The organism is Kitasatospora sp. NPDC098663 (assembly GCF_044760075.1).
Lineage (GTDB): Bacteria > Actinomycetota > Actinomycetes > Streptomycetales > Streptomycetaceae > Kitasatospora.
In genome coordinates this window covers 1-55,841 of record NZ_JBIWAP010000038.1, presented here as the reverse complement: position 1 = coordinate 55,841, position 55,841 = coordinate 1, and the positions used below count along the sequence as shown (strand labels likewise).

General features: G+C 70.1%; 55 protein-coding genes and 2 pseudogenes. 33 read left to right on the top strand and 24 right to left on the bottom strand.

What is annotated here, in order from left to right:
* The first annotated feature begins 11 nt into the window (after positions 1–11).
* Both ACIQVZ_RS32010 and ACIQVZ_RS32005 read left to right on the top strand, forming a co-directional pair.
* Positions 12–410, top strand: a complete 399-nt coding sequence (locus tag ACIQVZ_RS32010; RefSeq protein ID WP_350878936.1) for a VOC family protein — start codon at positions 12–14, stop codon at positions 408–410.
* A gap of 183 nt (positions 411–593) precedes the next feature.
* Positions 594–1,067 carry a nucleoside deaminase gene (locus ACIQVZ_RS32005; RefSeq protein WP_350878937.1) on the top strand — a complete coding sequence of 158 codons (474 nt, stop codon included), beginning with the start codon at positions 594–596 and terminating at the stop codon, positions 1,065–1,067.
* A gap of 327 nt (positions 1,068–1,394) precedes the next feature.
* Here the strand turns inward: ACIQVZ_RS32005 and ACIQVZ_RS32000 are convergent, their stop codons facing one another.
* The gene (locus ACIQVZ_RS32000) at positions 1,395–1,763 is read right to left on the bottom strand and encodes a PRC-barrel domain containing protein (RefSeq protein ID WP_350878939.1); all 369 of its coding nucleotides are present in this window, start codon (positions 1,761–1,763) and stop codon (positions 1,395–1,397) included.
* Between the two features lie 116 nt (positions 1,764–1,879).
* A complete protein-coding gene (locus ACIQVZ_RS31995) occupies positions 1,880–2,332 on the bottom strand; it encodes an SRPBCC family protein (RefSeq protein WP_350878940.1) in 453 nt (150 codons plus the stop codon).
* 328 nt (positions 2,333–2,660) lie between these two features.
* Between ACIQVZ_RS31995 and ACIQVZ_RS31990 the strand changes: the two genes are divergently transcribed.
* The 3 genes from ACIQVZ_RS31990 (at position 2,661) to ACIQVZ_RS31980 (ending at position 5,054) form a co-directional block, all read left to right on the top strand.
* Positions 2,661–3,737: a mechanosensitive ion channel family protein gene (locus tag ACIQVZ_RS31990; protein WP_402454806.1), complete on the top strand. Its 1,077-nt coding sequence runs from the start codon at positions 2,661–2,663 to the stop codon at positions 3,735–3,737.
* Between the two features lie 159 nt (positions 3,738–3,896).
* Complete coding sequence (locus ACIQVZ_RS31985) at positions 3,897–4,202, top strand: GNAT family N-acetyltransferase (RefSeq protein ID WP_350878943.1); 306 nt, start codon at positions 3,897–3,899, stop codon at positions 4,200–4,202.
* 117 nt (positions 4,203–4,319) lie between these two features.
* Positions 4,320–5,054 carry an SDR family NAD(P)-dependent oxidoreductase gene (locus ACIQVZ_RS31980; protein WP_402454804.1) on the top strand — a complete coding sequence of 245 codons (735 nt, stop codon included), beginning with the start codon at positions 4,320–4,322 and terminating at the stop codon, positions 5,052–5,054.
* Between the two features lie 84 nt (positions 5,055–5,138).
* Here ACIQVZ_RS31980 and ACIQVZ_RS31975 read toward each other — a convergent pair whose 3' ends face one another.
* The 3 genes from ACIQVZ_RS31975 to ACIQVZ_RS31965 all read right to left on the bottom strand — a co-directional run bounded on the left by ACIQVZ_RS31975 (position 5,139) and on the right by ACIQVZ_RS31965 (position 7,861).
* On the bottom strand, positions 5,139–6,122 hold the full coding sequence (locus ACIQVZ_RS31975; RefSeq protein WP_350878945.1) for an alpha/beta hydrolase: 984 nt from the start codon (positions 6,120–6,122) through the stop codon (positions 5,139–5,141).
* 423 nt (positions 6,123–6,545) lie between these two features.
* Complete coding sequence (locus ACIQVZ_RS31970) at positions 6,546–7,382, bottom strand: alpha/beta fold hydrolase (protein ID WP_402454801.1); 837 nt, start codon at positions 7,380–7,382, stop codon at positions 6,546–6,548.
* A 116-nt stretch (positions 7,383–7,498) separates the two neighbouring features.
* Entirely contained in the window at positions 7,499–7,861 is a 363-nt protein-coding gene (locus ACIQVZ_RS31965) for a MerR family transcriptional regulator (RefSeq protein ID WP_402454799.1), read from the bottom strand.
* Positions 7,862–7,938: 77 nt separating this feature from the next.
* Between ACIQVZ_RS31965 and ACIQVZ_RS31960 the strand changes: the two genes are divergently transcribed.
* From ACIQVZ_RS31960 to ACIQVZ_RS31940, 5 genes are all read left to right on the top strand, one after another.
* A complete protein-coding gene (locus ACIQVZ_RS31960) occupies positions 7,939–9,228 on the top strand; it encodes an MFS transporter (protein ID WP_402454798.1) in 1,290 nt (429 codons plus the stop codon).
* A 527-nt stretch (positions 9,229–9,755) separates the two neighbouring features.
* Entirely contained in the window at positions 9,756–10,700 is a 945-nt protein-coding gene (locus ACIQVZ_RS31955) for a hypothetical protein (RefSeq protein ID WP_402454797.1), read from the top strand.
* 212 nt (positions 10,701–10,912) lie between these two features.
* Positions 10,913–11,710 carry a phosphotransferase gene (locus tag ACIQVZ_RS31950; protein ID WP_402454795.1) on the top strand — a complete coding sequence of 266 codons (798 nt, stop codon included), beginning with the start codon at positions 10,913–10,915 and terminating at the stop codon, positions 11,708–11,710.
* A 305-nt stretch (positions 11,711–12,015) separates the two neighbouring features.
* Positions 12,016–12,729 (top strand): hypothetical protein, encoded by a 714-nt coding sequence (locus ACIQVZ_RS31945; RefSeq protein ID WP_402454793.1) that lies wholly within the window; start codon positions 12,016–12,018, stop codon positions 12,727–12,729.
* Positions 12,726–14,042 carry a nucleotidyl transferase AbiEii/AbiGii toxin family protein gene (locus ACIQVZ_RS31940; protein ID WP_402454790.1) on the top strand — a complete coding sequence of 439 codons (1,317 nt, stop codon included), beginning with the start codon at positions 12,726–12,728 and terminating at the stop codon, positions 14,040–14,042. Before ACIQVZ_RS31945 ends, ACIQVZ_RS31940 begins: the two co-directional genes overlap by 4 nt.
* Positions 14,043–14,185: 143 nt before the next feature.
* On the opposite strand, the gene ACIQVZ_RS31935 is transcribed toward ACIQVZ_RS31940, so the two are convergent.
* Positions 14,186–15,064 (bottom strand): alpha/beta fold hydrolase, encoded by an 879-nt coding sequence (locus tag ACIQVZ_RS31935; RefSeq protein ID WP_402454787.1) that lies wholly within the window; start codon positions 15,062–15,064, stop codon positions 14,186–14,188.
* Positions 15,065–15,175: 111 nt separating this feature from the next.
* Here ACIQVZ_RS31935 and ACIQVZ_RS31930 point away from each other — a divergent pair, with 111 nt between their 5' ends.
* Positions 15,176–17,248, top strand: coding sequence for a BTAD domain-containing putative transcriptional regulator (locus ACIQVZ_RS31930; RefSeq protein ID WP_402454784.1), 2,073 nt, complete (start codon positions 15,176–15,178; stop codon positions 17,246–17,248).
* A gap of 93 nt (positions 17,249–17,341) precedes the next feature.
* Here the strand turns inward: ACIQVZ_RS31930 and ACIQVZ_RS31925 are convergent, their stop codons facing one another.
* Positions 17,342–19,480: a HelD family protein gene (locus ACIQVZ_RS31925; protein WP_402454781.1), complete on the bottom strand. Its 2,139-nt coding sequence runs from the start codon at positions 19,478–19,480 to the stop codon at positions 17,342–17,344.
* Positions 19,481–19,770: 290 nt separating this feature from the next.
* Here ACIQVZ_RS31925 and ACIQVZ_RS31920 point away from each other — a divergent pair, with 290 nt between their 5' ends.
* On the top strand, positions 19,771–19,959 hold the full coding sequence (locus ACIQVZ_RS31920) for a hypothetical protein (protein WP_402454779.1): 189 nt from the start codon (positions 19,771–19,773) through the stop codon (positions 19,957–19,959).
* A 146-nt stretch (positions 19,960–20,105) separates the two neighbouring features.
* Entirely contained in the window at positions 20,106–20,678 is a 573-nt protein-coding gene (locus ACIQVZ_RS31915; RefSeq protein WP_402454777.1) for a dihydrofolate reductase family protein, read from the top strand.
* 189 nt (positions 20,679–20,867) lie between these two features.
* Here the strand turns inward: ACIQVZ_RS31915 and ACIQVZ_RS31910 are convergent, their stop codons facing one another.
* Together ACIQVZ_RS31910 and ACIQVZ_RS31905 are read right to left on the bottom strand one after the other, a co-directional pair.
* Positions 20,868–22,712, bottom strand: a complete 1,845-nt coding sequence (locus ACIQVZ_RS31910) for an ABC transporter ATP-binding protein (RefSeq protein ID WP_350878967.1) — start codon at positions 22,710–22,712, stop codon at positions 20,868–20,870.
* 190 nt (positions 22,713–22,902) lie between these two features.
* Entirely contained in the window at positions 22,903–23,127 is a 225-nt protein-coding gene (locus tag ACIQVZ_RS31905) for a hypothetical protein (RefSeq protein ID WP_350878968.1), read from the bottom strand.
* Between the two features lie 482 nt (positions 23,128–23,609).
* Here ACIQVZ_RS31905 and ACIQVZ_RS31900 point away from each other — a divergent pair, with 482 nt between their 5' ends.
* On the top strand, positions 23,610–24,290 hold the full coding sequence (locus ACIQVZ_RS31900; protein WP_402454772.1) for a hypothetical protein: 681 nt from the start codon (positions 23,610–23,612) through the stop codon (positions 24,288–24,290).
* A 70-nt stretch (positions 24,291–24,360) separates the two neighbouring features.
* Here ACIQVZ_RS31900 and ACIQVZ_RS31895 read toward each other — a convergent pair whose 3' ends face one another.
* The 4 genes and pseudogenes from ACIQVZ_RS31895 to ACIQVZ_RS31880 all read right to left on the bottom strand — a co-directional run bounded on the left by ACIQVZ_RS31895 (position 24,361) and on the right by ACIQVZ_RS31880 (position 28,386).
* The gene (locus ACIQVZ_RS31895; protein WP_350878971.1) at positions 24,361–25,641 is read right to left on the bottom strand and encodes a ParB N-terminal domain-containing protein; all 1,281 of its coding nucleotides are present in this window, start codon (positions 25,639–25,641) and stop codon (positions 24,361–24,363) included.
* Positions 25,641–26,153 (bottom strand): annotated as a pseudogene (locus tag ACIQVZ_RS31890) (ParA family protein); the annotation flags it as partial. The gene ACIQVZ_RS31895 and the pseudogene ACIQVZ_RS31890, both read right to left, overlap by 1 nt.
* A 573-nt stretch (positions 26,154–26,726) precedes the next feature.
* Complete coding sequence (locus ACIQVZ_RS31885; protein WP_402454769.1) at positions 26,727–27,308, bottom strand: hypothetical protein; 582 nt, start codon at positions 27,306–27,308, stop codon at positions 26,727–26,729.
* A 127-nt stretch (positions 27,309–27,435) separates the two neighbouring features.
* Positions 27,436–28,386: an alpha/beta fold hydrolase gene (locus ACIQVZ_RS31880; protein ID WP_402454766.1), complete on the bottom strand. Its 951-nt coding sequence runs from the start codon at positions 28,384–28,386 to the stop codon at positions 27,436–27,438.
* Positions 28,387–28,582: 196 nt separating this feature from the next.
* Here ACIQVZ_RS31880 and ACIQVZ_RS31875 point away from each other — a divergent pair, with 196 nt between their 5' ends.
* On the top strand, positions 28,583–29,194 hold the full coding sequence (locus ACIQVZ_RS31875; RefSeq protein ID WP_350878976.1) for a TetR/AcrR family transcriptional regulator: 612 nt from the start codon (positions 28,583–28,585) through the stop codon (positions 29,192–29,194).
* 209 nt (positions 29,195–29,403) lie between these two features.
* Entirely contained in the window at positions 29,404–29,733 is a 330-nt protein-coding gene (locus ACIQVZ_RS31870) for a hypothetical protein (RefSeq protein ID WP_350878977.1), read from the top strand.
* 192 nt (positions 29,734–29,925) lie between these two features.
* On the opposite strand, the gene ACIQVZ_RS31865 is transcribed toward ACIQVZ_RS31870, so the two are convergent.
* From ACIQVZ_RS31865 to ACIQVZ_RS31850, 4 genes and pseudogenes are all read right to left on the bottom strand, one after another.
* A complete protein-coding gene (locus tag ACIQVZ_RS31865; protein WP_402454761.1) occupies positions 29,926–30,522 on the bottom strand; it encodes a SixA phosphatase family protein in 597 nt (198 codons plus the stop codon).
* Positions 30,519–30,721, bottom strand: a pseudogene (locus ACIQVZ_RS31860) (hypothetical protein); the annotation flags it as partial. The pseudogene ACIQVZ_RS31860 and the gene ACIQVZ_RS31865, both read right to left, overlap by 4 nt.
* A gap of 454 nt (positions 30,722–31,175) precedes the next feature.
* A complete protein-coding gene (locus tag ACIQVZ_RS31855; RefSeq protein WP_402454758.1) occupies positions 31,176–31,574 on the bottom strand; it encodes a hypothetical protein in 399 nt (132 codons plus the stop codon).
* Between the two features lie 1,200 nt (positions 31,575–32,774).
* Positions 32,775–33,056 carry a hypothetical protein gene (locus tag ACIQVZ_RS31850; RefSeq protein WP_402454755.1) on the bottom strand — a complete coding sequence of 94 codons (282 nt, stop codon included), beginning with the start codon at positions 33,054–33,056 and terminating at the stop codon, positions 32,775–32,777.
* Positions 33,057–35,979: 2,923 nt separating this feature from the next.
* On the opposite strand from ACIQVZ_RS31850, the gene ACIQVZ_RS31845 reads away from it, so the two are divergent.
* Together ACIQVZ_RS31845 and ACIQVZ_RS31840 are read left to right on the top strand one after the other, a co-directional pair.
* Positions 35,980–36,204 (top strand): hypothetical protein, encoded by a 225-nt coding sequence (locus ACIQVZ_RS31845; RefSeq protein ID WP_402454857.1) that lies wholly within the window; start codon positions 35,980–35,982, stop codon positions 36,202–36,204.
* Between the two features lie 240 nt (positions 36,205–36,444).
* Positions 36,445–37,017 carry a hypothetical protein gene (locus tag ACIQVZ_RS31840; RefSeq protein ID WP_402454752.1) on the top strand — a complete coding sequence of 191 codons (573 nt, stop codon included), beginning with the start codon at positions 36,445–36,447 and terminating at the stop codon, positions 37,015–37,017.
* Between the two features lie 72 nt (positions 37,018–37,089).
* On the opposite strand, the gene ACIQVZ_RS31835 is transcribed toward ACIQVZ_RS31840, so the two are convergent.
* From ACIQVZ_RS31835 to ACIQVZ_RS31825, 3 genes are read right to left on the bottom strand one after another with little or no spacing between them, the layout of a single operon-like run.
* Positions 37,090–37,494 carry a DUF6009 family protein gene (locus ACIQVZ_RS31835; protein ID WP_063352543.1) on the bottom strand — a complete coding sequence of 135 codons (405 nt, stop codon included), beginning with the start codon at positions 37,492–37,494 and terminating at the stop codon, positions 37,090–37,092.
* Complete coding sequence (locus ACIQVZ_RS31830) at positions 37,491–39,095, bottom strand: phage/plasmid primase, P4 family (protein ID WP_350878984.1); 1,605 nt, start codon at positions 39,093–39,095, stop codon at positions 37,491–37,493. The genes ACIQVZ_RS31835 and ACIQVZ_RS31830 overlap by 4 nt, the downstream gene beginning before the upstream one ends.
* Positions 39,092–40,177, bottom strand: coding sequence for a bifunctional DNA primase/polymerase (locus ACIQVZ_RS31825; RefSeq protein ID WP_402454856.1), 1,086 nt, complete (start codon positions 40,175–40,177; stop codon positions 39,092–39,094). Before ACIQVZ_RS31825 ends, ACIQVZ_RS31830 begins: the two co-directional genes overlap by 4 nt.
* Before the next feature lie 897 nt (positions 40,178–41,074).
* Here ACIQVZ_RS31825 and ACIQVZ_RS31820 point away from each other — a divergent pair.
* The 3 genes from ACIQVZ_RS31820 to ACIQVZ_RS31810 all read left to right on the top strand — a co-directional run bounded on the left by ACIQVZ_RS31820 (position 41,075) and on the right by ACIQVZ_RS31810 (position 42,842).
* Complete coding sequence (locus tag ACIQVZ_RS31820; RefSeq protein WP_402454748.1) at positions 41,075–41,413, top strand: plasmid mobilization protein; 339 nt, start codon at positions 41,075–41,077, stop codon at positions 41,411–41,413.
* Positions 41,410–41,781 (top strand): fic family toxin-antitoxin system, toxin component, encoded by a 372-nt coding sequence (locus ACIQVZ_RS31815; protein WP_402454746.1) that lies wholly within the window; start codon positions 41,410–41,412, stop codon positions 41,779–41,781. The genes ACIQVZ_RS31820 and ACIQVZ_RS31815 overlap by 4 nt, the downstream gene beginning before the upstream one ends.
* A gap of 452 nt (positions 41,782–42,233) precedes the next feature.
* Positions 42,234–42,842 (top strand): hypothetical protein, encoded by a 609-nt coding sequence (locus ACIQVZ_RS31810; RefSeq protein WP_402454743.1) that lies wholly within the window; start codon positions 42,234–42,236, stop codon positions 42,840–42,842.
* Here ACIQVZ_RS31810 and ACIQVZ_RS31805 read toward each other — a convergent pair.
* Complete coding sequence (locus ACIQVZ_RS31805) at positions 42,813–44,435, bottom strand: bifunctional 3-(3-hydroxy-phenyl)propionate/3-hydroxycinnamic acid hydroxylase (RefSeq protein WP_402454741.1); 1,623 nt, start codon at positions 44,433–44,435, stop codon at positions 42,813–42,815. The genes ACIQVZ_RS31810 and ACIQVZ_RS31805 overlap by 30 nt on opposite strands.
* Positions 44,436–44,565: 130 nt before the next feature.
* Between ACIQVZ_RS31805 and ACIQVZ_RS31800 the strand changes: the two genes are divergently transcribed.
* From ACIQVZ_RS31800 to ACIQVZ_RS31780, 5 genes are all read left to right on the top strand, one after another.
* The gene (locus ACIQVZ_RS31800) at positions 44,566–45,486 is read left to right on the top strand and encodes a LysR family transcriptional regulator (RefSeq protein ID WP_350878994.1); all 921 of its coding nucleotides are present in this window, start codon (positions 44,566–44,568) and stop codon (positions 45,484–45,486) included.
* Between the two features lie 343 nt (positions 45,487–45,829).
* Positions 45,830–47,509, top strand: coding sequence for a recombinase family protein (locus tag ACIQVZ_RS31795; protein WP_402454739.1), 1,680 nt, complete (start codon positions 45,830–45,832; stop codon positions 47,507–47,509).
* Positions 47,510–47,949: 440 nt separating this feature from the next.
* Positions 47,950–48,186, top strand: a complete 237-nt coding sequence (locus ACIQVZ_RS31790; RefSeq protein WP_402454736.1) for a hypothetical protein — start codon at positions 47,950–47,952, stop codon at positions 48,184–48,186.
* A 1-nt stretch (position 48,187) separates the two neighbouring features.
* Positions 48,188–48,688, top strand: coding sequence for a hypothetical protein (locus tag ACIQVZ_RS31785; protein ID WP_402454734.1), 501 nt, complete (start codon positions 48,188–48,190; stop codon positions 48,686–48,688).
* A 123-nt stretch (positions 48,689–48,811) separates the two neighbouring features.
* Positions 48,812–49,315 (top strand): phage terminase small subunit P27 family, encoded by a 504-nt coding sequence (locus tag ACIQVZ_RS31780; RefSeq protein WP_402454732.1) that lies wholly within the window; start codon positions 48,812–48,814, stop codon positions 49,313–49,315.
* 103 nt (positions 49,316–49,418) lie between these two features.
* Here ACIQVZ_RS31780 and ACIQVZ_RS31775 read toward each other — a convergent pair whose 3' ends face one another.
* Together ACIQVZ_RS31775 and ACIQVZ_RS31770 are read right to left on the bottom strand one after the other, a co-directional pair.
* Complete coding sequence (locus tag ACIQVZ_RS31775) at positions 49,419–50,456, bottom strand: transcriptional regulator (RefSeq protein WP_402454730.1); 1,038 nt, start codon at positions 50,454–50,456, stop codon at positions 49,419–49,421.
* Positions 50,407–50,640 carry a helix-turn-helix transcriptional regulator gene (locus ACIQVZ_RS31770; protein WP_402454727.1) on the bottom strand — a complete coding sequence of 78 codons (234 nt, stop codon included), beginning with the start codon at positions 50,638–50,640 and terminating at the stop codon, positions 50,407–50,409. The genes ACIQVZ_RS31775 and ACIQVZ_RS31770 overlap by 50 nt, the downstream gene beginning before the upstream one ends.
* 166 nt (positions 50,641–50,806) lie before the next feature.
* On the opposite strand from ACIQVZ_RS31770, the gene ACIQVZ_RS31765 reads away from it, so the two are divergent.
* The 6 genes from ACIQVZ_RS31765 (at position 50,807) to tgmC (ending at position 54,635) form a co-directional block, all read left to right on the top strand.
* The gene (locus ACIQVZ_RS31765; RefSeq protein WP_402454724.1) at positions 50,807–51,064 is read left to right on the top strand and encodes a hypothetical protein; all 258 of its coding nucleotides are present in this window, start codon (positions 50,807–50,809) and stop codon (positions 51,062–51,064) included.
* Positions 51,061–51,393, top strand: coding sequence for a hypothetical protein (locus ACIQVZ_RS31760; RefSeq protein ID WP_402454721.1), 333 nt, complete (start codon positions 51,061–51,063; stop codon positions 51,391–51,393). The genes ACIQVZ_RS31765 and ACIQVZ_RS31760 overlap by 4 nt, the downstream gene beginning before the upstream one ends.
* Positions 51,394–51,477: 84 nt before the next feature.
* Positions 51,478–51,756 (top strand): hypothetical protein, encoded by a 279-nt coding sequence (locus tag ACIQVZ_RS31755; protein ID WP_402454719.1) that lies wholly within the window; start codon positions 51,478–51,480, stop codon positions 51,754–51,756.
* 538 nt (positions 51,757–52,294) lie between these two features.
* Entirely contained in the window at positions 52,295–52,558 is a 264-nt protein-coding gene (gene tgmA / locus ACIQVZ_RS31750; RefSeq protein WP_402454717.1) for a putative ATP-grasp-modified RiPP, read from the top strand.
* Between the two features lie 26 nt (positions 52,559–52,584).
* Positions 52,585–53,523 carry an ATP-grasp ribosomal peptide maturase gene (tgmB, locus tag ACIQVZ_RS31745; protein WP_402454715.1) on the top strand — a complete coding sequence of 313 codons (939 nt, stop codon included), beginning with the start codon at positions 52,585–52,587 and terminating at the stop codon, positions 53,521–53,523.
* Entirely contained in the window at positions 53,520–54,635 is a 1,116-nt protein-coding gene (gene tgmC / locus ACIQVZ_RS31740; protein ID WP_402454712.1) for an ATP-grasp peptide maturase system methyltransferase, read from the top strand. Before tgmB ends, tgmC begins: the two co-directional genes overlap by 4 nt.
* Positions 54,636–54,738: 103 nt before the next feature.
* Here the strand turns inward: tgmC and ACIQVZ_RS31735 are convergent, their stop codons facing one another.
* Positions 54,739–55,089 (bottom strand): VOC family protein, encoded by a 351-nt coding sequence (locus tag ACIQVZ_RS31735; RefSeq protein WP_402454710.1) that lies wholly within the window; start codon positions 55,087–55,089, stop codon positions 54,739–54,741.
* Between the two features lie 223 nt (positions 55,090–55,312).
* Between ACIQVZ_RS31735 and ACIQVZ_RS31730 the strand changes: the two genes are divergently transcribed.
* Complete coding sequence (locus ACIQVZ_RS31730; protein WP_350878997.1) at positions 55,313–55,726, top strand: hypothetical protein; 414 nt, start codon at positions 55,313–55,315, stop codon at positions 55,724–55,726.
* Positions 55,727–55,841 lie beyond the last annotated feature (115 nt).

Below are 55,841 nucleotides of genomic sequence, written 5' to 3'. Positions count from 1 at the left end.
GAGAGCGCACCATGGACTTCGTTTCGATCCGGATCATCACGGGCGACATCGCCCGCCTCGTCGGCTTCTACGAGCGGGCCACGGGGGTACAGGCGCACTGGTCCACCGAGGACTTCGCCGAACTGCGGACCGCCCGCGGGACCCTCGCGATCGGCAGCACCCGGACCGTGGCGCTGTTCGCGCCCGGCTCCGCCCGTCCGGCCGACAACAACAGCGTGATCCTCGAATTCCTCGTCGCCGACGTGGACGACGTGCACCGGAACCTGACCGAGTTCGTCACCGACTTCGTGACCGAGCCCACCACGATGCCCTGGGGCAACCGGTCGCTCCTGCTCCGCGACCCCGACGGCAACCTCGTCAACTTCTTCACCCCCGTCACGCCGGCGGCCGTCGAGAAGTTCGCCCACTGACGACAGCGGTACCGCCCGGGCGGGAGCCGGTCCCCGCGCACGCTCCACACCGGCTCGCGGGCCCGGGCCGCCGCCGGGGGTGGTCGCGGGCGGAGGGCGGGTGCGGCAACCTGGTACCACCACCCCGCCCGACCGCGACACCATGGGGTCCGCCCCCACCGCCGATCCCCTGAGGAGTACGTCATGACCGACCGCACCCGCGAGCTCCTGCTCGCGGCCATCGAGATCGCGGCCGACGCCCGGGCGCACGGCAACCACCCCTTCGGCGCGCTGCTGACCGACTCCGCCGGGAACGTCCTGCTCACGGCCGAGAACTCGGTGCTGACCGACCGCGATGTCACCGCCCACGCGGAGACCAATCTGGTGCGGGAGGCCTCGCGCACCCTGGCCCCGACGCAGCTCGTCGACGCCGTCCTGTACACGAGCACCGAACCGTGTGCGATGTGCGCCGGGGCGATCTACTGGAGCGGCATCCGCAAGGTCGTCTACGCGCTCGCCGGGGCCGAGCTGAACGCCATCGCCGGGGTGGACCCGGAGGAGCCGGTGCTCGACCTGCCGTGCCGCCAGGTCTTCGCCGCCGGCGGCAGCACCGTGGAGGCGTCCGGCCCGCACCTCTTCGAGGAGGCCTCCGCGGTGCACACGGGGTACTGGGGGTAACACCGCCGGTGGCTCTTGGGCCTCCTCGGTCGGGCTGCTCAGGGCTCCTCAGTCCGGCGGCTCGGGCGGGCGGGGCAGGCCCGGCTCGGGCTCCGGCTCAGGCCCGGGCGGCGCGGGTGACGGCGTGGCGGGGCCCGGGAGCACCGGATCCGGCGGCGGCTCGGGCACGCCGGGCGGCAGCGGAGGATCCGGCACCACCGGCGGACTGACGGGTCCGACGGACTGGGACTGGGACTGGGACTGGCACTGGAGCCGGGACTGAGGCTGAGGCTGAGGCTGAGGCTGGAGCTGCGTGGAACCGTACGGCATGGCTGCTGCTCCCTTTCGTCAGAAGATCCGACCGCCGTAGAACGGGTCGTAGTAGAGCCCGTAGCGGTCGCGGACGTCGGCCGACACGTCGGCCGCGCCGTCGTCGAGGCCGGGACCGTTCCTGATGTCGTCCTTGGACCGGTCGACGTACACCTTCTGCTCGCCGATCTCGATCCGGATCACGGTGCCGGCGGGCAGGAGCACCCGCCTGCCGAGGATCCACGGGCCGGTGTCGACGACCAGGTGCTGGGCGCCGACCTCCTCGGACAGCTTGTCGATCTTGCCGATCGCTCCGTCGGTGGCCTCGACGTGGAAGCCGATGAGGTCGGTGCCCGCCGTGTGGCCGGCGGTGTCCCGGAACTCCCAGATGTTGACGCGATCACTCACGACCGTCTCCTTCCGTCGTCGGGTCTGGCTGTCGGGTTCGGCTGTCAGGTCTGACTGCCTGACCGGTCTGCCGGATCGGTCTGCCGGTACGCTTCGGCTGCCCCCGATCCGGAGGTTCATGCCACCGTGTTGTCGACCGTGGCCTCGACCGGTCCGCCGTCCTCCTCGACGTGGCGCTTGAAGTCGGTCAGGTCGTCGATCACCCGGCGGTCGACGAACCCGAGCGCCTCGGCGAGGTGCTCCCAGAGCCCGTGCGGTTCGACCTCCAGCTGGAACATCACCCGGGTGGCGGCGTCGCCCACGGCGTGGAAGGTGACCACGCCCTGGTGCCGCACCGGGCCGGGGCCGCTGTCCCACGCCACGCGGTCGTTCTCCACCAGCTCCGTGGTCACGGCCGTGAACTCGCGCGGGCCGGCGGCGGTCCGGACCACCCAGCTGGTGTCCGGACCCGACCGGTCGACGCTGACCACACCCCGCATGAACTGCGGGAACTCCTCACACCTGACCCAGCTCTCGTAGACCGTGCCGAGCGGCGCCGCCACCTCGACGGACTCCTCGATCCGGTGCATCGCTCCTCCTGACATGTCGGTGCCCGCCCGGGCCGGCGGGCCTTCAAGCCCCGGCTGCCCCGTTCCCGGGCCGATATGCACCCCGGCCGAACCCTCGACGCGGACCCTCGGCCCGTCCTCCTCACCCGTCTCCCCCCAACCCATCCCCCTCACCCGAACGGCCCATCGCCGTTGTCGGACCCTCACCTCACCTCCGGCAGGTGTGAATCCCGCCGAACGGGAAAGCGGGGTCCGGGAAGCGGGCCCGGGGAAGGCCCGCCCACAGCGCCGGCCCGGGGAAGGCCGGCCCACAGCGCCGCGTCGCGGCCGTCGCGGGAGGAGAGCGAGCGTGTGGTGGAGCCTGTTCCGTCTGCTCCTGGCAGGTTCGGGGGTGGCCCTGACCACCTACGTCCTGGACCGGACCGCCGAACGGCTGGTCCGCAGATTCGCCCCGCACCGGCCCGGCAGCGTCATGCCGGGGATGCTGCGCAACTGCCGGCTCCCCCTGATCACCGTGCTCGCCGCCTCCCTGTCCCTCACCGTCCAGCCGTGGGTCGGCGGTTCGCCCAGGACCCGGGAGCAGCTGCACCACGTCCTGGTCCTGCTGGCGATCGCCTCCGGCGGATGGCTCGGCGCCCGGGTGGTCGGGCTCGTCGTCGAAGGCGCCGTCCGCCTCGCCGTCCACCGCCGCGACCCCTCCTCGGCCGGCCGCGCCCGCACCCAGGCGGGTCTGCTCGGCCGGATCTGCCAGGCGATCATCGCGATCGCCGCCCTGGGCGCGATGCTGATGACCTTCCCCTCCGTGCGCGGCATCGGGACCAGTCTGCTCGCGTCCGCGGGCCTGGTCGGCGTGGTCGCGGGCATCGCCGCGCAGAGCGTGCTGGCCAACCTCTTCGCCGGGGTGCAGCTGGCCTTCGGCGACCTGGTCCGGATCGGCGACGTGGTCGTGGTGTCCGGCGAGTGGGGCACCGTGGAGGAGATCACCCTCACCGCGGTGGTGATCGCCACCTGGGACCAGCGCCGTCTGGTGATGCCGATGTCCTACTTCGCCGGCCGCCCGTTCGAGAACTGGTCGCGCCGCTCCAGCCGGATCACCGGCACCGCCTTCCTCCACCTCGACCACCGGGCCCCGGTCCCCCTGCTGCGCGAGGAGTTCGACGCGTTCCTCGCCGACAACCCCCTCTGGGACGGCCAGGGCAGCGCCCTCCAGGTCGTCGACACCACGCCCACCACCATCGTGGTCCGGCTCCTGGCGACCGCCGCCAACGCCGACGACGCGTTCTCCCTCCGCTGCCAGCTCCGCGAACACCTGGTGACGCACATCTGCGAACACCACCCCGAGGCGCTCCCCCGGGTGTCCGTCACCCCGGCGCCCCGGACCGAGCCGGACACCCCACGCGCCCCCTTCCCCCCGCCCGCTCAGTAGCCGCTCAGCAGGGCACGCACCCGTCGCAGCTCCTCCGGGCCGCGCCGGGCAAACCTGCCGCCCGACCGTTCGGACAAATGTTTATTCTTCAACTATAGTAGTCATGCCGCGCCACCCGCCACCGGCCCTCCCGGGCCGCCCCCACCTTGCGGAGGAACCATGGACCAGCTCGTCACCGACAACACCGAGAAGTCGCGCTTCGAGATCCAGGACGGCGGAGAACTCGCCGGCTTCGCCGAGTACCACCGCTCCGACGACGAGATCGCCTTCATCCACACCGAGATCGACCCCCGCTTCGAGGGCCGCGGCCTGGCCGGCCGACTGGCACGCGCGGCCCTGGACACGGCCCGCGAACAGGCACTCGCCGTCCTGCCCTACTGCCCCTTCATCCGCGGCTGGATCACCAAGCACCCCGAGTACACCGACCTGGTCCCCGCCTCCCACCGCGCCCGCTTCGGCCTCTGAGCCTCAGGCCGGCCGGCGAGACGGCGAGAAGCGGGAGGCTCCCCAGCCCCATATGGCCAACTTCCCTGCCGGGGAGGCGGCTTGCCGGACGAGGCAATGCCTCGCACAATCACTGTTATGTCCACAACCAACTCGGGAAATCACTCCACGCCGCCCCCGGCCGCCGGCAGGCGCGTGCTCCTGATCGGCGCGTCCCGGGGCCTCGGCCTCGCCCTCGCCCAGGAATGGGCGCGGGCCGGCTGGCAGGTCCTGGCCACCGTGCGCGGTGCGGGCCGGACCGGGCTGCACGAGCTCGCCGACGCCCACGCCGGGCAGGTCGAGATCGAGACCGTCGACATCACCGAGCCCGAGCAGGTCGCGGCGCTGCACCGTCGCCTGGCCGGCCGGACGTTCGATCTGCTCTTCGTGAACGCCGGCGTCACGAACCAGCCCGAGGGCACGGTGGCGCAGACCTCCACCGAGGAGTTCGTCCGGGTCATGGTCACCAACGCGCTGAGCCCGCTGCGCGTCATCGAGGCCCTCCAGGACCTCGTCGAGCCGGCGGGCACGATCGCGGTGATGTCCTCGGGCCAGGGCAGCGTGGCCAACAACGAGCACGGCGGCCACGAGGTGTACCGCGGCAGCAAGGCCGCGCTCAACACGTTCATGCGCAGCTACGCGGCCCGCCACAGCGGCGAACCCCGGCCCCTGGTCCTCATGGCCCCCGGCTGGGTGCGCACCGACATGGGCGGCTCGGACGCCCTGCTCGGCATCGACGAGAGCATCCCGAACGTGGTCAGGACGCTCGACGCCCTCCGCAGCAACCCGGGCCTGCACTACGTCGACTACCTCGGCCGAACCGTGGCCTGGTGAGCGCGGCGCTCCGGAACACCACGGCGCCGATGGGCCGCGAGTTCGACCCGACCGTCGAGCCCGCGCAGCGCCCTGCTCCCCCGCTCAGGAGGGGAGGGACGCGAGCCAGTCGGTCAGGATCCGGTTGACCTCGGTGGGGCGTTCCTGCTGGACCCAGTGCCCGCAGCCGTCGAGGACGTGGCTGGAGAGCAGGCCGGGCAGGGTCGCGGGGTAGGCCGCGATCGCGTCGGCCAGCCAGGTGGTGGAGGCGTCCCGGCCTCCGCCGATGAACAGGGACGGCTGGGTGACGGGGGCGCCGTCGAAGTCGGCGAGGTCCTCCCAGTCCCGGTCCATGTTCCGGTAGCGGCCCAGCGCTCCGCTCATGCCGGTTCGCTCGAACTCTCCGGCGTAGACGTCGAGTTCCTCCGCGCCGAGCCAGCCGGGCCGCCGTCCGGCGGGGAACCGGTCGCGAAGTGTCCCGCCACGGCTGACGAAGTGCGGGTCGGGTGCGCCGTCCGCCGGCATGGTGTCGGCGGACAGCGCGGCGTAGAAGCCCGCGAGCCAGCCGCGCACGTCAGGTTCGATCTCGGCCTCGGCCCGGCCCGGCTCCTGGAAGTAGGAGACGTAGAACTCCTCGTCGCCGCCCAGTTGCCCGAAGACCTCGCTGGGCCTCGGTCCGCCCCGCGGGAGGTAGGGAACGCTCAGCAGCCCCACGGCGCGGAAGACGTCCGGTCGGATCAGGGCGGAGTTGGCGGCGATGGTCGAACCCCAGTCGTGGCCGACGATCACCGCGGACCGTTCACCCAGGGCGTGCACCACCGCGACGTTGTCCTCGACCAGGTCGAACATCCGGTACGCGGCCACCTCCTCGGGCCTGGAGGAGCGCCCGTACCCGCGGACATCGATGGCGACCGCGCGGTATCCGGCAGCGGCCAGCACCGGCAGCTGGTGGCGCCAGGAGTACCAGGACTCCGGGAACCCGTGCAGCAGCAGGACCAGCGGCCCGGTGCCCTGCTCCACCAGGTGGATCCGGCCGGCTGGCGAGGGAACCAGCCGGTGGGTGGGGCCCGTGGTCCGCGACGGTGACATGTGTCCTCCTGGGATCTCGATCCGGCGTACACCAAGTTCGCTTCGGCGAACCGCCATTCGACGACCTGCTGTTCGGCAGTGTGCCGCCGATGCGGTGCTGACGCAGTGCCGATCATGCTGCGCGCGCACCGAGGAGGGCGAGGCTTGTTGCCATTTCAGCAAAGCAACCCGCGGCCCGCCCGTGGCGACGCTCCGATCGGTCGCCCCGATGGCCCGCACGGCTGCGCCCTCGCGAGCGACGCGCCGCCCAGGTGTCCGATCCAGGTGTCCGATCCAGGTGTCCGATCCAGGTGTTCCGTAGGCAAACGCCCGGTTCCGGGCGGCCGAAGCGGCATCAAACCCACCGAGTCGTTCGGCACAGCCACATGTTTCTCGCGAAGGTGTGCAGGGTGGCGCCGAGACGACACAGGTTCGCGCTGCGGGTCACCGATTCACGCTGGCGGGGCGTGGACGGGGACGGGGGCGGGAGCGGGGCAGTTCGTCGAGCCAGGCGCCGATGAGGCCCTGGACGGTCTCGGCGCACTCGACCTGCGGGTTGTGGCCGACGCCGTCGAGCACCGTCGCCGCCATCCGGGGGTAGTGGTCGAGCAGGGCGAGTTGGTCTCGCCAGCCCACCAGGGCGTCCTGCCGGGTGGTGACCAGCAGGTGCCGGCCCTGGTGCTCCGGCGCGCGGTGTTCGGGCCAGTACGGCAGCAGGAAGTCGGCTTCGAGTTCGGCGGCGGCCGCCGGGTCGTGCGCGCGCCATCCCGGCCGGACGTACTGCTCGAAGAGCTTCCAGTTGCGCGCGGTGTGACGGGCCATGACGAGACCGAAGAGTTCGCGGTCGGCGGGCGGGAGCCGGTCGAGGAGCTTGTCGTCGCGCTCGGCCACGGTCGTGCCGGGCAGGGTCCGGTCGGGGCCCCAGTGCACGACCGGTACGAGCAGCGCCGAGCCCAGGACCTGCGCCCCGAACCTCGCCGTCACCGCGCGGGCCAGCTGTCCGCCGAACGACTGCCCGAGCACGGCGAAGGGCTGCTCACCCAGTTCGGCGTGGATCCAGTCGAGGACGGCGTCGGCCAGGGTGGCCGCCGAGGTCGGCCCCGGCAGCCGGGGGCTGGCGCCGTGGCCGGGGAGGTCGAGGTAGAGCCGCCGCCACCCGGGGCGGTCGGCGAAGGCAGGTTCGATGGGGAGCAGGACCCGGTGGTCGACGGTGTAGCCGTGGATCATGACGAGCGGTGTGCCGTCGCCGAGTTCGAGGTGCCGGATGGCGGAGTCGGTCATGACGGAAGGTTCCAACTATCACACCAATGGCAAGGTCAAGCCGACCGCCCGACAGGCCGCCCGCAGCGCATCCCGACGTCGACTCACGCCTCGGGCACGAACCTCGGGCCCACGCCTCAGGCCCGGCTCTTGACCTCGGTCAAGTACTCCCGGATGGCATCACGATTGCGGGTCAGGCACTGGATCCGACGGGTCATCCGCTCCGTCTCGGACTCCAGGGTGCCGATCATCTCCGGTGTGGCGTCGGCGAAGTGGATCGTCCGCGGGCTGTCAAGGCAGGGCAGGATCTGCTTGATGATCCGCGTGGGCAGTCCGGCGTCCAGGAGTCCGCGGATTTGCAGGACCCGGTCGACGAGGTAGTCGTCGTAGGCGCGATAGCCGTTCGCCTCGCGGTGCGCGGTGATCAGGCCCTGCTGCTCGTAGTAGCGCAGCAGGCGCGGAGGAGTGTCCGTCAGCCGGGCGAGTTCGCCGATACGCATGTGACCACCCTCACGCCCGACCGGTGCCGTTCCGGGCTGGACCTTGACATCGATGTCAAGGATAGACGATCGGGCCCATGCCCGAACTTCACTCCCCCAGCCCCTCGAACAGCCCCTCGGACCCACCCACCGCCCGGCTTTCCCGACCCTCGAACCGGCCCATCCGGCTTCCCCGACCCTCGGACCCGCCCGCCGCCCGGCTTCCCTGGCCCAGCCTGCTGGCCCTGAGCACCGCCGGATTCGTCACCATCATGACCGAGGCCCTGCCCGCCGGCGTGCTGCCCGCGATGAGTGCGGACCTCCACGTCAGCCAGTCCGGCGCCGGGCAGTCCGTCACGCTCTACGCGGCCGGTTCCATCGCGGCCGCCATACCGCTGACCGCCGCTACCGCCGGCTGGCCGCGCAAGCGCCTCCTGCTGCTGTCCGTCGGCGGCTTCGCCGCGGCCAACGCCGTCACCGCGGTCTCGACGAACTACCCCCTCACCATGGCGGCGCGCTTCACCGCGGGCCTGGTCGCAGGCCTGCTCTGGGCCCTGCTGGCCGGGTACGCCCGCAGCATCGTCGCGCCAGAGCAGCGCGGCAGGGCGATGGCCGTCGCCATGGGCGGCTCGACGGTCGCCCTGTCGGTGGGCGTGCCCGCCGGCACCCTGGTCGCCGCACTGGTGGGCTGGCGCACCACCTTCGGGCTGATGAGCGCCGTCGCCGTGGCACTCACCGCCTGGATGCTCGCCGCGCTCCCGACCGTCCCGGGGCGGCCCGGCCCCGCCCGCACCCCCGTCCGGCAGGTGCTGCGGATCCCGGGGGTGGCGGCCGTCCTCACCGTCACGGCGGCCTTCGTCCTCGCCCACAACCTGCTCTACACGTACGTCGCGGCGCTGCTCGCGCCCCTGGGACTCGGCGGCCGGACCGACACCGTCCTGCTCGTCCTCGGGCTGTCCTCCCTGGTGAGCATCCTCGGTACCGGGGCGCTGATCGACCGCCACCTGCGCACCCTGACGATCGCCGCCTGCGCCCTTCTCTCCGCCGCGGCCCTGTCCGTCGCCGCCGCCCTGCTCACCGGCACCTCCTGGCCCGTCTACGGCAGTGCCGCAGTCTGGGGTCTCGCCTTCGGTGGCGCCGCCACCCTCCTGCAGACGGCGGTGGCCGACGCGGCCGGCCCGGCCGGGGACATCGCCCAGTCCCTGCTCGTCACCTGCTGGAACCTCGGGATCGCCGGCGCCGCGCTCGCGGGCGGCCTCCTCCTCGACCATGGCGGCCCGAGCACGTTGCCCTGGTCCGCCCTGGCCCTGCTCGCCGCCGCCCTGACCGTCACCGCCGCCGCCCGCCGCCACGGATTCCCCGGCCGCACCGGCCGCCCGACCGGCTGAACGGTCCCGCCGTCCGGTCGATGCACCTGCGCCCTGGATCGAAGTTCGTCAACACAGGCACGGCCTCGTCGCGCGCCTGCGCTGTCCTGCGTACGTGTGACGGGGTCAGGTGGTGCAGGTGGGGACGTTGTCGAGCCAGGCCGGGCCCTGGGCGTAGATGTTGCCGATCCAGCCGCGGTAGTCCGGCAGGTAGGACCAGGCGTCGTTGACGTAGCCCCCGGCACGACAGCCTCGACAGCAGGCTGGAGAACATCAAGAAGGTCCACGCGGATCTCGAAGAGTTGCAGAAGAAGGTCGGCGAGGAGTGGCACCACCCGGCAGTCGGATCCGCAGCCCCAAGGAATTTGACTGATAGTCAACGATCAGAGCGAGGCCGCTCTCGACCGACTGACGTGTGAACGTGATCGCTCGCTGACCGTGTCGACCTTCGATCGGTGTGCGTGCTACGTTCCGTGCCCTAACCACACATAAGCGACCCCGGCAGCGCGCCAACGCTCCGGGGTCCGGCAACAGGAGACCAACTCCCGATGCGCGTCCATCGTAGCGCCCACGTGCGCGATTTCACCGTGCTGCCCAACGCCATGCTGCAGTACCGGCGGCTGTCCTACACCGCTCGCGGTCTGCTCGCCGATCTCCTCTCCCGCCCCGACGGCTGGCGCGAGGACGGCCGGCACATGGCCGACACCAGCCCCCAGGGGCGCAGCGCCATCCGCAAAGCGCTCAAAGAGCTGACCGAGGCGGGCTTCTACCGGGTCGAGAAGATCCGGATGCCCGACGGCACGATCATCACCGAGACCCACGTCTACGACACCCCACAGCTGACGGCGCCGCCGGGTGCCGACCGTCCGGCCCCCGGCGAAGGGACCACCGGCGCCGCTGACACCCTGGTAAAGAACCCGGCGAAAGAACCCACCCTCCCCTCCCGGCAGTCCGGAAAACCGGTCACCGCCGTCGCTGAGCCACGGACGAGGACGGATGGGCAGGAGGAAACCGTCGAAGACGACGCGCCGGACGAACAGCTCCGCGAGGCGGTCGCCACCCTGTTCCGCGTCATCCGCCCCGAACCACGCCTGCGCCTGGGCGAAGCCGAAGCACGCGAACTCGCGCCCCTGGTCGCCCAATGGCTGGCACGCGGCAGCACACCCACCGACCTCACCCAAGCCCTGCTCCCAGGCCTGCCCACCCCGGTGTACTCGGCGGTCGCCGTGCTCCGCTACCGCCTGGAACGCAAGATGCCACCCGACCAACCCGCCGAACGACCCACCGCAACCCGCCACACCGAGTGCACCAAATGCCACGACCCCGTCCCCCAACCCGGCATCTGCCGCACGTGTGCGGGCCTCGGCACACGAACACCCGCCATCGGTGGGGGCGAAGCGGCCACCCGCCGGGGTGCGGCCCGCGCCAGGACGGCCCTGCGGGCCGCAAGGACCGCCGGCATGAACCTGGGGAGACTGGCCTCCGTCGGATAGCCCTTCCCCAACGCCGAGTTCAGGCGCGCGGCCGAAGTCCAGCGCCAGCCCCAGAACACTTCAAGGAGCGACTCGCAGCTGTCCGTATCGTGCCGACGCCACCTGTGAACGTCCACCGTGCGCCGGTACCGTCCTTGTAACAGCGCGGACCTGCGGGGCCGGTGTGGCCGCGATCTCGGGAGAGCAGCCGCGTTCGAGGAGGAACACACCCGATGACGAGGACCTTCACCAAGACGTTCGCGGACCCCCACACCCAGCAGCGCTCCCTGGCCCACCACCGCTGGATCGCCCGCGCCAACCCCGGCGTACGCATCCCCCACGTCGTCCACGTCCACCCCACCGCGATCGACTACGAGCACCTCGACGGCCACCACGGCACCCCTGACGACCTGCTGACCCTGGCCGACCTCCTCGGCCACCAGCACACCACCGCCCACACCCACGACCTGCACGCCGCCCGCATGAACGCACCCCACAGCAGCACCGACCACACCAACGACGACGTCACGATCGACGACTTCGCCGACAGCCGCCGCGAGCGCCTCCACCGGCTTCTGGCCACCGGCACCGTACCGTCCCCGCTCCTGACCCCCGGCGCGATCGACGACTGGCTGGAACGCGCCGCCACCATGCCCGCCGCCTTCTACAAGGACGCCAACCCACGCAACTTCCTCATCACCGACACCACGGTCGCCGTCGTCGACTTCGACTCCCTCACCCTCGCCCCCTTCGGCTACGACCTCGCCAAGATCATCGTCACCATCTCCATGACCGCCGGTCCCCTGCCCCAGGACACCATCCGGCGGGCCGTGGCCGCCTACAACCGCCACCCCGAGCAGCGCGGTCTTCCCGGATGTTCCTGGCGCGAGTTCGCCGCATGGTGCGAGTTCCACCACATCCTCACCACGCCCCACCACGGCACCAACGGCTACCGGTACAGCTGGCACGCGATCAGGCCGGCCTGGACCACCGACCTTCTCCGGAACTCCGACAAGGAGTGGGCACCGTGACGAACACCAGCATGACGCTCCACTCGGTCTGTCAACGACAATGTGACACATCTGTGTGATGATCCAATTCCAGACGGCGATCGACACGTCCTCGACCTCGGGGCTGACCTCGCCCGAGGACTCGCGGCGCGCCACCGGCCGGTATGGCGACAGGACCGCGACCGGTCCAGCGAAGGCCCGCTGCGCACCCGGGCGGGCGAGGCGTTGTCACAGGGGCTTGGCAGGATGCTCCCATGCTCGCCATCCGTCCTGACCAACACCATGACGATCAGTCAGATCCTCCCGGCCTCCGGGGGGACTTCGAGGTGCACCTGACCGTGGAGCCCGGCGCCGCCGAGGCGCTGGCCGGGTGGGCCGAGGGTCATGGCCTGAAGTTCACCCACATCCTGCTGGCGCGCGGCGCGGCGCCCTCGCAGCCGATGCTCACCCTGCGCGCCAACGGCTCGTTGGACGAGGTCGCTGCGGCGACGTCCGGCACCACGGGCCGGCTGGCTCGGGCCGGGTTCACGGTCCTGCGGACGAAGATCGAGGCCACGCCGTGGGCGGCGGGCGTTCCGGTCTCGGACGAGGACGCCCTGCCGCACGGGGCGCGCCGGTACTTCGAGCACCACGTCAAACTGCTGCTTCCGGACCCGCTTCCCACGGCCGACCTCGCCGACCTAGCCGACCCCGCCCGCCTCGCGGACCTCGCCGAGTTGGCCGTCCACCACGGCGCACACCTGTCGCACAACCCGCGCCGAATACGCGACGACGGCCGGCGCGAGTGGTTCGTGACGCAGCGGTGCCGCCTGGTCGGCCTGAGCACCGCGGGCCGCCGCCTGGAGGCGCTGCTCCAGGGCCTTGCCGCCGACGGTCGCGAGGTGGTGTCGGTGGAGCGCGAGTTCGTCGCCGTGGACAGCGACGAGGCCCTCGACGAGGGATGGATCAGCGAGCACGAGCACGAGCACGAGCAGAGCCACGAACGCGAACAGAAGCACGAGCAAGAGCAAGAGCAAGAGCAAGAGGGAGACCCGCGATGACCGAGGACCAGCCCCAGTCGCCAGTGGCGTGGGAGGAACTGCAGTACGGGCCGTGGCAGGGCGTCCTGCTTCCCCGGCAGCCGCCGCCGGAGGACGTCCGCGAGGACCAGGGCCTGCCCAGGAGCGTCCGCCCGATCGACGACGAGGCGGTGAGCCAGCAGCCGGTCTTCGACCCCGCCCTCGCCGGGTACACCCGGGCCCTGCGGCCCAGTGAGCCCGCCTTCACCGACCCGCAGCTCGCCCAACCGTGGCTCGCCGCACGGCGCGAGGCGCTGAACACCGTGCTGTCCGCCGTCGCCGGCTCGCAGTGGGCCGAGCACCTGGTCCTGCGCGGGAGCGTCCTGCTGCGGGCCTGGTACGGCGAGCAGGCACGGGAGCCGGGGGACCTGGACTTCGTGGTCCGCCCGACGGACTGGCAGCTGGCGGACGAGCGCACGGACCGCATGTTCGAGGAGCTCGCCGCCGACGCCGAACGGCTCTCGGGCGCGGTGCAGCTGCACGCGGACCAGGCGGTCAGCGACGAGATCTGGACGTACAGCCGGATTCCCGGGCGCAGGCTCGTCTTGCCGTGGTCGGCACCCGGCGTCCCGGGCGGGACCGTCCAGCTGGACTTCGTCTTCACCGAACACCTGCCCGTCCCACCGGAGTCCTACCAGCTGCCCGGCGTCACGGGCCGGTTGTTCGCTGCCACGCCACAGCTCTCCCTCGCGTGGAAGATCCTCTGGCTGGCCTCGGACGACCACCCCCAGGGCAAGGACCTCTACGACGCGGTCCTGCTCTCGCGCACCGACGAGGTGCCCTACGAGCTGCTGCGGCAGGTCTTCACCCAGTCCGACGAGACCTGGTCGCGCTGCCCGCTCCTCCCGGAGCAGATCGCCGGGCTCTACGCCGACTGGGACGAATTCGCCAAGGACTACCCGCAGTTCACCGGGCCCGTGGAGGAGTTCCCGGCGCAGCTGCTCGCCGGGCTCAGCGCGACCTTCGCCGACCACGGCGAGTACGCACTGCGCGCCCAGTGGCTGGCCCCGCTGATCGAGGAACTGCGGGAGGTGCTGGCGCGCGAGGGCATGGACGAGGTCCAGTTGCGGATGTCCCGGCAGCACATGGCCCCGGACAACTCCCTGGTGATCACCCGCGAACTGCTCGGCGGCGACCTTGAGGGCAACCTCGAAGACGCCCGCCGCGCCGTCGCCGCCCACCTCGGCGACAAACCGGACCGGAAGGGCCGCAAGCTGGCGGAGGCCGCCGCCCGCTACGCCGCCGAGCTCGCCGAGCTCGCCGACGACCACCCGGCGGACGGCGCCCACAGCTGACACCGACCCGGGCGGGTACCCGATGCGGGAAGAGGTTCCCGACCACCGAGGAAGCCCGAGACTCGCCGACCGACCGCCCGTGGCCCGGTCGGTCGGTCAGTCGGTCGGTCGGTCAGTCGGTCGGCGAGCCGGGAGCGGGCGGTTCAGCGGGCCAGCAGCTCCCGGATCGCCTCCGCGATCTCGTCGGGTGCCTCCTCGGCCATGAAGTGCCCCGCTCGGGTCAGCCGGTGGTCGAGGTCCGGCGCCCACGCCTTCCACACCGCGGCCGCGTCGTAGCCCAGCTGCGCGCCCCAGTCCTGTTGGACGACCGTCACGGGCATGGCCAGCTGCGACCCCGCGTCCAGGTCGGCCTGGTCGTGCGTGACATCGATGCCCGCCGAGGCCCGGTAGTCCGCGACGATCGACGTCACCGCCGCCGCGCTCGCCCGCAGGTATTCGGCACGGACGTCCTCGGGAACGGCGGTCGCGTCGTCGGCCCAGGCGTCGAGGAACGAGCCGAAGAACGCGTCCGCGCTGTTGGCGATCATCGTCTCCGGCAGGCCCGGAGGCTGCGCCATGAGGAAGAGGTGGTAGCCGACCGCCGCCGGGACGCCGTGCAGGACGTTCCACATGTCGAGGGTCGGCACGACGTCGAGGATGCCCAGGTGGGTGACGGTCTCGGGGTGGTCCAGCCCCGCCCGGAAGGCGACCAGGGCGCCCCGGTCGTGGCCGACGAGGGCGAAGCGCTCGTGGCCGAGCGCTGCCGCCAGGGTCACGACGTCGGCGGCCATGGTGCGCTTGGCGTACACCTCGGGGTCGGTGGCCGCCGGCTTGTCGCTGGCGCCGTAGCCCCGCAGGTCGGGGCAGATCACCGTGTGTTCGTCGGCGAGCCGCTCGGCAACGTGCCGCCACATCAGGTGGGTCTGGGGGAAACCGTGCAACAGCACGACCGGGCTCCCGCTGCCGCCGACGGCGGCAGCCAGTTCCACCCCGTCCGCACCGGGCAGGCGGACGTGGTCGAAGCCGGGAATGGTGAGCGTCATGAAGGGCCGTCCTTGTCGGTCGTGGGCTGACCGGACCAGCCTGGGCGACGGCGATCAGCAGCCGATCAGTACGGTCGAGCGCAGCCGCCCCCCGGCACGGAGGATGGGGGCATGCGAATCGACGTGCTCGGTGCCGTGCGAGCCCTCCGCGACGACGGCAGCCCGATCGACCTGGGCGGCCCCCGCCATCGTGAGGTGCTCGCCCGGCTCGTCGCCGCCGAGGGGCGGATGGTCACCACCGACACCCTCGTCGACGACCTGTGGACCGATCCACCGGCCCGCGCCGTGGGCGCTCTGCGCACGTTCGTCGCCGCGCTGCGCCGTGCCCTCGAACCCGACCGGCCGCCCCGCGATCCGCCGCGCGTCATCGTCACCGAAGGGCCCGGCTACGCGTTGCGCCTGCCGCGCGAGGACGTGGACGTCCACCGCTTCCAGGACACCCTGACCCGCGCCCGCCGCCGCCCCGGCACAGTGACCGGCCCCGACAGGGTGACCGGCCCCGACACCATGGCCGACCCCGACACGGTGACCGACCTCAGCGCGGCACTCAAGGACTGGCGCGGCCCCGCGTACGCCGACGTGACCGGCGCCGCATGGGCGCAACGCGAGCGGACCCGGCTGGAGGAACTGCGGCTGGAGGCGGTGGAACTGCGCGCCCGCCTCCTCCTCGACTCCGGTGACTCCGGTGACTCCTATGACTCAGGTGAATCCGGTGAATCCGGCGAATCCGGTGAATCCGGCGAAGGCGCCGGTCTCGTCGCCGAACTGGGCGCCCACGTCGCCGAACACCCGTGGCGCGAGCCGGCCTGGGGGCTGCTGGCCCGCGCGCTGTACCGCGCGGGCCGGCAGGCCGACGCGCTGGCCACCCTCCGCCGCGCCCGCGCGATGCTCGTCGATCAACTCGGACTCGACCCTGGCGCCGAGCTCCGGCGTCTGGAGACGGACATCCTCAACGGGGCCGTGCCCCTCGAAGGCGCCCGTACCCGGTGGCGCGGCCCGGGCGTCCGGCTCGGCCCGCGCACCACCGTGGATCTGGCCCGCACCCTCGCGCTGGCGGGGGGTGACGCCCTCGTCCACTCGCGGCGCGACCGCCTCGCCGCCATTCAGGCGGCGGAACGCACGGGAGACCTCTCCCTGACCGCCCGGATCATCGGCGCCTACGACGTGCCCGCCATCTGGAGCCGGGCCGACGACCCCGAGCAGTCCCGCGCGGTCGTCGCGGCCACCGAGCGCACACTCACCGCTCTCGGCACCGGTGGCACCGGCAGCACCGACGGCCCCGCCGACCTGACGGCCCGCCTCCTGGCCACGGTCGCCGTCGAGAGCCGCAGCGCCGACCTGTCCGCGGCCGAGCTGGGCCGCGCGCGGCAGGCGGCACAACGGGCGGAGGCGCTGGCCCGGCGGCTGGCCGATCCCGCCCTGCTGGTCTTCGCCCTCAACGGGGTGTTCCTGCAGTCCTTCACCCGCCCCGGACTCGCGGCGGTACGGGACGGGATCGGCGCCGAGATCCTCGATCTGTCCGCCCGGCACGAGCTGCCGAACTTCGCCGTACTCGGCCGACTCGTCCGCCTCCAGTCCGCCTCGGCCCTCGGGGACCTCGACGCCGCGGCCTCGCACGCCGAGGCCGCCGAGCGGCTCGCCGCCACCACCGAGGCGCCCCTCGTCCCCGTCCTCACCGAGTGGTTCCGGGCCCGGGCCACGGCCTCCCGCAGCACCGAACCGGGCGGGCCGACCGCCGCCACGGCCGCAGCGCACTACCGGGCCGCCGAGAACGCCCTCCAGCGGGCCGGAATGCCGGGGCTGCACCGCGGCCTGTTCGCGCTCGCGCTCCTCGGGCTGCGCCTGCTGCACGACCGGCCCGCGCCCACCGACCCCCACCTCGACTGGGGCCCGTACCGGCCTTGGGCGCGCCCCCTCGTGCTGCTCGCCCAGGAGCGGGTGGCGGAGGCCCGTACCGCGCTCGCCGCGGTGCCCGAACCGGCGCGTGACCACATGCAGGAGGCCATGTGGTGCCTGGCCGCCCGCGCCGCCGTACGCCTCGGCGAGCCCGGAATCGCCGCACGCGCCGGGGCTTCCCTGAGCAGTGCCCGTGCGGAACACGCCGGCGCCGCCAGTGGAATGCTGACGCTGGGCCCGGTGGCGCGGTACCTGGCGGAGGCGGAGGCATGCGCCGGAGCGGGGTAGGCGGTGCCGCCCGGGTACCCGGCGCCCCCGGCCGGCACCTCACCGTCTACCGGGCCGCCCTCGAACCCGAACCCGAACCCGAACCCGCCCGGCCTACCCCGCGGTCCTGAGCACGCACAGGCGGCGGGTGGCACGGGTGAGCGCGACGTACAGGTCGCGTTCGCCGGCCGGGCGGGCGGCGGTGATCTGGTCGGGGTCGACGACGAGGACGGCGTCGAACTCCAGGCCGCGCGCCTCGGAGGCGGGGAGGAGGCGGACGTGTCCGGGCAGGCCGGCGGCCTCCAGTTCCGGCAGTCGACCGTCCGCGCAGACCACGGCGAGGAGGTCGCCGGGGTGGGCGGCCGTCTGGGCGCGCAGTTCGGCCAGGACGGCGGCGGCGAGGCCGTGGGCCGGGGCGGTGAGGGTGCGCGGGGGTTCGCCGTGGCGGATGGCGCGGGCGCGGGTCTGGTCGGGGGCGATGCGGGCGAGCAGGTCGGTGGTGGCGGCGAGGATCTCCTGCGTGGTGCGGTAGCTGACGGTCAGGGTGTGCAGGTCGAAGCGGCTCCCGGTGTGCGGCTGGAGGGCCTCGTGCCAGTCGCGGGCCTGGGCGGCGGGGCCGGCCTGGGCGAAGTCGCCGACGACGGTCATCGAGCGGGTGGGGCAGCGGCGCAGCACGGCGCGCCACTGCATCGCGGTGAGTTCCTGGGCCTCGTCGACGACGACGTGGCCCCAACTGCGCTGCGGGGGGCCGTCGAGCAGGGCGGCGGCCTCGTCCAGCAGCGGCAGGTCGGCGTCGGTCCACGGGGCGTCGGGGGCGCGCAGCAGGCGGGCGCGCTGGTCGTCGGAGAGGTGGGGCAGGTGGGCGGCGAGGGCGGCGGGGTCGGTGAGCAGGGCGCGGACGGCGTCGTGCGGGGTGAGGGCGGGCCAGTGGGTGTCGAGGACGCGGTCGAGGTGCGGGTCGTCCAGCAGGGCCGCGCGGACGGCCTCGGCGTCGAAGGTGCCGTCGGTTCCCGCGGTGCCGCCGGCACCCGCGGCATCGTCGCTACCCACGGCGTCGTGGGCACGTGAGCCGTCGAGACCGAGTCGGCGCAGGTCGGCGGCGGCGACGCGGTCCAGGTTGAGGCCGGTGAGCTGGGCGACCTCGGCGTCGAGCCGGTCGAGGGTGTCGGCGGTGTCGCGTTCGAGGGTGCGGGTGAGGGCGTCGGCCAGCAGGTCCTTGAACAGGTCGCGGGCACGGTTGTGGGCGAGGCCGTCGGCGGTGGCGGCGCGGGCGGCGGCGGCGAGGTCGGACGGCGGCAGGCGCACCTCCTCCTGGCCGACCCGTAGGGCCAGGCCGTCCGCCGCCGGGGCCTGGTGGGCGCGGACCACGGCGGCCAGGGCGTCGGCGAGGGCGGGGTCGCCCTTGAGGCGGGCGGTCTGCGGATCCTCGGACGCCGCCGGGCCGGGGGTGGCGGGGGCGAGGTCGGCGCAGGTCGCCAGGGCGACGTCGTTCTCGCCGAGCGAGGGCAGCACCTGACAGATGTAGTCCAGGAAGCGGGCGTTGGGGCCCAGGACGAGGACACCGCGTTCGGCGGCGCGCGGGAAGGCGTACAGCACGTAGGCGGCGCGGTGCAGGGCCACCACCGTCTTTCCGGTGCCGGGGCCGCCCTGCACCACCGTCACCCCCCGGTGGCGGGAGCGGACGATCGCGTCCTGCTCGGCCTGGAGGGTGGCGACCGCGGCGCCCATGCGTCCGGTGCGCCGGGCCGACAGGGCCTCCAGCAACGGGCCGTCGCCGATCACGTCCTCACGGGTGGGGTCGGAGCCGTCCAGCAGTTCGTCGCTGACGGCGGCGACGGTGCGGCCGTTCAGACGCAGGTGGCGCCGGCGCCGCAGGCCCATCGGGTGGACGGGCGTGGCCTCGTAGAAGGGCCTGGCGGCCTCGGCCCGCCAGTCCACCAGCAGCGGCAGTTCGTCCGTCTCGGTGTGCAGGCCCAGGCGCCCGATCCGCAGCACGGTGCCGTCGGCGGCGTCGAGGCGGCCGAACACCAGCCCGTGGCCGGCGCCTTCCAGGCGGCGCACCTCCCCGGCCCACCGCGCGGCCGCCACGTCCCGCTCGTACACGGCCCGGGCGCCGTCGGCGGGCGTGGCGAGGGTACGGGCCAGTTCGGCGCGCGTCTGCTCCAGGCGCCGGTCGTACTCGGCGCACACGGCCCCCACCTGCGCGTCTTCCGCCTGCACCTGGCACTCGGCACGGTCATCGCTGTACGGCACGACGGGCCTCCTCTCGGGTTCGGGCCGTCACTATGCGGGGGCGGGCGGGGGAAAGTAAAAGTTGACGAACGTGCCGCCGCTGCGCCCTCGGCTCCGCACTTCCCCAACTCTCCAGCTACTCAAGAAATCTGACGTAACATCAGTCATCGACACGCGAGCAGTCACCGAGGACGTCGAGGCCGCACGCAAGCGGCCGGCGACGGCGGACGACCGAACCGGCACGCCATAGGCCGCCCCCATAGCGCCTGCTGACATTTCGTCTTTGCCTCCCCCTCTTTTCCGGCCGCACCGTGAAACAGCTCGACGAGGCAGGCACCCACCGCGATTTCCCCGAAGCGTTCGCGCTCCCAGTGGAATTCACACCTGAGCGCCAGGCCGATTCCCATTCCGTCGAGCGAACGAACCTCCTGTCCGACCGGGCGAGCTGGCTGACGGGCGGCAATCTCGTCGTGGACGGCGGCGAATTCCCCAGGGGCTGACGGCAACGCACCTCGGCCCCGGCCGGTGGCCTCGTTCGGTCGGCACGGTTACCTTGATCACATCGCCGGCCGGCAGCAGGGCGTCCGATGCCGACCAGGTCGGCGGGCCCGGAAGAATCCAGATCCGAGACACCGAGGAACCAGAGATGCGCACCCTGATCAGCACCGCCTTCATCTCGCTCGACGGCGTTGTCGAAGGCCCGGGCGGGGAGCCCGGCTACCGGAACTCCGGCTGGACCTTCAAGGACGTCGAGTTCCTTCCCGAGGCCTTCGAGATCAAGGGGCGGGAGCAGCAGGAGGCCACCGCGATGCTGCTGGGCCGGGCCAGCTACGAGGCGTTCAGCCAGGTGTGGCCCGGCATGGCGGACTTCGCCGACTACAAGGTGATGCCGAAGTACGTCGTCTCCACCACCCTCACCGAGGACGACCTGGTGTCGAACTGGGGCGAGACCACGATCCTGCGCTCACTCGACGAGGTTGCCGCGCTGAAGCAGACCGAGGGCGGCCCGATCATCGTGCACGGCAGTGCGACCCTGAACCAGGCCCTCTCCGACGCCGGTCTGGTCGACCGCTACCACCTGCTCGTCTTCCCGCTCCTGCTCGGCGCGGGCAAGCGCCTGTTCAGCACCACGGACAAGGACGCCCAGAAGCTGACGCTCGTCGAGCACGAGGTCTACCCCAACGGTCTGCAGAAGCAGGTCTTCGACGTCGTCCACTGACGTTCCCCGCAGACCCGGACAGCCCCCGCGCCACTGCGCGGGGGCTACAGGTCCGCGAGCCAGGGATGCCCCGGGTGTACGCGGGCGAGCAACTCGGCCAGGCTCCCGCGCTGGGCCGGGGCCATCAGCGGGACGGTCGACAGGCCCGCAGGGCCGTGGCCGAGATCGGTACGCCCGGGCACGCACGCCTCAGGGGACGGCCTCCACGGACTCGCCCGGCGGGTGGTGCAACCGGTTCAGGCCGGCGTAGGCGGAGCTGCGGAGGAGGAGCTCGGTGTGGGTGCCGTGGGCGACGATCCGGCCCTGGTCGAGCAGGACGATCTGGTCGGCGTCGCGGACGGTCAGCAGGTTGTGCGAAATGATGATCGTCGTGCGATCGGCCATGAGCAGGCGTAGCGGGCCCATGATCCGTTGGCTCGACTCCGCGTCGAGGGCCGTGGTGGGCTCGTCGAGGATGAGGACGGGGGCGTCCCGGACCATCGCGCGGGCGATCGCGAGGCGCTGGCGCTGGCCGCCGGAGAGCAGCCGGCCGCGCTGGCCGACCAGGGTGTCGTAGCCGTCCGGGAGGCGGGTGATGAACTCGTGGGCGTCCGCCGCCCGGGCCGCCGTCAGGATCTCGGCCTCACTCGCCTCGGGGCGCCCGTAGGCGATGTTCTCCCGGACGGTGCCGTGGAAGACCAGGGTCTCCTGGAGCACCACCGCGACGTTCTCGCGCAGGTCGGTGAGGGCGAGGTCGCGCAGGTCGAGGCCGTCGAGCCGTACCGCGCCGTCGTCCGGATCGTAGAAGCGCAACATCAGCTTGGCGATGGTGGACTTGCCCGCCCCGCTGGCGCCGACCAGGGCCAGCGTCTCCCCCGGCGCCACCTCGAAGGACACCTCCGACAGTGCGGGTGCCTCCACGTCCGGGTAACGGAAGGTGACGTCGTCGAACTCGATCCCGCCCCGGGCGCGGCCGATCGGCCGGGGGGTGGCGGGATCGGTCACCTGTGGACGCTGGTCGAGCAGTTCGATGATCCGCTCGGCGGCGGCGGAGGCCGCGTAGAAGGTGTTGCCGAGCCCGGACATGCTCTGGATCGGGCCGTAGAGCCTGCTCAGCAGGGTGAGGAAGACGATGAGGCCGCCGAAGGTGAGCCGGCCGTGCACGAGTTCCCAGGCCCCGAGGCCCATGACCACCAGGCCGCCGAGCAGTTCGACGAAGTCGACCGTCGGCCCGTAGAGCGCTCCGATCCTGGTCGAGGCCATCGCCGCGTGGTACCGGCCGATGCTCTCGCGCTGGAATCGGGCGTGCTCCCAGTCCTGGCGGTTGTACGCCTGGACGAGCGCGATGTTGCCGAGCGTCTCCTCGGTGACCGCGCTGATCGAGCCGCTGCGCCGGCGGCGTTCGCGCGAGGCCGCCCGGATCAGCTTGGCGAAGCGGCGGGCGGTGAGGAAGAACAGCGGCGCGGCCACCAGCGCGACCAGGGTCAGGTCCCAGCGCAGCACCAGCAGCAGGCCGACGTAGATGCAGAGCCGCGCCACCTGGCCGAGCGCGTTGACGATGCCGGAGAGCAGGAAGGTCTCGACCGCGTCCACGTCGCCGGTCACCCGGGACAGCACGTCGCCGAGCCGCCGGCGCTCGAAGAAGCCCAGCGACAGGCCCTGGATGTGCCGGAACACGTCCGACCGCAGGATGAGCAGGAAGCGTTCGCTGACCCAGGTGGAGATCACCCGGCGGGCGAAGCCCAGGACTCCGGAGAGCAAGGTCAGCCCCGCATAGGCGAGGGCGATCGGCAGGAACAGGTTCAGCCGGTGCGGAATGAGCATGTCGTCGATGACGATCTTGAACAACCAGATCTCCATCGCCTCGATCGCCGGGCCCACCGCGACCAGGGCCAACAGCACCACCAGCCATCGGCGGCCGCCCTTGGTGTAGGGCCAGAACCGCCGGAAGATCCCCAGCAGCGGGACCGGCGGTGCTGCGGCGACCAGATCGGAGGTCTCGGCGACCGTGACCAACCGTCGCAGAGCCGACCGCAGGCTGTGTTTCCTCGTCATCTCACGGTCTTCTCGCTCGTCCCCGAGCCCAGATCACTTCCGGATTGAGAGGAACTCCCGATCAAAGAGGCCCTGTTCCGGAACGGAAGATCTCCGCACGCACTGCCTGGTGGGCCACCCGGGTCCACTCCCGGCCGACACGGCAAAGCCGGGCACACATGCCCGGCCCGCTCTCACAGGGAAGCGATCCTTACCACCGGCCTCCGTAGCCTCCGTAGCCGCCGCGGTCGCCTCCGTAGCCGCCGTAGCCGCCACGGTCGCCACCGAAGTCGTCGCGGAAGTCGTCGTAACCTCCGTAGCCGCCGCCGTAGCCGCCGCGGTCACCACCGAAGTCGCCGTAGTCGCCACCGCGACCACCGCCGCCCCAGTCGTCACGGAACCGACCGAAGGACCGGAACTGTCCGAGGAATGACATGACCAACCTTCTTTCGAAGTTCCCCTCGATCCATCGTCATCCTCACCCCCGCAATGCACAAGCATCGATTGTGCAAAATGTGAAAATTTAATGATTCTTCCGGATTGTCCAAATCGACGGGCTCCCGCTTCGATTTCCCGGTCAAAAATCCCCCAAGAAACCGAGCGTGACGAGCCGCCACCCAATCCGCTGATTTCGGGGTGAGCCATTGCTCCCGAGCAATCATTCACCTCAGGTCATAGCCATACAGCCATACCGAACCACCCACTCCGGGCAGTCAGTCCGACTGAGCGGCTGCGGGAAGTCCTCCCGGCCGTCCAGCCGGCCGATGAGTCGCTCGGACAGGCTGAACGGTTCGGGGAAGAGGAGTGGCGCAGGCACCCGCACGCGAACTTTCGGTCGGCCGAAACCGTTCTCCGCCACTACTCCAGTCCGCGACGAGGCCTCCTCCGGGAGCACGGCATTGGGCTATGGTCGGTCCCATGCTGACGGAGTGGGCCTGGATAGCAGCAAAGCTGGTGACGGCTCCCGAGACGAAGATCAAGGTCGTCGACTACGGATACCGGCCGTTCGGAAAGTACACCGAGGCACGTCGCAACCTGCTGGAGCACCTTGAGGACGAGAAGTCCTGCCAGGACTTCAAGGACGCCGCCCGCCTCCTGCGGGCGAACCGGAAAGCGACCAGCGTGGTCTACAGCCCGCTCATCTGGCTGATCCACGATCTCCCCCAGGGAGATGACAGCAAGAGAGCGAGCTACCAACTCATCAAGCGGCTTGAGCCGAGCCTGACCGAGCAGCTCCTGCCCGGCCTGGCGACCTCACAGGTCAGCCAGCACGCCCGCCTGGGCGTCGCCCTGCGGGTGCTCAGCGTCGAGGAGGTGTGCGTTCTGCTGCGCTGCAAGCCGCAGAAGGCGAGAGCCCATACGGAGATCTGGCTGTCCGGTCGACTCAAGATGCGCACCCAGCACGTTGCCTACGGCGCGGTGTGCCGCAGCCATCGGGACGCCGCCTGCACCGCCTGCCGCGGTGGCGCCCAGTGGGAGTGGGCGAAGCCGTTCCTGGCGAGCGACCTCGTACAACACCTGCTGTCGTACCGCATGAGGTGCTATCTCCCGTACGACGGGACACCCGTGCCGCCCGGGACGTACGAAGCCGGCCTTTGAGCGACCCCGTTCGGATGGCCGATCCGGTGCCCGCCCCGTGCGAACGACGGGGCGGGCACCGGAGGACGCGTCAGCTGTTGGTCGTCAGCAGACGGTTGGCCAGGGCGTCGGCGAGGCGGTAGGCCTCGTCAGCCGAGAGGGTGCGGCAGATGGCGTCGGCGAGTTCCTCGACGTCATGCCAGTCGACATCACCGAGCTCTGCGGACGGAGTGGCCGACGGCTGCTCGGCCGGGGAGGCCTCGGCTCGCTGTTCCGGCATCGGAAGAGGCTCGGAATTTTCCGCGGAAAATCGCTCGGCGCCCGGAGCGGACTCCGTACTCGAAGCGGGCTCGGTGCTCGGAGCCGACTCGGAACTCTCCCCCGCGCCGGAACCTGCGGACTTCGACCGGGTAGCCGAGGCCGCCGGTTCCACCGGCGACGGATCCGCCGGCGACGACGTGACGGTGGCCGCAGACGTGACGGTGGCCGCAGCCGCAACCGCGCCCTCCGCAGACCCACTCGCGGGTGCAGCGGGTCGCTGTGGCGCGGGCTCGGGAGCCGCCCCGTCGGCGGAGGCCTGAACCGCCGCCGCCCGGGCCCCCAGCTTTGCCGCCCGCTTGGCGGCAACGGCGTCGGCGTCGGCCTGGAGCAGCTGCTCCAACTGCTCCGTCTGCTCGGCCAGGGACATCGCCTCGATGCCCTTGACCGATCCCAGACGGCGGGCGACGTTGATGGAGATGCCCTCCTCGCCCCGCGCCTTGGCCCGCACCTGCCGCTGCAGCTCGGGGTGGAGCTTGAGCAGGTTCTTGCGGTGCGAGATCCAGCTCTGGGACCAGCCCTCCGCCTCGGCGGCCTCCTTGGCGGTGCCGTACTGCGCCACGATGAGCAGGACCGCGTTGGCCTCCTCGATCGGGTCGAAGTCCTTGCGCGCCATGTTCTCGTCGAGCGCCGCGCGCAGCAGGGTCGCCTTGGAGTCCGCCACCGAGTCGTCGACGACGACGAGCAGCTGCTCACGCCCGTACAGCGCGGCAGCGGCCCGGCGCCGGTTGCCGTTGACGATCACCACGTCCTGCGGGCCCGCACCGAGCAGCCCCTCGTCCTCCGGCCAGAGCCGGAGGTACGCGTCCGGGGTGACGGCCAGGCAGCTCTGCAGCTGGCGGTCCTTGATGCTCGCCAGGTCCGACAGATCGCCCAGGTCGTCGCGCGGGTTGCGCGGGTTGGGGAGGCAGTTGGCGGTGGGAACCCACCGGGCCGGAGAGTCCGGTCCCGTGGGGACCCACCGGGCCGGAGTCTCCTGGTTGCTGACCACCCCGGGGGCGTCGACGACCGGGTCGGCCGCCATCGAGGCGAAGGAAACACGACGGCCGGCCATCAGCGACCCCCGTACCCGAGTTCGAGGGACAGTCGGAAGAAGTCCTCGCGCGCCCGGTAGGCGGTGCCGCTCTCCTTGTACTGGGTGACGACCGTTCCCTCGGCCACCGCCCGGGAGTGGATCTTGTAACGCCGCAGGACCGTCTTGGCCCGCGGCCACCCCTTCGCAGCGATGTACGCCTCGGTGTCCTCCAGGTCGGCGCGGCCGTCCCGGGGGTCCCAGTTGTTGATGACGACCCGGAAGGGGATGTCCATCGGCTCGATGACCTTCTGGATCGTCCGCGCCGTCGGGTCGAAGCACAACGGCTCGGTGATCATCGGGACCAGGACGTCATCCGCTATCTCCAGAGCACTGCGCAGGATCTCCTCGTCGGCCAGGGTGCCCGGCGTGTCGATGAAGATGTGCTCGTACTCGTCCTTCTCGCCGAGGACGTCGAAGGTGCACGCCGCGAGGTTCACCGTGGTCGTGGTCTTGCCGACGCCGCCCTTCTGGTTGGCGATGACGTGGACCTTGGCACCGGTCTTCTTGAGGTGGAGCAGTTGATCGGCCTGGTCGTGCGCCGCCATGAAATCGAAGGGAAGGTTGTCTCCCACCCGCTCCGCCCAGACGACGGCCGATCCCTGAGGGTCAGTGGACACGACAAGTACAGATGGCTTCATGATGTTCCGTTCTCTCCGTGGGCTTCCCGGGCCGCTTGCCCGGTACTGCGGATGTCCGCCGATCAAAGCCGGTGACGGCGGACTGGAACAGCATTCCAGATGATCAGGCCCGATGCCGACACGACCCGCGTGTCATGAAGCACAATGTCCGTTTCTCCGGATCCCTGATTTCCGAGGACGCCCCCGGATATCCCCGCCGACCCGGCCCCGAATCCCGCCATCGCACGAGACCGTGACGCACGGGCAGCGCCTCAGCGGGAGGAACGCCGAGGGGGTTGGAGCGATTCCGCAGCCGTAGAGCCTGCGCACTCCGTGACCGTTCCGGAGGGACCCATGCCAGAGCCCGAGAACGAACAGCGGACGTTCACCACTTCGGAAGGCTCGACGATCAACGCCTGTTCGATGTCCACGAGCAGGGGCAGCACCTCAGTAGAAGAAGAGGGACAGGTCTTCCAGCGAGCCCGGGCCGGTGAAGAAGCACTCTGCGGCAGCCAAGTTGTTCGCGAACCGTGGCTCGCGCTCGGCGAGCGCCTGGTTGAGATCCTGTCGTTGCCCCGAAGGCTGGTCACGGCTGGCGGCGTTGCGGTCCGCGATCGTCTCCAGCATCAACTGCTGCCATCGCTCGCCCTGTTCGGCGAGGGCGTAGATGCCCGAAAGCAGGTCGGCCATGCCCATGGGCCGGGTGAGGGACGAAGGCTCCCTGTCCACGACGGGACGAAGTTCCCAGCCGCCGGCTCGTGCGGCGAGCCGCAGTACGCCGGCCCAGTTCGCGATGCGTCCGAGGCGCACGTACGGCGACTCGTCGTCGTACGGGGGTAGATGGCCGCCGTGCAGGGGGTTGGTGGCCGTCATCACGTCGGCCAGGATCTGGCGCTCCGTCGCGGTCAGTACCCACGAGCCCTCCTGCTGAGCTTCCAGGGCGGCGCTGGTCCAGTCCTCGGCGGCAGCCAGCCGGGAGGCGAAGTCCGCCGGGTCGTCGACGAGGAGTGGTGCGGGCTCAGTGGTCACAGCGGTCAGTATCCGACGCCTACCGACGGGCGTTCGAGACGGGACGGGCAACGATCGTCGAGGCCGTGTACGCGGAGTCGACCTCGCGGGTCGGGGCGGTGGGGCCGACGCGGGCCGTGGGGGCCTCCTAGGAGCCCTCCCCGTCCCGGTACGGGGCCAGAAAGGCGGTCAGGGCGGCCAGCATCGCCTGCGGGGCCTCCTCGGCCGGGTAGTGGCCGCAGTCGGGGAGGACGAGGCCCCGCACGTCGTCGGCGGCGAGCTTCATCGTCTCGCTGACGGAGGCGCCCAGGTTCTCCGCTCCTCCGATCGCCAGGACGGGCAGGGTCAGCCGTCGGGTCCTGCGCTCCTGGTTCTGAGCGATGGTCGTGTCGAGTGCACGGTAGAACTCGAAGCTGGCCCGCAGGGCTTCCGGGTCGGCGGCGAGGGTGTCGACGTAGTGCTGGACGGCGTAGTCGGGCAGTGCCTTCGCGGACTTCGTGGCGAACTGGTGGCCGAAGTAGAGGCGTTCGCGTCCGCTGACCAGCTGTTCGTTGACGCCGGTGAGGCGGTTGAAGGCGAAGTGCCAGAGGCGGTCGTTGGCCTCCCGGCTGCCGAGGAGAGGCGGTGAGGCGGACAGCCCCGGGATCGCGGCCTCGGCGACGGCGAGGCGGTCGAGCCGGTCAGGGTGGTCCGCAGCCAGGGCGTAACCGGTCCACATCCCGACGTCGTGGCCGACCAGGGCGAACCGCCGGTGCCCGAGCGCGTCCATCAGCGCCACCAGGTCGCGGGCGAGCGTGCCGGTGTCGTACCCGCCCGGGGGTTTGTCGGACAGTCCGACGCCTCGCGGGTCAACGGCGACGACCTGGAAGTCCTGTGCCAGCGCCTGCATCAGGAGACGCCAGGCGTACCACGTCTGGGGCCAGCCGGCCACCAGCAGCAGCGCAGGCCCTTCGCCGCCGGTGACGGCGTGCAGGCGCAGTTCGCCGGTGTCGACGTAGCGACTGGTGAAGGTGCCGGCGAAGCCGGCCGGGAGGTTCGGCACCTGGGAGACGGAACCGCGGCCTTCGGGCGTGGGCGGGCGGGTCGGCAACAGACTCATGATCATCCTTCGGAGGCACAGGGTTGACGGGTCCGCCGAGACGGCGGGAACCGCTCCGGTCCGGCTGGCGGCTGGCGGCTGACACGCTAGCCATCTTGGACTGATCAGTCAAAGATGAACTGACCGATCGGTCCAAGATGCGGGTAGGCTCGTCGCGAAGACGTGGGACAGCAGAGAAGCGGGAGAGGTACACACCGTGTCCGGCCGGAAGCAGTTCGACATCAGCGCGGCACTGGACCAGGCCATGCAGGTGTTCTGGCAGCGCGGATACGCCGACGCCTCGCTCGATGCCCTCGGTTCGGCCACCGGCCTCGGCCGCGGCTCCCTCTACGGCGCCTTCGGCAACAAGGACGCCCTGTTCGGCCAGTGCCTCGACCGCTACGCGTCGATCTACGGCGAGCAGTACGAGCAGGCGCTCGCGGCACACCCCGGTGATCCGGTGCGCGCGGTCGAGGCGTTCTTCGGCGTCGTCCTGGACCGCATCGCCGACCCGTCGGTCCCCTCGGGGTGCCTCATCGCCCAGTCCGCCGCGCAGTCGTCGACGCTGAAGGACGAGAACAGCGCACAGGTGCGCGGCCTGCTCGACGTACAGCGCCAACGGGTGCGCACGGCCCTGACGGACTCCTCGGCCGATACCCGCACGCTCGACGAGCTCGCCGTATTCGTCGTCGCCGTCAACCAGTCGCTGGCCGTACTCAGCCGCGCCGGCACCCCCGACGCCGAACTGCGCTCCGTGGCCCGGCTCGCCTGCACGACAGTGGCCGACACCCTCGCCCGGGCAGCGCCCGAGGACCTCACCCGCGGCTGACCAGCGCGCAGGACGAAGGCAACAGCCATCCCGCCATCGACTTCCCGGCGCTACGACGGCCCGGTCACGGACCAGGCCGCACGGCAGGCACGGCGTCGAACCGACCGAGCTCTAACGGGCATTGGAGAAACACCATGCACCCCTGCGCAGCGCCTGAAGCCCGGACGAGGCGGACGGCATGGGCCGCGTGGGCAGCGTGGGCGGCCCCGGTGCTGGTCAACGTCGCGCTGGGGTTCGCCGCCCTGGTCCCGCTGATGTTCACGTTGGTGTTCTTCCTCAACTACCCGCTGGTCTGGCTCGGGCTCGGACAGCGCGAACCCACCGAGAACGACGGCCCGATGGTGTGGGTGGTGGCCGGCGTCGTCGTCTGGACGGTATTCGGCCTGCTGTGGTGGCTGGTCAACCTCGGGCTCCGCGGGCTGACCGGCCTACGGGGCCGCCGTTACTGGTGGGTGAGCGCCGGACTGCTCCTGGTACCCACGCTCGTCTTCTCCCCGTTGCCCGACGGCCCCTGGACCGTGCTGCGCTGGCTGGCCTGACCGGCCCGTCCCCCAACCGCACGGGTACCTGTACCCGTGCCCGTGCCCGTGCCGCAGCCGATGACCTTGCAGGACATCCTCAACTGGCAGGGCGTCCCGGTGGCCTGGCACTGCCGGGTGAACTGGTTGCGGTCGCAGTCGCCCCAACCGGCGTGGGACGCCGGGCGCATCGACGCCCCGGGGTGCGCCTTCTCAACCTTGCGACGGCGTCCAGAACGCGGTGATCCTCGCGGCTCCGGGCCCGATCCCCTGCCAGGAACCGTCGAACTCCAGGACGGCCACGGAGGCGGTCGGGAACCCGGACTCCTCCACCCGCTGCGAGAGGTCTCCGTCGGCCGTTCCGACGAGTAGCCGGACCAGCTCGGGCAGGCTCGGATTGTGTCCGACGACGACCAGGTCGCCCACGTCGTCCGAACTCCCCCGCACCATCGCGACCAGCTCGCCGATCCCCGCTTCCCCCCGATGGATCTTCACACTGAGGTCGTAGAGCCCCTGCTCGTGGACCGTCTCGGGGAGCCGCGGCAACGCGGCGCCCACGTGTTCCCAGGTCTCCCTGGTCCGGCGGGCGCCGGACACCCGCGCGAGATCGGGCGTGATGCCGGAACCCGCGAGCCATCGTCCGGCCCGGGACGCCTCCTCCCGCCCCTGCTCGTCGAGACGCCGTTCCTTGTCGACCGCCGTCTCCCGTTCAGCCTGCGCATGACGGATCAGCACAAGCCTTCGGCCGGTACCCACGATCACGTTGACCTCCCCATGTCCGCGGGCCGTGGCGCGGCCCGGCGGAATCACTTGACCCTTTGCATCCGAACACTATCCGGCGCGGGTTGCTGATCGTTTCGGAATGCTGTCCGGTGTCGCCGGAAACAGATGATGCTGCAGGCGAGTTCGAGGAGATCCTGGTGGAGGCCGGCGCATCGCTCGTAGCCGATGCGGAGTCGCTTGAACTGGTACAGCCAGGCGCAGGCGCGCTCGACGGCCAGCGCACCTTGCACGGCTTCGCGAAGGCCTCCGCCATCGGGAGCCGTTCGCGGGCGACTTCCAGCCGACAGGCGCGGAACTTCTCGCGCAGACAGTGGAGTTCGGCCGATCCGGCACCGTACTCGCGACGGTCATGTCGCGCCCGATGACCAGATACCTGCAACTGGCTTTCACGGCAGGCCTCGTGCGGGGTGCGATGACACACCACATCACGGGCTCTTCAACCAGGCGGCCGGCAACCCGAAGACCAGCTCGTCCAGTTCAGGTGTTGCGTTCCCGACTCCCGAGCGGACTTTCACAAAGGTCTTGTTGTTCAACCGAGTTCCGTTCGTTCGGCAAGATCTATTGGTCAACTACCTTGACATAGAAGCGAATTGATGACCGTAACTGGCTCAACTTGATCGCGGCCGTCGTGATGCGGCACCACCTGGGCAACGGCGCCAACCAGTGAGGTAGGCGGCGCCCTAGTAGGCCACCCTCCCGAGGCGGTTGCACCACAGGCCGGTCCTGGCGTTGACGAAGTGCTCGTCGCCGTCGCGGCCGGCGAACGGGGCCCACCGCGCTCCCCACCACGGGTCATCCCGCCGGTCCGGATCGTCGGCGTCCCAGATCCTCATCCGCAGGGTGCGGATCTCGACGATCCTTTCCCTGGAGTACGGGGGGTCACACGGAAGGACAGCGATGCAGGTGTCGTCTCCGTCGTGGCACAGCAGCGACTCGCGCAGATCGGCGGGGATCTCGAACGCGAGCCGCCCCTCGGTGCACCCGACGGCTTCGGGCGATGCCCGCGGGCGAAGCTCGGCCAGGCTGGCCGGTGCGTTCTTCGCCAGCCAGGCGTCAATGAGGTCCCAGGGCTCGGTCACCGCATCCGCACCGCCCCATCTCTTCTTTATGCGAACCAAATACCGAAGGGCCCGGACACCGCAGGAAGGCTACGGGTCGGCATGCCCGGCACCAGGTCGTCCGAAAACAGCGCCGTATCGAGATTTGTTTATTACTGGTCTTCTAATGTCTTTTGTGTTCAGGCCCTTGAACGTGAAGTGGCCTGCGGCCTGCAACCTGCCTCTGACCGCTGAGGGGTCGGCTCCCGAGGCCTCGAAGAGGCCACTCGCGCTCACGCCTACGCCGGACGGGTGCCGAACATCGCGCCCACTCCTCCTTCCGATGGAAGGTCGCCCCCGGCTCCCCCACCTCCTGGCCGACCCGGGTCCGTGGCAGCACCCGAGGTACCGGCCATCCATGCCACCATCAGGCTGGCCGCGGCTGCGGCCGCCGTCGTAAAGCCCGCCACGAGAACTCGCCTCAGCGACTACGACGATGACGGGCACTATCACGTCGAGGAGCTGGCCCTCCCCGATGCGGATGCGATCCTCGCCATGCTGAGGGCGCTGTGCCCGCGGCCTGCTGGCGGGGCTGCCTGCTGGTGCAGACACGGAGCCTGGCGTACCGGCTCGTGTCTCTGCCACGGTCGGGCGAGCCAGCACTGATGCGGAAGGCGGCACAGAGCCTGTGGCTGCAAAGCCCGGATTGGGACGACGTCGAGACTGCGGTGAGCACTTCCGAGGCCATCGGTCCGGCCGGATACGAGCTGATGGTTCGATCATGAAGGCAGAGGCGCCGTAGACCAGGTCAAGCGGCGGACGTGGAGATGGCGAACTCGGCGCCGCTTCGGAAGGGGTCAACCCGGACGGCGTGGGTCAGCGGTACGGGATCCCCTTGAATGAGCCGGAACCCGAACCCGGGTCCGAGCCCTGGTTGTGTCACACGTGAGCGTGCGCTGGCCAGCCCGCTGATCCGGATGCTGATGCTGCTCCCCCATCGAAACCCTCGAATTTTCTGCGGAAAATCCGTCGGCTGACTGGTCGACCGACCGGGCTCCGACCGGCGCGAGCGCTGTGCCCCGGTTCCCAGCAAGCGGCCCCCGCCCTCGCGGCACAGGAATTGCCGCCGGCTTCGGCTCCCCTTCGGTCTCCTACGAGGGAGCACCTATCACGGCAGGTAGGGGTGGTCCTCTCCCCCACTGAGGCACGCTGTGAAAGTGATCAAGCCGATCGCCTGATACGTCACAACCCTTGGATGGCTTCACCCAAGTCGGGACCGTAGGCGACCCAGCAGATGATTGAGCCGTCGAGGTCGAGCTCGCCCATGTACCAGTCGTCGTCCGCTCGCACGAGGCACAGGCCGTGAAAGGACAGGATGACATCGGGTCGGAGTGAGACGTAGTCCGCGCGACCGTGCTCCTCAACCACGACCAGTCGTTCGAGGGTGAGCAAGGCGGCTTCAGAATCCCCTGATGCGGAGCGCACTCGCTCGATCGTCCAGCCGTCGGGCAGTCCATCGTTCACCGCCGCATGATCGCAGCGAGGGGCGTTTCGCAGCTACTCGTATATGGCGGCGATCGACGTGGTTGCCTCGTAGCGGACAGCCAACTCGTCATACCCCGTCGCCGGCGTCGAACTTCTTTCGGCTGCGGATCTGGTAGGTCCGCCCCAGGATGGTGTTGATGGATGCCGCGCCTGCACAGGTAGGCACGGTTCGTCCGAGAGTCATAGAGCCTCTCAACGCGGACCGTGGCAAGACGCGCGCGGTCATCCGCCACCGAGGCGAAGACCAACAGCGGCCTTGCCCCTGCCCGACCGCCGACGAGTTTTCTGCGGAAAATCGGCGGGCCGCGACCCCTGGCCCGGACACAGTCGTGCTGTCCGGAGCCTGCTGCGACGACGACCCAGCTGCCTACGCCGGGCGCAGGAGCACCCAGCACGCTGGTTCCGGTAGGCGCCGCCAATGGGCACAACCACGATGACGAACATTCATCGTGGGCCACACCCATCCAGCCCGAGGCAGATGCGCCGCTTCCTCCATGCCGGATCGGTCACCTCAACGACTCCCCCACACACGACTGAGACTCCGGCACAACCGCAGGCCAATGATGCGACCCGCCGGCCCACCCCACATGGTCCGGCCAGGCAAGCCCGCAGGGTCGTTCGCCAGCCGGCCGGGACCCCTCGGATTGCGGTGAACCGCGCTGCGAAATTTTCCGCAGAAAATTCGGTGGACCCCGGGAAGGGCACTGGGGCAGCCCGGGGGACTGCTGGGTTGTCCCTGATGACTCGACGCGCCGTCCGGAGCTCGCTGCACGACTATTGCCTGCCGGCCAGCCAGCAGAGGCGGCATCTACTTCAAGCTGGATCAGTCGCCTCCGCGACTCCCGCACACAAGGCTGAGTCCCCATCACAGCCGCGGGCCGATGGCACGGCCCCGTCGGAAAGGACCGACGCACTCTGCCCGGGCTCGCCCCCATGGCCGTTCGCTAGGCCCTGTCCGAGTGGCGCTCTCTTCGGATCGCGGGGCTAGGAAGCCCGGCTACTGCACCACGTCGCGGAATTTTCTGCAGAAAATTCCGAGGCCCCAAAGAGAACACCTGGACGGCCCGAGGGATTGATCGGCTCCCGCGATGACGTCACATGCCGTCCGGACCCTCTCCAACGACGTGTGCCCGCCATGCTCTGCCGACGGCAGCGCGCGAATCCATGAGCCCGATGCCAGCCAGCGCACACACCTGCTCTGCCGACCATCCGCCACCGGGGCAAGGAGCCGTGGAAGTTCTGCCCACGACTGCCCTGGACGCGGAAAATTTTCCGCAGAAAATCGCCTGCTCCAAGCTCGCTTCGAGTCGAGTTGCCCGCTGGCCCAGCCGGGCGTTGAAGTGCCCACCGCACTGGTTCTGGTAGGCGACGACGGCGGGCACTGCCACGATGGCCACCATCCATCCTCAACCACGCCCGTCCAGGTCGAGACTGACATCCCGTTTCCTCCCGCGCCCAATCGGCAGCTTCGGCAGCTCGCACACACAGCTGAGCCCCACCGCAACCGCAGGCCGATGCCGAGACTCTCCGCCAGAAAAGGCACCAGCGCAGTGTGACCGGGACCGCCACCAGGTCGTTCGCCGGCCAGCCGACTGCCGCTCTCTTCGGATCGCGGGACCAGAAAGCCCGGCTACTGCAGCACGTCGCGGAATTTTCTGCAGAAAATTCCGAGGCCCCAAAGAGAACATCTGGACGGTCCGAAGGACTGACAGGTTCCCCGAGACGACGTCACATGCCGCCCGGACCCGACTCCAACAGCGTGCGTCCGCCATGCTGCGTCAACGGCAGCGAGCGCGCGCGAATCCATGAACCCGATGCTGGCCAGCGCACGCAGCTGCTTGCCGGCCATCCACCGGCGAGGCAAGAAGCGACAGAAGGTTCTGCCCCACGCTGTCCTGGCAGGGAGAATTTTCTGCAGAAAATCGCCCAGCCGTGGTCCCTTAGGCGGGACAGCATTGTGCCCGTGCCGAGCGCAGGAGCGCCCACCACACTGGTTCTGGTAGGCGACGACGGTGGGCGCTGCCAGGATGGAGACCATCCATCCTCAACCGCGCCCGTCCAGGGCGGGACAGAATCCCGATCCGTCCCCCGCTGAACCGGCCGCTTCGACTGCTCCCCCGCACACAGTTGAACCCCATCCCAACCGGAAGCCGATGCTGGGACCCTCCGCCGGAATGGACCAACGCACTCTGCCCTGGCCCGCCCACAGGATTCGTTCGCCAGCCGGCCGAGTGCCGTTCCCTTCAGAGCGCTATGGAGCAGACAGCCGGGCTGCTGGACCATGCCGCGAAATTTTCCGCAGAAAATTCGGGGCCTCAGAAGGACACTGAGACGGCCCGCCTTCGCCCATGGCAAGCGAGGGCACAGCTCGGGCGAGCCTCCCGCCTTGGCCGCGACGTCGAGAACGACTGCCCCAGGCCGTGTCAGTCAACCTGATCCACTGCGGCCGAACTACGGCCGAAGGTCCGCTGGCGGGCCGCCGATTCCGCAGCGCCCAGTCCGAACGCGCAGAATTTTCCGCAGAAAATCCGGCGGTGGAGAGCAGAGCCAGCGGGGGAGCGGCAGCCCGATCCAGATGACGCGTCGGCCGCACTCGCTCACTGCCTCCTGAATTTTCCGCAGAAAATTCAGGAGGCAGTGAATGGTCGATCAAGTCGGCAGCTTCCGACGAACCCGTCGACGCGGTGCTCGCATACCCTGAGCAGAAGGTCCGCCGCGCCTTCGCCCGCAACCGGCACGCCGCTCCCGAACAGCACGGCCGGCTGGTCCACGACCCCGATCCGGACGTGCGCAAGCGGGTGGCCACCAGAGCCGATCTGGACCCGCCGCTCCTGGCGGAACTGGCCCAGGACCGGGACAACGCCGTACGAACCCGGGCCCTGCTGCACCCACTGCCGCGGACCTGGCCGCAGCGCGCCGCCATCGACCAGGTCTTCGGACACACCACCGAGAACCCCGTGTCCGTCAAGCCGCGGCAGCCAATCCGTGCCTTCCTCTCGACCTGCTCTCAGCTCTGCTGAACGACCCGGAGCTCGCGGAAGGAGCCGCAGCCAACCCGAACCTGTCAGCTGACCGCCTCCACGAGTTGCTCGACCTCTGCGGACTGCCCGGAGCCGCAACCCCGTGAGGCCCCGACGGCTGCGGGGTCTCAGCGGCCGCTCCCCATGCCCAGGAGGCGAAGTGACGGCTCTGCGGCAGCGTCCGCACTACGCGCCGTCGCCTTTGGCGAACGTGTGGTTGTCGAACGAACTGGCGTGCCCGTGGCCAAGTCCGTAGCCGGAGGCGACGGCCCGGGAGCGCCCGGTTAGGCTGAAGCGGCACGTCAACGGCCGTGGGAGGCCGGGGACGGTCCTGAACGAGGGGGAGCATGAGCGAGCTCGACGACCTGCGGATGCGCCTGGCGGCACTGGAGACGGAGGTCGACCGGCTTCGGAAGGAGTCCGCCGCGTCGCGCACGGGGGCGGCGGTGGCCGGCCGTGGCGGTGCGAAGGCAGGGAGAGCCGCGAAGGCACATACGTCGCCGCGCGGCCGCACCCAGGTGGAGGACGAGATCACCACGGGGGAGAGGCCGGCGGAGAGGCCGGGGGAGAGGCCGGGGGAGAGGGAGGCCGAGACCGGTCAGGCGATGACCTGCCTCGCCGAGGCGCTCGGTGTGCTGGGCGCCGGGCGGGTCCGCCAGGTCGAGGTTCCGCAGACCCAAGTCCTCCGGGCCCGAGTCCTCCAGAGCGAAACCCTACGGATCCAAACGCTGCAACCCGAAAAGCCCCGGGCCGAAGCCCCACAGGCCGGCGTTCCGCAAGCAGAGGTTCCGCAGGCCCTCACCCCAGCCCTGGAGCCTCAGTACCGTACGCCCTCGCAGCACGGCCGGTTCCTGGACAGCCTCCTGGCGGGGCAGTCGGCTCTCTTCGAGGAGAAGCGCCGCCCGGACGCCGAGCCGTAACCGCCGGAGCCGGACGAAAAGCAGCCGCCTGAGCAGAACGGCGTGGGTGCGAGTGCACCCACGCCGATACGGTCACGCCTTCGGAAGCGTTATCCCCAGTTCAAGCATCGCCGGCGAGGCCGGGCCGCCCTCGGAGCGCTCGGTCTTGTACCCCTTGACGCCGGGGGCGACGGTGCGCGGGTCGACGGCTTCGGAGGGGGCGCCGGTGGAGTAGAGGCCCTCGGGGTCCTGGTCGCGGTCGTGTGGCAGGAGCCAGAAGACGCGGCGGCGGAAGGTGCCGGAGGCCCGGGAGGACCTGGCGTCGGGGCCGAGGATGGCGTAGCCGACCATGCGGCCGTCGCGGTGGTAGGCGGGACGGCCGCGACGGGTGGTGAGACGGTCCAGGGACTGGCGCACGTAGTCGAGGTCGGTGGTGTCCTCAAGCCAGACGAGATCGGTTTCGTGGGCGAGCTCGGCCGGGTCGATCAGCGCGCTCACGCGTTCTGCTCCTCTGTGTCGTCGGTGATCAGGCCGATGCCCGGGTAGTACTTGCGACTGTTGGACAGGACCATCTCCTTGGGGGAGGTCATACCCAGTGTCTCGCGAACTCGTGCAGCGAACGCACGACCGGATACGGGATTGGCGCCTTCGAATCCGCACCAGCGGGTGTACGCGCCGAAGAGCTGGGACTGTTCGGCGCGCATGCCCTCGCCTGTGATGCAGGCCTCCTTGAGGAAGCGGCCGACGTGGTCCTCGGTCTCGGCGTAGGCGGTGGTGGCGACCTGGACGCGCTGGGGGCCGGCGAGGTCCTTCTCGCCGGCGAAGTAGCGGCGGGCGCCGTCGATGAGCCAGGCGAGGATGCCGGGGCCCTCCTCGGCGACGAGGACGTGGGCCAGGTTGTCGATCTTACGTTCCTCGGGGACGACCCGTTCGAACGGGATCAGGCGCATGCGGCGCCAGAAGGCGAAGCCGCCGGTGCCGACCTCGGGGCGGTGGTTGCCGAGCAGCCAGAGCTTGTGGGTCGGTTCGAAGGAGAAGAAGTCCTGGCGCATCCGGCGGGCCTTGATCTTGTCGCCGCCGGTGAGGAGCTTCACCCGGGCCTCGTCGAAGCGGTCGCCGGGCTTGAGTTCCGAGCAGACGATGATGCGCCGGCCGTGGAGTTCGGCGAGGTCCGTGGGGTGCCCGTCGAAGGTCTTGGCCATCAGGAAGCCAGGCGGGGCCGCGTCCGCGTAGTCGCCGAGGAGCTGGATCATGACGTCCAGCAGGACGCTCTTGCCGTTCTTGCCCTGGCCGTAGAGGAACGGCATGACCTGGGCGCCGACGTCGCCGCTGATCGAGTAGCCGAGCAGCAGGTGGAGGAAGTCGCGGGTCTGCCGGCCTTCCTTGTCGTCGCCGAAGGTGTCGGTGAGGAAGCGGTCCCAGCGCGGGGTCCGCATCCGGGCGGGGGCCAGGGTGGTGGAGCGGGAGTGGTGGTGGACCTTCGGGTCGGGCGGGACGATGGCGCCGGTGCGCAGGTCGACCACGCCGCCGGGGGTGCACAGGGCGTAGGCGTCCGCGTCCAGGAGGGCGGCGTTGAGGACCATGCCCGGGGCGGACTTGGCCTGGGCGAGCATGGCGTTCATGCCCGAGGTGGAGAGGGCCCGGCGGCGGTGCCGACGCAGATCGGTGTTGGTGTAGACGCCGCGGGAGTCGTGGGTGGCGATGCTCTCGGCCATCTCGCCGGCGGCCCACAGGACGGTGTCGTCCTCGTCGAGCTGCCAGCGGTGCGCCGCCCAGCGGTACCAGCCGAGGCCGGGGACGTGGCGGTAGTCGCCTCCGTAGAGGTGGACGAAGAGCTTGGCGTTGCCCCGGTCGGACAGCGAGTCCGGCAGGAGGCCGTGCGCGCTCGCCTCCGGACCCGCCGGGGCCTGCTTGGCCTCCTGAACAGGCTCGGGAGCCGGCGCGGGTTCGGCGGACGGGGTGTCGAGAAGGCTCTCCTGGACGGGGGTTCCGTGCCAGGGTGGTGGGGAGGCTGGGCCGGGGACCGGCGGGTACTCCAGGATCTGCTGGGCCGTGGCCACGGGATCGAAGACCGTCCTCTTGCGGGTGCTGTCGTTCATCCGCGTGCCTTCCCAACGTGCAGGGGCTGTCGGGCGCCGGCGGCGAGGCCGGAACGGATGACGGCGGAGCTTTGCCTGTCCTGGCTGGGGCGGGCGGTGCGGGCCGCGTCCAGCAGGAGCCGCTCGGCGGCGGTGTGGGTCAGGTGACCGGCGGAGACCAGGCCTCCCATCGTGTAGGCGGCGCGATTGAGTTTCCCGGTGAAACCGGCCCCCTCGGGGGTGGTGGCACAGTCGGTGACGTCCTGGAGGACGGTGTCGAGGACACGCTCGGCACCGCGCTTGCCGCCGCCTGCCGCCACGACGGCCGCGCGGCCACGGTCGGGGACGGACGGCTGGGAGGGGCGCTGGTTGCCGGGCTGGTCCTTGAGGTGGCCGGTGCGGACGAGTTCGTCGCTGAGCCACTGGGGCAGGGGCGCGGGGGTCCTTGCCCCGGGGAGCGCGGTGTAGGTACCGGCGGTGGTCACGGTGCCGGGGGCGACGATGTAGCCGCCATGGGCACGCACGTCGACCTGCCAGGCCAGGGCCCGGCCGTTGGAGGAGCCGGTGGAGCAGGCGAACCTGCGGGGGGCGTCCTCCTGGTACCAGATGTGCAGGCCACCGGAGGGGGTGCGCACCCGCAGGGTTTCGGTGTCCGTCGCAGGGTCAGGAGCCTGGCGCAGGGCCGCGAGCAGAGCGAGGGTGTGGTACCCGTTCTCGAGACCGTCGAGGTTGACGTTCTCGTGGATCGGGATTCCAGGCAGGATCCGGTCCCGGGCGGGGACGGCGCTGGGGTGACTGTCGACGTCGATGACGACGAGACCCGCCGGGCCACAGGCGACCCCGGTACCGAAGTCCGGGTTGACGCGCCACCAGGCGGTGAGCACGTCCTGGTCGAGAGTGGCCGCGTGGAAGCCGTGGCACCAGCGACCAGCCTCAGGGCACGGGCAGTCGGCGGGACTGTGAGCCGGCTCCTGGCAGGGCTGGCAGTTGGCGGGCGGGGTCTTGCGACCTGGTGCGAGCGGGTGCACGGGCCAACCCTGGACTGCGCACCAGCGCGCGACGGCCAGCGCATCCGGCTGCCGAAACGCTCGGTCGCTCCCCACGGCCTTAGGCGCCGTCACGCTGGTCCCTCTCCCCATGGTTGGTAGCTGCTCGGACTTGAGTCGCTCGTTCAGTCGCTGAGGGCAAATAGCCAGGTCAGGGCACTGGTGGGCGCCGGATCAGCGACTGAAGCGACCGAAGTCCAGAAGATAGCTCACACAGACTATCCGAGCGAGGACGTGGGGACGCGAACCGCCGGAGTCTGCGGCGAAACTCAGCTACCGAAACCCGGGCCAGCGACTGACCCTGTTCAGTCGCTGGTTTCGGTCTTCCGGCATTTTCGCAGGTCAAAGCCGGTTTTAACAGCAAACAGCGACTGAAGCGACTGTAGCCCGGGTCTATAACGCGCACACGCACAGGGGAATGTCTTCATATACCTGACCTTGAGTCGCTTCGGTCGCTGACGGAGTGGGTGAACCTGCCCTGACCTGGGATTTTTCCCAGCGACTGAACCTCAGCGACTGAAAGCGACTGAGTCTCTCGGGCACTGTTCCCCGGCGTGTCGCCGGACCAGGTTCTCGTGGAAGTCCCCGACTTGGGTCGCTTGGGTCGCTTCAGTAGCTCCGCCTCAGGCCCGGGAGAGTCGCTTTGTGGCTGTGACCTGGGACTATGTCCGTAGGAGCGATCAGTGACCGAACGCTTCCAGCACTGAGTCGCTGAGTCGCTTCGGTCGCCCCTGCCCTCCGAGGACAGTGTCGTTGCCCTGCTGTCCCGGTACGTACGGCCTTTTGTGGCACCGGATTCGGGTCAGTCGCTGGAGGCCTGAGCCGGCGGAGAGCCCGTAGCCCAGGATGTGACTCGGCAGGGCAGCTACTGAAGCGACCCAAGCGACCGAGACTCCGACTTGGGCGAGAAAGCCAAGGTGCCGAGGCACCGTCGACCGTCAGCCGAGTTTGGTCGTGAGGACGTGCCGCCTCCCGCCGGGTGGTCTGTGGTGCCCGACACGCCGCCTTCAGACTTGTAGCGAGGTGTACCCCGAACTACGATTCGCCGTTATGAAGCAGCTGAACGTGCGACTGGACGACGCCGTCCACGAAGCGCTGGAGCAGCGGGCGGAGGCTGCGGGGCTCAGCCTGACGGACTATGCCCGCAAGGTGCTCGCAGAGGAGGCGGACGAGCGGCGCGAGCGGTTCCTGACAGCCGCGGCGCACTTCGCGCCGACGTGGGCACCGGCGTTCGAGGCCGAGTTCGGGCTCTACCCGCAGAGCACCCGTGACGCCGCGGCGGACGCCGCGTGATCCTCCGGATAGACCGGGCGTGGCTGCTTGACATCGTCCACCAGTTCCTGCCCGCCGATCCGGACGTCACCGACTACGGCACCCTCGCCGCCGCGGTCGCCCGACACCTCGACGAGGTCGTGGACGTGCCGGTGTACGGCGAGGTGCACCAGCGGGCCGCCGCCCTCATGCACCAGCTGATCCGCGTGCCGGCCCTGGAGTTCGCCAACGAGCACTTCGCCGCTGTCGTGGCCGCCTCGTACCTCAGTGCCTCCGGGGTCATCGTCACCGCGGAGCCGAAGCAGGCCGCCGACCTGGCCGCCCGCATCCGCGCCGGGGACGCGGACGTCCGCGAGACGGCGGCCGTCGTCCGCACCTGGTACCGCTGACCTCGGTCGACGGCCGGTCAGTCGGGGGAGAGCCCTGCGGCGCTGCCCGGTGGCGAGTGGCGGTCACCGAGGGCACGGCCCCAGCAGCGACCGAAGGCACCGGACAGCGACCGAGCAGGCCACCGTCCAGCAAGGGCGGCAACTCGTCCAGGCCTTGGGCGGTTTCCTCCTGGAGGGCACCGGCCCACCGGCCTCGCCTGCATCGCCGCCGACGCCCGCGCCGTCACCGGCCACGCCGACAGCTGGATACGGTTGCCCGACCTCGACGACTGGGAGCAGTGAGGGCACTGACCCGTCCGTAGGCCCGGGCTGGGCTGGGTGGGTGGTGTCCGAGGGCCCACCGGTGTGGTGACAAGCCGTGGCGGTAGGCGGTGGCGGGAGGCTGGTGCCCCGTTGACGGACGAGGAGAGCCTGTGAGTGGGCGCAGCAGCCCTGGAAGTGCCCACGGCCCCGTGTCCGGGTCCACGGGCACCGGCGGGGGACGGACGGCCGGTGATGCCGGTGTGCTGGGGACGGCGCTCGGCGCGGTGCTGGCGTTCTCGCTCGCGCAGGGGTCATGGCAGTGGTTCTCCACCTATCTCGGGGTGACGCTGCTCGCGGTGGTCCTGTCGTTCGGTCGTGCGCCACTGCCGGTACCGGGTCGGCGGGCGGCCTACGGGCGGAGCCTGGTGGCGTATTCGCTGGTCGTGGGGCTGTGCGTGGCGCTGGCGCTGGCTCCGGCACTTCAGCGCTGGAACTGGCTGTTACCCATGCCGGCGACGCGGAGCGGGTGCGTCGAGGCCGGCCGCTACGAGGTCCTGCGGACGCAGGCCACGCTGGGGGACCTGGCCGGGCGCGCCGGTGACGAGTTGGCGTACGTGCAGCGGGAGCAGAGCCGCCAGGCCGTCGACGTCTGTCTGTCGGCGACGACGACGCGTTGGCTGCCGGTGTACGCGCTGGGGGCGGCCCTGCTGGTGGGCGTGGGTTCGTGGGTGTGGGCGCGGTTCCGGGCGCGGAACACGGCGGCGGGGCCGGCTGAGCGGGTTCCGGGCTCAGGTGTCGGGGGTGAGGAGGGCCAGTAGCTGGTTCGCTACCGCGTCGGCGTCCGGCCCGGCTGCGTAGACGTAGTTGTCGGGGCGCACGGCGGCAGCGGTGGCGCCGAGGTCGGACAGCCAGCGACGGTGGGTGCCGTCCGGGTCGGCGACGACGGATCCGGGGGCGGCGGCTCCGGCGTGAACGGCTCCGGCGTGAACGGTTCCGGCGGCTCCGGCGGCGGTGCCTGTGGCGGTGGGGCCGAAGCCGACGACCGTGACGCCCAGGTCGCTGAGCTGGGCCCGGTTCAGCCGGGGGAGAGCCTGCTCGGCGACCAGCAGCCGGAAGCCTCCGCCGACGATGTCGTCGAGCAGGCCCGTCCGTCGGCCGTCGCTCACCCGGCCCTGGACGGACAGTCGGCCTCCGCCGGAGGCGAACAGGCCGGGGCCGAGGTCGGGCAGCCGGATCCGGTCCGGCTCCCGGAGCGCGCGTCGGTGGGCCATCAGCGTGCGGTCGCGCTCGCGGGCGAGCACCGGGTCCCGCAGGGTGTGCTGGCGGCCGAGTTCCATGCTCGTGGCCGTCACGCCGCGCACGTGCGGCTCCCGCTCGCTCTGGTAGGTGTCGAGCACCTCGGCGCCCCGGATACCGCGCAGCACGAGATCCAGCTTGAAGGCGATGTTGAGTGCGTCCCGTATCCCCGAGCAGAGCCCTTGCCCCAGAAAGGGCGGCATCTGGTGTGCGGCGTCGCCCGCGAGCAGGACCCGGCCGTCCCGCCAGCGCCTCGCGACCAGCGACTGAAAGGTGTAGGTGGCGGTTCGGGCGATGTCGGCGTCGTTGCGGGACAGGTAGCGGCCCACGCGGGACCACACGCCGTCCGCCGCACGTTCCCGCCCGAGGTCGTCGCCGTCGTCGAGCAGGAAGCAGAAGCGCTGGCGTTCGGCACCGGTGGTGATGACGGTGGTCGGTCCCTCGGGATCGCCGATCTGCAGCATCGACGGCAGCCCCAGCTCGGCCGCGGGGCGCCGGAGGGTGAAGTCGCAGACCAGCCAGGGTTCGGAGAAACCGAGGTCGTCCTGCTCGACGCCGAGGGCGTTCCGCACGAAGCTGTTCCCGCCGTCGCAGCCGATCACGTAGCGCGCCGCGAAGGTCGCACCGTCCGACGTGTTCAGGGTGACCTGGTCACGGCACTGGGACAGGCCGGTGACGGTGGTGCCGAAACGGAGATCGACGTTCGGCATCGAGGTGCACAACGAGTGCAGCGCCGTCTCCAGGTCGGGCTGGTGGAACTGGTATAGGTCGGCCCAACCGCTGGCGCCGACGTGGCGGAAAACCTGCCGGATGAGGAGGTCACCCGCCCCGTTGCGCCACTCGTACGCGTCCTGTGTGCGCAGGGCGGGCGCCAGTTCGTCGACGATTCCGAGCCCCTGCAGCGCGCGCATGATCTCGCCGTCGAAGCTGGCGGCCCGCGGGAGGCCGTACAGGCCGGGGTAGCGTTCCAGCACCACGACCGAGTGCCCGGCCTTGCCCAGCAGGGCCGCGAGCGTCATGCCGACCGGCCCGCAGCCGACTACGGCGATTTCGACGGTTTCGGTGGCTTCACTAGGGGACGGCGTCCGGTTCTCAGGGTGCCTGGCGTTCGGCATGTCCGCAGCTCCTCGTGGATGGGACGGAGGGTGTGGTGGCCACGACGTCAGTTTCGAACGCTCCTGACGCGATGTCTAATGCATGCTTTGCACAGGGAGTTTGCGTCAGGCGCAAACGAAGGGGGCGTCCGTGGCCGACCAGTTGGACCTCAACCTCTTACGCGTGTTCGACGCGTTGATGGACACCGGCAGCGTGTCCGCGGCCGCGACGCGCCTTCATCTGTCCATTCCGGCCACCAGCAGGGCCCTGGGCCGGCTGCGACGGGCGATGAACGACCAGATCCTGGTGCGCGCCGGCCGGGGCCTCGTGCCCACCCCGTTTGCCCAGCGGTCGGCCGTCAGGGTCAAGGCGCTGCTGGAGGCTGCGGCCGAACTCCGGGTGGATGCTGCGGGAAGCGACCCGCGGTCGTGGCGGCGCACCTTCGCGATCCGCGTCAACGACGGGCTCAGCCCCGTCCTCGCGCCCCGCCTCACCCACCGGATCGCCGCCGAGGCACCCGAGGTCCGCCTGCGGTTCGTCGCCCAGGACTCCAAGGAACCCGACCGGCTACGCGACGGCTCGCTGGACCTCGACATCGGCGTCGCCGACCCGCCCCCTCCGGACGTGCGCGCGCGAACGCTGTTCTCCGACCACTTCGTCGCCGTGGTGGCGGCGCACTCCGCGCTGGGCCAGGCCGCACGGCTGACGGTGGACGACCTGTGCGCCCACCCGCACATCTCCGCCTCCCGCCGAGGCCTCGCGCACGGGCCGCTGGACGAGGCCCTTCACCGCCTGGGCCGCTCCCGCCGCGTCGTCGCCGTGGTTCCCTCCTTCGCCGTGGCGGCCCTGATGGCGCTGGAGGGAGACGTCATCTGCCTCGGCCCCCGGGTGGTGGCGGAGCACCTCGTCGAGCGACAGGTGCCCCTCCGGTGGCACAAGGTGCCGCTGGAGATGCCGGCGGCCGACATCGAACTGCGCTGGCACCGCCGACTCGACGACGATCCCGCGTCCCGGTGGCTCCGCCGCCACGTGCTGGAAGCCGTCCGACCGCTCGCCGCCACGCCGCGCTGAACCGGACGTGAGAACCGCGTCACCGCCCGGAGAGCACCGCGGCGCCCCGGCCGTCGACGAGCGGCTGTGACCAGCTACTGCGGGGCAGCCGGCCGTTGCGCGGGGGAGCCGCAGGAAGACATCGCCGCGCGGTCGGACGCACTGCGGAGAACACAGAATTCATTGCCCTCAGGGTCTCCCAACACACAGAACTGGATGTTCTGGAGTGTGAGAGATGGCAACGGCATCTGTGCTGGTCAGGGGCTCGGGGCGGGGCAGCGGGCAAGCCTTGCTCCCTATACAGCGCGTGGAAGAAACATCGAACGCGCTCCCGAGCGGGCAAGCCCCGGTCCCCACGTGGGACATGGAAGATGCCCGCAATCCACTGTCCGGCACGGTGTTCACCGAGACGCTTCGGGGCGTCCGGTGCATCCGACTGTCCGTCCTGACGGACGAGACCACCAGCCCCGAGCGTCAGCGGGAAGCGTGCGACCACGTAGGCGCGGAACTGCGGGTCACGTTCGGCGAGGGTGACGCGCTGCGCGAAGCGGTGGACCTTGACGTCAGCGCGTCCAAGACCAGCCCTTGGGAGCGCCCGCAGCTTGTGCGCTGGTTGAACGACCCGGACGCCTACGACGCTTTGTGCTTCTGGAGGTTCGATCGCGCTATCCGGTCCATGGGGCACATGTACGCCCTTGCCAACTGGGCGCGTAAGCACCGGAAGGTACTGATCTTCGCCGAGGGGCTGGGCGGGGGTCGGCAGGTGTTCGACTTCCGCAACCCCATGGACCCCATGGCGGAACTCCAACTGTTCATGCTGGCTTTCGCCGCACAGTTCGAGTCGCAGTCCATCAGCGACCGCGTCAGCGGGGCGCAGGCTGCCATGCGCAGGATGCCGCTTCGCTGGCGTGGTGGTGGCCGTCCGCCGTACGGCTACATGCCCGCCCCGATGCCCGAAGAGTTCGGCGGCAAGGGCTGGACGCTGGTGCCCGATCCGGACGCCGTGGCGGTCATTGAGCGCATCGTCTGCGAGCTGCTGGAGGGGGCCACGGTGTCCGGCATCGCTGCGGGGCTCAACGCCGATGGGGTGCTCAGCCCGCGTGACTACTGGGCCGACAGGATGGGCCGCGAGCGGGGCGGCAAGACCGGCGGGACCAAGGGGCAGCACGTCGTGCGGGAGACGTTCCAGTGGACCCCTGCGGTCATTACCCGGATGCTCCGCAACGAGGTCCTGTTGGGCTGGAAGATGCACGACGGCGTGCCCGTGCGCGACGACCAGGGCAACCCGGTCATGTGCAGCGAGACACCGATTCTCACCCGCGAGGAGTTCGACCAGATCGGCTCCGTCCTGGACGAGCGCAGCATCAACAACAGCGAGCGGTCCGACACGGAAGCGCTGTTGCTGCGGGTCATCCACTGCGATTCGTGCGGCGGGCGCATGTACTTGAACCGGCAGGAGAGCAAGAGGAATCAGGCGCCTGTCTACAAGTGCAACTACCACGCCCGGGGCGACAAGTGCGAAGCGCCCGCGAACATCCGGGGCGACTGGGCGGACGAGTACGTGATAGCCGAGTTCCTGCGCCTGGTCGGCGGAATCCAGACCAGGACAACCGTGGTGGTCCCCGGGTACGACCCCGAGCCGGAGTTGAACGCGACCGTGGCCGAGTTCACCGCGCACCTGAAAATCCAGGGACAGCAGAAGTCCAAGCACGCCGCGCAGGAATGGCAGCGGCGACACGATGCACTGGACAACCGCATAGCCGACTTGGAGTCCCGCGAGAAGACCGAGCCGCAGCGCATCACCACGGCGACCGGGCGCACCTTCGCCGACGACTGGAAAGCGGCCGACACCGCGAAGCGGCGCGGCATGCTCGTTGACGCCGGAGTACGGCTGAACGTCCGTCGGGGCACCCGTGGCGGATGGCGCACGCTCGACACTCGGCGGGTGGACTTCGCCATGTCGGGCGAACTCGATGAGGCCGCCGAGGAGCTTTCCGCGTGGGACGCCGCCAGGGTGCCCGAACTGGTGCCCGCAGCCGCGTAAGCGCCCCATAGAGCCCCGTACAGCCCTGGTCGGCCCCCTGCGGTCGGCCGGGGCTCTCTTGTGCCCGCAGGCGGGCGCCTGTGGCCTTTGGCTCAGCCGGCCCGGACTGGCCGACAGCGGCAAGAGGGGTGGTGGGTGGTGGTTCTTGCCTATTTTTTAGAACGCATAGAAAAAACTAAGAAAAAACAAGAAACAGGACCACTCTCGCCACCTCACCACCGCTGGCCGGAAACCTCCGCCCTTCACTACGGCAGGGGGAGCGAGCGAAGCCGGGAAACCTCCGCTCCCCACAGCTTACGAGGGAGAGCGGGCAAGGACCGCTCCCCATACATACCGGGAAAGGTCACGACCGCACGGCCCCACGAGGGGTCCGGCAAGGTCTGCTCCCCATCACCCATAGAAGCCGTAACAACCTGCGGCCAGCGAAGGACGGAGAACGCATGAGCGAGACCCTGGACCGGTTCGGCTATCTGGACGGCCCCCGGGACAAGGATGCGGCCCGTGCTGCCGAGTGGCAGCGAGACGAGCGCATGGAGAAGTTGGCTGCAATGCGCGACTCGAACCCCGAGGCGTACGACCGCATGAGCACCACTGTCCGCATTTCCCTCGGCTACTACGAGAACGCGAAGAAGATTGCGGCCCAGTTCGGGCGCGACACCACGAAGGGTGGCAACTGATATGAGCGCCGAGATCGAGAAGGCCGCCGAGCGGGTCGCCAAGCTGCGCGCGCAGATCGATAAGGTGTCCGGCCCGCTGGCCGATGCCGAGGCGCAGTTGCGTTCCGCAGAGGACGCCGAGAAGGCGCGCCGCGCGGAACGAGAGATCGAGTACAGCCGAGAGTTCGCCGGGACTTGGATGGGCCGGGCCGAGGAAGCCGCGAACTCGGGCGATGACGCCCATCAGCGGTTCCTTGACACGCTGTCGGCGGAACCGTGGTTCGCGGCATATGTGGAGTACCGGGCCGCCCGGCACAAGCGCGGATACGTCATGACCGAGGCGCAGCGCGCACAGCGAATCATCGGTGAAGCCGTAACCGTACCCGAGCAGCGCTATTACGCGGCACAGATTCTCGATGAGATCATGGATCGCGTCGAAAAGGAATCAATGCAGCTTGCCGACGATTTCAATCAGAGCCTCGTGGCTCAGCGTGAGGACTACGTGGCCGCACAGGGCGACTGAGCGGCCCGCCACCCAGGGGGGTACTCCCGTCCGCGCCCAAGGGTGATCGGCAGGGAGAGAGGAAACTCACACCGGCGCTGCGGCAACTTTTGTATGCCCAGCACACCATTACAGCGAGCAAGAATGGAGACCATGGCTGACCGGTATCGACCCAAGCCAGCAGCAATACGGGCCCGCGAGGGAAACCCGTCCAAGGCCGAGATCAGAGAGGGGGTGATTGTCCCTCGCGCCGTTCTTGCCGAGCCCGATTGGCGAGAGGTTTTCAAGGACTCGCCGGCCGCCGAGATCCAAGGAGCCAATATCCGCTGTCGGGAAATGGCTTCGGCTGAGTGGCAGCGTGTTGTGCCGATTCTCGAAGTGGCTGCGGGGCTCGGCGAGGTGGACCACTCGACCGTCAAGGATCTGTGCGTCTGCGTGGCCCGCATCGACCAGGCGGAGCGTGACCTTTCCGAACGCGGACTCATGGTCACGGCTGAGCGCGGCACGGTGAAGAACGGCGCCGCCACCATTGCGGCACAGTACCGCTCCCAACTCGCGCGCTATATTCGAGAGTTGGGATTGTCGCCGAGTGCTCGTGTGGCCATTGCGCCGCCCGAGCCGGATGACGACTCCGATATCTGGGATTGATCGCCCATCAAGCATGCCGCTTGATCAAGTCTCGGAATCGCAAGGGCCCCGTCCTGTTCTCCCACTGCGGGGAACGGGGCGGGGCCTTTTTGTGTTTGCGCAGTTAATCGCTCGATGGCGATATAGCTAGGCGCATTCCTTCATAAACTTCCCTGAGGTCTCGGGCATCGGAAATCTTTCGCACCTCCACTGCTCTGACGACTTCAAGGGCGCGCCAATGGTTGGACGGCGCCACTCGACCAGACAGCATGGCGCGCTGTGCTGAATCGCATGCTTCATCCAATCGATTGGTAGTCACCAGGGAGAGCGCCAGGTCGATATTGGCGGATGCCACCCGGCGAGGCCATTTGCTAACGTCATCCGAGGGAGAAAGCCGTGAAATGACTTCTCGTGCATATGCTTCGGCCGCCGGGTCGCCGAGCCATGCAAGCGTGGTCGCCGCATAGGCAAGTGATTTGGCTGGGTCATATTGAAAATGATGTTCTGGCCGATTTGGAGTTCCCAGGGTGGCCGAAAGTTCTTGAACTCGATCTATTGCGGCATAAGTCTCGTTCGAATGGCCCAAGCGTGCAAAAGCTCGCCCTTGCTGGGCAAGTGACTGGATTTCGACCGAACTTCCGGCGGGCGCCAACTGATGAGCAGTAGCGCTGAGTTCCACGGCCTTTGAGTAGTCGCCGTCAGTGAGAACTCGCCAGGCGTCAGTTTCAAAGCACCAAGCCTGAATTTCTGAATTATCAGCATGCCGAGCTAGCGTCATCGCTGTTCGCAGTCTCGCCGTTGCTGCGTCCTGCTGATCGAGGTCAATATGCAGGGTTGCGCCGAGAAGGGAGAACCAGCCACCTATTACGAGTAGCTGTCGGTGTTCGGCGAGAGTCTTTTTTGCATCCATGAGCCTTGTTACATAAAGCGCATATTTCCGCACCTGGCCCAAGAGTTCCTGTGGAGCTACGGTTGGATATTTGATCGCCAGGTCATGAAAAGTCAGCTCAAGACGTTCCAGCGTTTCCTTTCCCACGTCGCTGGCGGAGACCCTGCGCGCCAGCTCAATTGCCTCAATCTCGTCGTCGTAGTCTGCCGAGTTTCCGAGGACCTCATCCCGTGCGGGTTGCGGAGCCGCCATGCCGCGCAAAAGTAGAGCCAAGCTCAATTAGCGTGACTCGCAATTCCTTGGCCAGGGTCGGGCGTTGCCAATCCTGGGGGTCTACCTTCCCGCTTTCCCATCTCGCCACAGTAGAGCGGTCCACCCCGAGATTCTGAGCCAAGGACTCCTGAGTGAATCCAAGGGCCTTTCGCCTCTCAACAAGGGCCCTGCGCCGCTCTGCCATGCCACCTCCCGGTCTCTGACTACCCGTTCTAGCAGGTCAGGACCCTTGGTGCAGAGAGTCTGAGACATGGATGCCACACGGATGCGTCATCGCTGCTCTGTCCAAGCGTGGGCGGCAGCCCTGTACTGGTGAATCACACAGTCCGGCGCCGATCGGAGGGACAGCAGTGAACCGACCGAACATCGTGAGTGTCGCCCTGGCCGTGGTGGTTGCTCTCGGCCCTGCTGCTCTGGTGGTCGCCCTGGCCAAGCTCGACCCGTACGCCGCGCGTCGTTGGGTCTGGTGGTTTTTCGCCCTGGCGGTCGCCATGCTCGGCATCGTCTACGGCGGGAACTGGGAAGCCTGGTGGCGCCGAAGACGTGCCGCTCGGCGGTCCCGGTTGCGAATCAGGGTTCGCCACGTTCGTTCTGGAGAGCCGCCGTGACCCTTGCGGCCGAGGCGCTGCCTACGCTGGCCGAGATCGGCGCGGGACGCCTGCCGGAGCCGCCCGAGGAGAACGACGGGAACCCGTGGACGGCCGGGGACTGCTGGCTCTACTGCGGGCGGACCTCGGTCCGAGTGCTCTGGCTCGGCCCGGTGACCGCAGCCGGCGGAGTCACGGCCGGGCTGCTCGCCTGCGCCGACTGCATATCGACCCTGCACGGCAAGGCGGTTGCCGCTATGGCCAATCGGGACAGTCCGGCAACCGAACGCGCCCACCGCGCTCGGCACGCCCGTCCCCGGTCGAGGTGGGGCATGCTGCCTCGGCCGTAATCCGCCCGCTCGACTCCCGGCGGTGCCTGCGCTGTGCCGGGCTGCACAACCCATGCCCCCTATGCGACGGTAAGGAATCTCGCAATGACCAGCGTGCTTACCCCCATCCGGAGGCCGTTCACCCTGGACGCCGCGTTCGCCGAGCTGCGCGCCCTCGGACGCTCGCTCGACAACCAGGTGACGGGGCAGACCGGCGCGACCACGGCCGAACTGGACGCCACGCTCGACCGGATGCGGGCGGTGCACGACCGCGTGATGCACTACCACGGCGTTGACGCGGCGGCCGTCAGGGCGCGCTTCGCCCGCCGGGACAGCGTCGCGGACGCGGACAGTCACGCGAACGTCGTCGGCCTGGCGGCCTGACGCCCCGCCACCCCGTAAGCCCCCGGCGGGCGTCTGCTTGCCGCCGGAGGAAGTACGACCCCCGCCCCGGTGACGCGACTTGGACGGACGTGGACGACCGGGGCGGGGCCCAAACTGATCAACTGAGCTACGGAGGGCGGCACATGCACGAGTGCCCCGAGGGCTACGGACACAAGGTCGAGACGGCCACGGAGCCCGGGGCTGTGCAGAGTGGCCCGAGCGGGCCTGTCTGGCGGTGCCTGACGTGCGGCCGGTGGGGCGGCGTCATGTCGGACGAGTGGGCCGAACTGTTCCCCGGTGAACCGGTCCTGTTCCCCCTCGGGTGGACGCGCCCCGGCCAGCCGACTCCGATACGCAGGGCGAGCCGCCTTCGAGGCTAGCCACTCCGCGAACTCCCTTTCCGGCGGGCGGGGAAGGGTCAACACCCCCGCCGGGACGGGGCACAACCCCACCTTGCCTGTTCCTACCCGGCAACAGGCTGGAGCGGGCAAGGTGGGTCCTTCGCACTTCCGAGCAACACCTAGACGTAGGAGGAAAGTTGAGCACCGCTCCTGAACTCGTTCCCGTGGCCCCGTGGGGCATGGGGCGCATGGCGCCGTTGCGCAACGGGGAGCCGTCGCAGTGGCAGTACGCGGGGCTGGACCCCGAGACGCAGACGGGTCTGTGGTTCGGCGAGGACGGGAAGATGAGCCCCGCCGAGCTCGGCAAGCACGGCACGTCCGTGGGCACCTACCCGCCCACCCAGGTGGGCAAGGACGGGAAGAACGACCCGGACACCGGCCACGACGCGACGCAGGACTAGGAGGTAGGGCCATGGACGGACGCCCGGTGCTGGTCGCCACCGAATTCGAGGATGCGACCGCCGATCTCGTCATAACGGAGCTGAACCGACGCCGGGTGCCCGTCCTCCGGTTTGACCCCGGACGGGACTTCCCGACCCGCACCACGTTGGCCGCTTCGATCACGGCGGACGGATGGTCCGGGAGTCTCACCGTGAGTGGGCGCGCTGCCGATCTCTCCGGCATCCGCGCGCTCTACCACCGGCGGCCGAACCCGTACACGCCGGACACCGACCACCAGGCCGACTGGTTCGCCGCGCAGGAGAACCGCCGGGGGCTCGGTGGGGTACTCGGCGCACTTCCGGGCTGTCTCTACCTGAGCCACCCGCAGGCCATCGCCCGAGCCGAGTACAAGCCCGCACAACTCTCGCTCGCTGCCCGCCTCGGGCTGCCGGTACCGGCGACACTGATCACCAACAACCCCGCCGAGGCGAAGCTGTTCGCCGCCACGCGACCCGCGATCTACAAGCCCTTGCATGCCGGGGCCTACCACGTGGACGGCGAGCCTGCCGGTATCTGGGCGGCATCGGTCGGGCCCGGGGAGACCACCGACGCTGTGAGCATCTGCGCCCATCTCTTCCAGGCGCAGGTGCCGAAGTCCGGTGACGTGCGGGCAGTGGTGGTCGGGGAGCAGGTGTTCTGCGCGCTGATCACCGCCCCTCCGGGGGTGCTCGACTGGCGCAGCGAGTACCGGAACCTGACGTACGAACCCGTGGACTGCCCCGAGCCGGTCCGGGTCGCTCTGCTGCGGTTCCTCGGCGAGTTCGGCCTGAACTTCGGAGCGTTCGACTTCGCCGTGACCCCCGAGGGTGAATGGTGGTTCCTGGAGTGCAACCCGAACGGTCAATGGGCGTGGCTGGAGCACGCGGCGGGACTGCCGATCGCGTCCGCGATTGCGGACCTTCTGGAGAACGGAGTAACCGAGTGAGCGAGTCCGAGGGGCTGCGGGCGGTGCTGGCCGCGCAGCTCAAGGGGGCGGGGGTGATCGTGGCCCCCGAGTGGGAAGCGGCGGTGCTGGCTGTGCCGCGTGAGGCGTTCTTGCGGGATGGCTGGTTCGAGTACGACGGCGACGGGTGGTACCGGCCCGTGTCTCTGGAGGAGTGGCCCGAGCTGATCGGCCGCGTGTACGAGGACGACACGCTGGTGACGCAGCTCGCCGGCTGTGTGGTCCCCCGACAGGTTGAGGGCCGGTTGGCGCAGGTGCCCACGTCGTCCTCAACGCTGCCCGGCCTGGTGGTCCGGATGCTCGAAGACCTGCGGGTGCAGCCCGGCATGACCGTGCTGGAGGTGGGGACCGGCACCGGATACTCAACCGCCTTGCTGACGCACGTCCTTGGCGACGACCAGGTGACATCTATCGAGGTGGACGCGGACGTGTCGGCTCGGGCCTCCGTGGCGCTCGGCGGGCTCGGCTTCTGGCCCGAGCTGGTCACGGGCGACGGGCTCGCCGGTCACGCCAAGGGGGCGCCGTATGACCGGATCATCGCCACCTGCGGGGTCCGGACCATTCCAGCCGAATGGATCGCGCAGACTCGGCCGGGCGGCGAAATCCTGGTGACCGTAGGCGGCTGGATGAACGCTTCCGAGCTGGTGCGGCTCACGGTGGCCGAGGACGGCACGGCAACCGGTCCGGTACTTGGTGGCGGTGTGTCGTTCATGCTCGCCCGCCCGCACATGCCCCCGCCGCTCGGCATGCTGCCCGCGCTCGACCAGGGCGAGGCCCGTCCGGCGGGCATCGGCGCTGACGTGCTCGACCGGTGGGCGGCCCGGTTCGTCGCGCAGTTCGCAGCACCCACGGCGCAGTACTTCGCCATGCCCCGGAACGGACGCACCGAGTACGTATTGGTGGACGTGGACGGCGGGTCATGGGCCGTGGTGTTCGAGGACGAGGGCCGCTGGCTGGTCCGACAGGGCGGGCCGGTGCGTCTCTGGGACGCGGTGGCCGAGCTGGTCACCCGGTGGCGGGTCGCGGGTGAGCCCACGGGCGAGCGGCTGCGGATGAGCGTGAGTGCCGAGGGTCAGCGGATCGAGTGGGACTGATCCCAGTAGCTCGCCCTATCTGGTGGGCTCCATGTACGACGATGCCCCGTGCGGTCTCTCTGACCGTGCGGGGCCTCTTGCGTGCTCTGACGTGACGGTAAACTCAGCAGAACTGGTAGTCACGTGTGTTGGGGTCCGCGAGGACGGCCCAGCCGGCACCATCGGGTTCCCGGCGGTCGTCGACGAGGGTGGCCCCGAGGTTCAGCAGCCGCTCGACCTCCTCCTCGCGGGTGGTCTCCGGACGCAGGCACAGGTGGACCCTGTTCTTGATGGTCTTCGGTTCCGGCACCTGGTGGAAGTACAACAGCTGGCCCGCCGGCAGCATCACCGCGGTCTCCGGATCACCCGGGCCGTCCTCCGGGTGCAGCGGATGACCGAGCACCTCACTCCAGAACCGAGCCAGCCCGTAGGCATCCGCACAGTCGATCGCCACGTTCTGCAACACCGAGACCATGCGCGCGAGCCTGCCCGAAGCACCGCTCGGTCCGCTACCGAATTGCGGCCGGACAACACCGGCGGGGGTTGGGAACTCCGAGGCATCGCCGACTGTTACAAGGCGGTGACGATCCGCTCACAACCGAAGCGTGGAGCGCGGCGTCCCTACAGATGACAGAGCCCGAATCGCGCCGACCGTGCTCTTCGGGCCGAGCAATCACCTCCCCTTGAAAGGGGCACCCGTGATCGTCTCCAAGCGGAACTCCCTGCGTCTGGCCGCCGTGACCACCGTCGCCGTGCTCTCCCTCGGACTGGCGGGCACCGCCGCCATGGCGGCCGCCCCGGCCGCCTACCCCACGTCCACCACGCAGCAGGCCGCCGCGCAGGCCAGCATCACCGCCAAGCCGTCCGTCACGTCCGTGCAGGCCTGGCAGCTGTTCCGGGTCAACGGCACCACCACCGGTCTCAAGGCGGGCACCAAGGTGACCCTGCAGCAGAAGCAGCACGGCAAGTGGGTCACCCTGCCGGCCTCCGTCCCCACCAACCACAACGGTTCCTACTCGCTCGGCGTGAAGCTCGGCATCAAGGGCCTGAACGAGCTGCGCATCGTCAGCGGAGACGTCGCCTCCCCCGTGTTCACCGTGACCGTGCGCTGACGCCGTCTGGCGGCCCCCGCCGTCGGGGGGGGGGGGGGGGGCGCCCCCCCCCCCCCCCCCCCCCCCCCCCCCCCCCCCCCCGGGGCCCCCCCCCCCCCGCGCGGGGGGTGGGGGA

Bases quoted from the DNA above. Each gene is read 5' to 3' on its own strand.
- ACIQVZ_RS31980 (WP_402454804.1), top strand. From the start codon at position 4,320: ATGTCCACAACCAACTCGGGAAATCACTCCACGCCGCCCCCGGCCGCC.
- ACIQVZ_RS31905 (WP_350878968.1), bottom strand. From the start codon at position 23,127: ATGTCATTCCTCGGACAGTTCCGGTCCTTCGGTCGGTTCCGTGACGAC.
- ACIQVZ_RS31965 (WP_402454799.1), bottom strand. From the start codon at position 7,861: ATGCGTATCGGCGAACTCGCCCGGCTGACGGACACTCCTCCGCGCCTG.
- ACIQVZ_RS31790 (WP_402454736.1), top strand. From the start codon at position 47,950: ATGAGCGAGACCCTGGACCGGTTCGGCTATCTGGACGGCCCCCGGGAC.
- ACIQVZ_RS31895 (WP_350878971.1), bottom strand. From the start codon at position 25,641: ATGGCCGGCCGTCGTGTTTCCTTCGCCTCGATGGCGGCCGACCCGGTC.
- ACIQVZ_RS31950 (WP_402454795.1), top strand. From the start codon at position 10,913: ATGACGAGGACCTTCACCAAGACGTTCGCGGACCCCCACACCCAGCAG.
- ACIQVZ_RS31780 (WP_402454732.1), top strand. From the start codon at position 48,812: ATGGAGACCATGGCTGACCGGTATCGACCCAAGCCAGCAGCAATACGG.
- ACIQVZ_RS31915 (WP_402454777.1), top strand. From the start codon at position 20,106: ATGCGCACCCTGATCAGCACCGCCTTCATCTCGCTCGACGGCGTTGTC.
- ACIQVZ_RS31985 (WP_350878943.1), top strand. From the start codon at position 3,897: ATGGACCAGCTCGTCACCGACAACACCGAGAAGTCGCGCTTCGAGATC.
- ACIQVZ_RS31805 (WP_402454741.1), bottom strand. From the start codon at position 44,435: ATGCCGAACGCCAGGCACCCTGAGAACCGGACGCCGTCCCCTAGTGAA.
- ACIQVZ_RS31770 (WP_402454727.1), bottom strand. From the start codon at position 50,640: ATGGCAGAGCGGCGCAGGGCCCTTGTTGAGAGGCGAAAGGCCCTTGGA.
- ACIQVZ_RS31975 (WP_350878945.1), bottom strand. From the start codon at position 6,122: ATGTCACCGTCGCGGACCACGGGCCCCACCCACCGGCTGGTTCCCTCG.
- ACIQVZ_RS31900 (WP_402454772.1), top strand. From the start codon at position 23,610: ATGCTGACGGAGTGGGCCTGGATAGCAGCAAAGCTGGTGACGGCTCCC.
- ACIQVZ_RS31830 (WP_350878984.1), bottom strand. From the start codon at position 39,095: ATGAACGACAGCACCCGCAAGAGGACGGTCTTCGATCCCGTGGCCACG.
- ACIQVZ_RS31840 (WP_402454752.1), top strand. From the start codon at position 36,445: ATGAGCGAGCTCGACGACCTGCGGATGCGCCTGGCGGCACTGGAGACG.
- ACIQVZ_RS31955 (WP_402454797.1), top strand. From the start codon at position 9,756: ATGCGCGTCCATCGTAGCGCCCACGTGCGCGATTTCACCGTGCTGCCC.
- ACIQVZ_RS31935 (WP_402454787.1), bottom strand. From the start codon at position 15,064: ATGACGCTCACCATTCCCGGCTTCGACCACGTCCGCCTGCCCGGTGCG.
- ACIQVZ_RS32010 (WP_350878936.1), top strand. From the start codon at position 12: ATGGACTTCGTTTCGATCCGGATCATCACGGGCGACATCGCCCGCCTC.
- ACIQVZ_RS31930 (WP_402454784.1), top strand. From the start codon at position 15,176: ATGCGAATCGACGTGCTCGGTGCCGTGCGAGCCCTCCGCGACGACGGC.
- ACIQVZ_RS31960 (WP_402454798.1), top strand. From the start codon at position 7,939: ATGCCCGAACTTCACTCCCCCAGCCCCTCGAACAGCCCCTCGGACCCA.
- ACIQVZ_RS31880 (WP_402454766.1), bottom strand. From the start codon at position 28,386: ATGAGTCTGTTGCCGACCCGCCCGCCCACGCCCGAAGGCCGCGGTTCC.
- ACIQVZ_RS31995 (WP_350878940.1), bottom strand. From the start codon at position 2,332: ATGCACCGGATCGAGGAGTCCGTCGAGGTGGCGGCGCCGCTCGGCACG.
- ACIQVZ_RS31970 (WP_402454801.1), bottom strand. From the start codon at position 7,382: ATGACCGACTCCGCCATCCGGCACCTCGAACTCGGCGACGGCACACCG.
- ACIQVZ_RS31910 (WP_350878967.1), bottom strand. From the start codon at position 22,712: ATGACGAGGAAACACAGCCTGCGGTCGGCTCTGCGACGGTTGGTCACG.
- ACIQVZ_RS31735 (WP_402454710.1), bottom strand. From the start codon at position 55,089: ATGGTCTCGGTGTTGCAGAACGTGGCGATCGACTGTGCGGATGCCTAC.
- ACIQVZ_RS31940 (WP_402454790.1), top strand. From the start codon at position 12,726: ATGACCGAGGACCAGCCCCAGTCGCCAGTGGCGTGGGAGGAACTGCAG.
- ACIQVZ_RS32005 (WP_350878937.1), top strand. From the start codon at position 594: ATGACCGACCGCACCCGCGAGCTCCTGCTCGCGGCCATCGAGATCGCG.
- ACIQVZ_RS31785 (WP_402454734.1), top strand. From the start codon at position 48,188: ATGAGCGCCGAGATCGAGAAGGCCGCCGAGCGGGTCGCCAAGCTGCGC.
- ACIQVZ_RS31755 (WP_402454719.1), top strand. From the start codon at position 51,478: ATGACCAGCGTGCTTACCCCCATCCGGAGGCCGTTCACCCTGGACGCC.
- ACIQVZ_RS31795 (WP_402454739.1), top strand. From the start codon at position 45,830: ATGGAAGATGCCCGCAATCCACTGTCCGGCACGGTGTTCACCGAGACG.